62 protein-coding genes and 4 tRNA genes (2 of these 66 running past the window's edge) are annotated in these 54,442 nt (G+C 54.3%); 49 read left to right on the plus strand and 17 right to left on the minus strand.

Annotated elements, in window-relative coordinates:
* From TAM4_RS05875 to TAM4_RS05890, 4 genes are all read left to right on the plus strand, one after another.
* On the plus strand, positions 1-20 hold the final stretch of the coding sequence (locus tag TAM4_RS05875) for a ubiquitin-like small modifier protein 1 (RefSeq protein WP_014122330.1). It extends 232 nt beyond the left edge of the window; 20 of the gene's 252 nt are visible here — the last part of the coding sequence; its start codon lies beyond the left edge, outside the window; it ends in the stop codon at positions 18-20.
* A 1-nt stretch (position 21) separates the two neighbouring features.
* Positions 22-1,167 carry a tungsten cofactor oxidoreductase radical SAM maturase gene (locus tag TAM4_RS05880; protein WP_014122331.1) on the plus strand — a complete coding sequence of 382 codons (1,146 nt, stop codon included), beginning with the start codon at positions 22-24 and terminating at the stop codon, positions 1,165-1,167.
* A 43-nt stretch (positions 1,168-1,210) separates the two neighbouring features.
* A tRNA-Ser gene (locus TAM4_RS05885) sits at positions 1,211-1,296 on the plus strand.
* 18 nt (positions 1,297-1,314) lie between these two features.
* Positions 1,315-1,389: transfer RNA gene (locus TAM4_RS05890), tRNA-Cys, on the plus strand.
* A gap of 6 nt (positions 1,390-1,395) precedes the next feature.
* On the opposite strand, the gene TAM4_RS05895 is transcribed toward TAM4_RS05890, so the two are convergent.
* Together TAM4_RS05895 and TAM4_RS05900 are read right to left on the minus strand one after the other, a co-directional pair.
* Positions 1,396-2,574: a DEAD/DEAH box helicase gene (locus tag TAM4_RS05895; RefSeq protein WP_014122332.1), complete on the minus strand. Its 1,179-nt coding sequence runs from the start codon at positions 2,572-2,574 to the stop codon at positions 1,396-1,398.
* Positions 2,575-2,644: 70 nt separating this feature from the next.
* Positions 2,645-2,722: transfer RNA gene (locus TAM4_RS05900), tRNA-Lys, on the minus strand.
* A 97-nt stretch (positions 2,723-2,819) separates the two neighbouring features.
* Between TAM4_RS05900 and TAM4_RS05905 the strand changes: the two genes are divergently transcribed.
* Positions 2,820-2,907, plus strand: a tRNA-Leu gene (locus TAM4_RS05905).
* Positions 2,908-3,551: 644 nt separating this feature from the next.
* The gene (locus TAM4_RS05910; protein ID WP_014122333.1) at positions 3,552-4,400 is read left to right on the plus strand and encodes a damage-control phosphatase; all 849 of its coding nucleotides are present in this window, start codon (positions 3,552-3,554) and stop codon (positions 4,398-4,400) included.
* Here the strand turns inward: TAM4_RS05910 and TAM4_RS05915 are convergent.
* Positions 4,390-5,478, minus strand: a complete 1,089-nt coding sequence (locus TAM4_RS05915; protein ID WP_014122334.1) for an ATP-binding protein — start codon at positions 5,476-5,478, stop codon at positions 4,390-4,392. The two genes, TAM4_RS05910 and TAM4_RS05915, sit on opposite strands and share 11 nt — an antisense overlap.
* Positions 5,479-5,523: 45 nt before the next feature.
* Complete coding sequence (locus TAM4_RS05920; protein ID WP_014122335.1) at positions 5,524-6,669, minus strand: DUF763 domain-containing protein; 1,146 nt, start codon at positions 6,667-6,669, stop codon at positions 5,524-5,526.
* 169 nt (positions 6,670-6,838) lie between these two features.
* Here TAM4_RS05920 and serK point away from each other — a divergent pair, with 169 nt between their 5' ends.
* Together serK and TAM4_RS05930 are read left to right on the plus strand one after the other, a co-directional pair.
* Positions 6,839-7,567 carry an L-serine kinase SerK gene (gene serK / locus TAM4_RS05925; protein WP_014122336.1) on the plus strand — a complete coding sequence of 243 codons (729 nt, stop codon included), beginning with the start codon at positions 6,839-6,841 and terminating at the stop codon, positions 7,565-7,567.
* A gap of 164 nt (positions 7,568-7,731) precedes the next feature.
* Complete coding sequence (locus TAM4_RS05930) at positions 7,732-8,184, plus strand: DUF835 domain-containing protein (protein WP_014122337.1); 453 nt, start codon at positions 7,732-7,734, stop codon at positions 8,182-8,184.
* Here TAM4_RS05930 and TAM4_RS11610 read toward each other — a convergent pair.
* Positions 8,123-8,470: a hypothetical protein gene (locus TAM4_RS11610; RefSeq protein WP_083820416.1), complete on the minus strand. Its 348-nt coding sequence runs from the start codon at positions 8,468-8,470 to the stop codon at positions 8,123-8,125. The genes TAM4_RS05930 and TAM4_RS11610 overlap by 62 nt on opposite strands.
* 91 nt (positions 8,471-8,561) lie before the next feature.
* On the opposite strand from TAM4_RS11610, the gene TAM4_RS05935 reads away from it, so the two are divergent.
* From TAM4_RS05935 to pyrE, 3 genes are all read left to right on the plus strand, one after another.
* Positions 8,562-9,926 (plus strand): nodulation protein NfeD, encoded by a 1,365-nt coding sequence (locus TAM4_RS05935; protein ID WP_014122338.1) that lies wholly within the window; start codon positions 8,562-8,564, stop codon positions 9,924-9,926.
* 3 nt (positions 9,927-9,929) lie between these two features.
* On the plus strand, positions 9,930-10,733 hold the full coding sequence (locus tag TAM4_RS05940) for a slipin family protein (RefSeq protein ID WP_014122339.1): 804 nt from the start codon (positions 9,930-9,932) through the stop codon (positions 10,731-10,733).
* Positions 10,734-10,805: 72 nt separating this feature from the next.
* Entirely contained in the window at positions 10,806-11,375 is a 570-nt protein-coding gene (gene pyrE, locus TAM4_RS05945) for an orotate phosphoribosyltransferase (RefSeq protein ID WP_014122340.1), read from the plus strand.
* Between the two features lie 9 nt (positions 11,376-11,384).
* Here the strand turns inward: pyrE and TAM4_RS05950 are convergent, their stop codons facing one another.
* On the minus strand, positions 11,385-11,600 hold the full coding sequence (locus tag TAM4_RS05950; RefSeq protein ID WP_014122341.1) for a hypothetical protein: 216 nt from the start codon (positions 11,598-11,600) through the stop codon (positions 11,385-11,387).
* Positions 11,601-11,711: 111 nt separating this feature from the next.
* On the opposite strand from TAM4_RS05950, the gene rlmD (TAM4_RS05955) reads away from it, so the two are divergent.
* Together rlmD (TAM4_RS05955) and lrpA are read left to right on the plus strand one after the other, a co-directional pair.
* Positions 11,712-12,968, plus strand: coding sequence for a 23S rRNA (uracil(1939)-C(5))-methyltransferase RlmD (gene rlmD, locus TAM4_RS05955; protein ID WP_014122342.1), 1,257 nt, complete (start codon positions 11,712-11,714; stop codon positions 12,966-12,968).
* A gap of 70 nt (positions 12,969-13,038) precedes the next feature.
* The gene (gene lrpA, locus TAM4_RS05960; RefSeq protein WP_014122343.1) at positions 13,039-13,464 is read left to right on the plus strand and encodes an HTH-type transcriptional regulator LrpA; all 426 of its coding nucleotides are present in this window, start codon (positions 13,039-13,041) and stop codon (positions 13,462-13,464) included.
* A 34-nt stretch (positions 13,465-13,498) separates the two neighbouring features.
* Here the strand turns inward: lrpA and TAM4_RS05965 are convergent, their stop codons facing one another.
* Positions 13,499-14,473, minus strand: coding sequence for a hypothetical protein (locus TAM4_RS05965; RefSeq protein WP_014122344.1), 975 nt, complete (start codon positions 14,471-14,473; stop codon positions 13,499-13,501).
* Between the two features lie 116 nt (positions 14,474-14,589).
* Between TAM4_RS05965 and TAM4_RS05970 the strand changes: the two genes are divergently transcribed.
* Complete coding sequence (locus TAM4_RS05970; protein ID WP_014122345.1) at positions 14,590-15,798, plus strand: hypothetical protein; 1,209 nt, start codon at positions 14,590-14,592, stop codon at positions 15,796-15,798.
* 50 nt (positions 15,799-15,848) lie between these two features.
* Here TAM4_RS05970 and TAM4_RS05975 read toward each other — a convergent pair whose 3' ends face one another.
* Genes TAM4_RS05975 through TAM4_RS05985 form a run of 3 tightly spaced genes read right to left on the minus strand, consistent with a single transcriptional unit; the run spans position 15,849 to position 19,581 of the window.
* Positions 15,849-18,146, minus strand: a complete 2,298-nt coding sequence (locus TAM4_RS05975; protein WP_014122346.1) for a TRAP transporter fused permease subunit — start codon at positions 18,144-18,146, stop codon at positions 15,849-15,851.
* A gap of 1 nt (position 18,147) precedes the next feature.
* Positions 18,148-18,594: a DUF1850 domain-containing protein gene (locus TAM4_RS05980; RefSeq protein WP_014122347.1), complete on the minus strand. Its 447-nt coding sequence runs from the start codon at positions 18,592-18,594 to the stop codon at positions 18,148-18,150.
* Between the two features lie 6 nt (positions 18,595-18,600).
* Complete coding sequence (locus TAM4_RS05985) at positions 18,601-19,581, minus strand: TAXI family TRAP transporter solute-binding subunit (RefSeq protein ID WP_014122348.1); 981 nt, start codon at positions 19,579-19,581, stop codon at positions 18,601-18,603.
* A 297-nt stretch (positions 19,582-19,878) separates the two neighbouring features.
* On the opposite strand from TAM4_RS05985, the gene hxlAB reads away from it, so the two are divergent.
* From hxlAB to TAM4_RS06020, 7 genes are all read left to right on the plus strand, one after another.
* Complete coding sequence (gene hxlAB, locus TAM4_RS05990) at positions 19,879-21,099, plus strand: bifunctional 3-hexulose-6-phosphate synthase/6-phospho-3-hexuloisomerase (RefSeq protein ID WP_014122350.1); 1,221 nt, start codon at positions 19,879-19,881, stop codon at positions 21,097-21,099.
* Between the two features lie 39 nt (positions 21,100-21,138).
* On the plus strand, positions 21,139-21,915 hold the full coding sequence (locus tag TAM4_RS05995; protein ID WP_014122351.1) for a hypothetical protein: 777 nt from the start codon (positions 21,139-21,141) through the stop codon (positions 21,913-21,915).
* A complete protein-coding gene (locus TAM4_RS06000; RefSeq protein ID WP_014122352.1) occupies positions 21,893-22,537 on the plus strand; it encodes a TIGR02253 family HAD-type hydrolase in 645 nt (214 codons plus the stop codon). The genes TAM4_RS05995 and TAM4_RS06000 overlap by 23 nt, the downstream gene beginning before the upstream one ends.
* On the plus strand, positions 22,538-22,717 hold the full coding sequence (locus TAM4_RS06005; protein WP_014122353.1) for a hypothetical protein: 180 nt from the start codon (positions 22,538-22,540) through the stop codon (positions 22,715-22,717).
* Positions 22,714-23,523, plus strand: a complete 810-nt coding sequence (locus tag TAM4_RS06010; RefSeq protein ID WP_014122354.1) for a glutamate cyclase domain-containing protein — start codon at positions 22,714-22,716, stop codon at positions 23,521-23,523. Before TAM4_RS06005 ends, TAM4_RS06010 begins: the two co-directional genes overlap by 4 nt.
* Positions 23,524-23,527: 4 nt before the next feature.
* Positions 23,528-24,148 (plus strand): HD domain-containing protein, encoded by a 621-nt coding sequence (locus TAM4_RS06015; protein WP_014122355.1) that lies wholly within the window; start codon positions 23,528-23,530, stop codon positions 24,146-24,148.
* A gap of 74 nt (positions 24,149-24,222) precedes the next feature.
* Positions 24,223-24,735: a KH domain-containing protein gene (locus TAM4_RS06020; protein WP_014122356.1), complete on the plus strand. Its 513-nt coding sequence runs from the start codon at positions 24,223-24,225 to the stop codon at positions 24,733-24,735.
* On the opposite strand, the gene TAM4_RS06025 is transcribed toward TAM4_RS06020, so the two are convergent.
* Together TAM4_RS06025 and TAM4_RS06030 are read right to left on the minus strand one after the other, a co-directional pair.
* Positions 24,728-25,246: a putative toxin-antitoxin system toxin component, PIN family gene (locus TAM4_RS06025; protein ID WP_048150108.1), complete on the minus strand. Its 519-nt coding sequence runs from the start codon at positions 25,244-25,246 to the stop codon at positions 24,728-24,730. The genes TAM4_RS06020 and TAM4_RS06025 overlap by 8 nt on opposite strands.
* Positions 25,247-25,250: 4 nt before the next feature.
* The gene (locus tag TAM4_RS06030; protein WP_014122358.1) at positions 25,251-25,529 is read right to left on the minus strand and encodes a hypothetical protein; all 279 of its coding nucleotides are present in this window, start codon (positions 25,527-25,529) and stop codon (positions 25,251-25,253) included.
* Between the two features lie 96 nt (positions 25,530-25,625).
* On the opposite strand from TAM4_RS06030, the gene aspS reads away from it, so the two are divergent.
* The 19 genes from aspS (at position 25,626) to ndk (ending at position 42,416) form a co-directional block, all read left to right on the plus strand.
* Positions 25,626-26,942, plus strand: coding sequence for an aspartate--tRNA(Asn) ligase (gene aspS, locus TAM4_RS06035; protein WP_014122359.1), 1,317 nt, complete (start codon positions 25,626-25,628; stop codon positions 26,940-26,942).
* A gap of 59 nt (positions 26,943-27,001) precedes the next feature.
* Positions 27,002-29,143, plus strand: coding sequence for a BatD family protein (locus tag TAM4_RS06040; RefSeq protein ID WP_014122360.1), 2,142 nt, complete (start codon positions 27,002-27,004; stop codon positions 29,141-29,143).
* A gap of 45 nt (positions 29,144-29,188) precedes the next feature.
* Positions 29,189-29,545 (plus strand): peptidyl-tRNA hydrolase Pth2, encoded by a 357-nt coding sequence (pth2, locus tag TAM4_RS06045; protein WP_014122361.1) that lies wholly within the window; start codon positions 29,189-29,191, stop codon positions 29,543-29,545.
* A 47-nt stretch (positions 29,546-29,592) separates the two neighbouring features.
* Positions 29,593-30,882, plus strand: coding sequence for an AAA family ATPase (locus tag TAM4_RS06050; protein ID WP_014122362.1), 1,290 nt, complete (start codon positions 29,593-29,595; stop codon positions 30,880-30,882).
* The gene (locus TAM4_RS06055; RefSeq protein WP_148258632.1) at positions 30,882-31,400 is read left to right on the plus strand and encodes a hypothetical protein; all 519 of its coding nucleotides are present in this window, start codon (positions 30,882-30,884) and stop codon (positions 31,398-31,400) included. Before TAM4_RS06050 ends, TAM4_RS06055 begins: the two co-directional genes overlap by 1 nt.
* Before the next feature lies 1 nt (position 31,401).
* Positions 31,402-32,649 (plus strand): tRNA pseudouridine(13) synthase TruD, encoded by a 1,248-nt coding sequence (truD, locus tag TAM4_RS06060; RefSeq protein WP_014122363.1) that lies wholly within the window; start codon positions 31,402-31,404, stop codon positions 32,647-32,649.
* 77 nt (positions 32,650-32,726) lie between these two features.
* Complete coding sequence (gene rpl7ae / locus TAM4_RS06065; RefSeq protein ID WP_014122364.1) at positions 32,727-33,098, plus strand: 50S ribosomal protein L7Ae; 372 nt, start codon at positions 32,727-32,729, stop codon at positions 33,096-33,098.
* A gap of 74 nt (positions 33,099-33,172) precedes the next feature.
* The gene (locus TAM4_RS06070) at positions 33,173-33,385 is read left to right on the plus strand and encodes a 30S ribosomal protein S28e (RefSeq protein ID WP_014122365.1); all 213 of its coding nucleotides are present in this window, start codon (positions 33,173-33,175) and stop codon (positions 33,383-33,385) included.
* Positions 33,386-33,387: 2 nt separating this feature from the next.
* Positions 33,388-33,594 carry a 50S ribosomal protein L24e gene (locus TAM4_RS06075; RefSeq protein ID WP_014122366.1) on the plus strand — a complete coding sequence of 69 codons (207 nt, stop codon included), beginning with the start codon at positions 33,388-33,390 and terminating at the stop codon, positions 33,592-33,594.
* A 124-nt stretch (positions 33,595-33,718) separates the two neighbouring features.
* Positions 33,719-34,906: a hypothetical protein gene (locus TAM4_RS06080; RefSeq protein WP_014122367.1), complete on the plus strand. Its 1,188-nt coding sequence runs from the start codon at positions 33,719-33,721 to the stop codon at positions 34,904-34,906.
* Positions 34,907-35,303: 397 nt separating this feature from the next.
* The gene (locus TAM4_RS06085; RefSeq protein ID WP_048150114.1) at positions 35,304-36,143 is read left to right on the plus strand and encodes a hypothetical protein; all 840 of its coding nucleotides are present in this window, start codon (positions 35,304-35,306) and stop codon (positions 36,141-36,143) included.
* Positions 36,140-37,801: a hypothetical protein gene (locus TAM4_RS06090; RefSeq protein WP_014122369.1), complete on the plus strand. Its 1,662-nt coding sequence runs from the start codon at positions 36,140-36,142 to the stop codon at positions 37,799-37,801. The genes TAM4_RS06085 and TAM4_RS06090 overlap by 4 nt, the downstream gene beginning before the upstream one ends.
* Positions 37,798-38,301 (plus strand): hypothetical protein, encoded by a 504-nt coding sequence (locus tag TAM4_RS06095; RefSeq protein WP_148258633.1) that lies wholly within the window; start codon positions 37,798-37,800, stop codon positions 38,299-38,301. The genes TAM4_RS06090 and TAM4_RS06095 overlap by 4 nt, the downstream gene beginning before the upstream one ends.
* Positions 38,302-38,382: 81 nt before the next feature.
* Positions 38,383-39,873: a hypothetical protein gene (locus TAM4_RS06100; protein ID WP_014122371.1), complete on the plus strand. Its 1,491-nt coding sequence runs from the start codon at positions 38,383-38,385 to the stop codon at positions 39,871-39,873.
* A gap of 28 nt (positions 39,874-39,901) precedes the next feature.
* On the plus strand, positions 39,902-39,967 hold the full coding sequence (locus TAM4_RS11975; protein ID WP_371137001.1) for a CGP-CTERM sorting domain-containing protein: 66 nt from the start codon (positions 39,902-39,904) through the stop codon (positions 39,965-39,967).
* A complete protein-coding gene (locus TAM4_RS06105; RefSeq protein WP_014122372.1) occupies positions 39,964-40,719 on the plus strand; it encodes a hypothetical protein in 756 nt (251 codons plus the stop codon). The genes TAM4_RS11975 and TAM4_RS06105 overlap by 4 nt, the downstream gene beginning before the upstream one ends.
* Complete coding sequence (locus tag TAM4_RS06110) at positions 40,716-41,168, plus strand: hypothetical protein (RefSeq protein WP_014122373.1); 453 nt, start codon at positions 40,716-40,718, stop codon at positions 41,166-41,168. The genes TAM4_RS06105 and TAM4_RS06110 overlap by 4 nt, the downstream gene beginning before the upstream one ends.
* Positions 41,152-41,844, plus strand: coding sequence for an ATP-binding cassette domain-containing protein (locus TAM4_RS06115; protein ID WP_014122374.1), 693 nt, complete (start codon positions 41,152-41,154; stop codon positions 41,842-41,844). Before TAM4_RS06110 ends, TAM4_RS06115 begins: the two co-directional genes overlap by 17 nt.
* 47 nt (positions 41,845-41,891) lie before the next feature.
* Positions 41,892-42,416, plus strand: coding sequence for a nucleoside-diphosphate kinase (gene ndk / locus TAM4_RS06120; protein WP_014122375.1), 525 nt, complete (start codon positions 41,892-41,894; stop codon positions 42,414-42,416).
* A gap of 3 nt (positions 42,417-42,419) precedes the next feature.
* On the opposite strand, the gene TAM4_RS06125 is transcribed toward ndk, so the two are convergent.
* Entirely contained in the window at positions 42,420-43,286 is an 867-nt protein-coding gene (locus TAM4_RS06125; protein WP_014122376.1) for a hypothetical protein, read from the minus strand.
* 85 nt (positions 43,287-43,371) lie between these two features.
* On the opposite strand from TAM4_RS06125, the gene infB reads away from it, so the two are divergent.
* Positions 43,372-45,174: a translation initiation factor IF-2 gene (gene infB, locus TAM4_RS06130; RefSeq protein WP_237702063.1), complete on the plus strand. Its 1,803-nt coding sequence runs from the start codon at positions 43,372-43,374 to the stop codon at positions 45,172-45,174.
* A 48-nt stretch (positions 45,175-45,222) separates the two neighbouring features.
* On the plus strand, positions 45,223-45,399 hold the full coding sequence (locus TAM4_RS11800) for a hypothetical protein (protein ID WP_014122378.1): 177 nt from the start codon (positions 45,223-45,225) through the stop codon (positions 45,397-45,399).
* A gap of 18 nt (positions 45,400-45,417) precedes the next feature.
* Here TAM4_RS11800 and TAM4_RS06135 read toward each other — a convergent pair whose 3' ends face one another.
* Complete coding sequence (locus TAM4_RS06135; protein ID WP_014122379.1) at positions 45,418-46,206, minus strand: hypothetical protein; 789 nt, start codon at positions 46,204-46,206, stop codon at positions 45,418-45,420.
* Positions 46,207-46,247: 41 nt separating this feature from the next.
* Positions 46,248-47,504 (minus strand): 23S rRNA (uracil(1939)-C(5))-methyltransferase RlmD, encoded by a 1,257-nt coding sequence (gene rlmD, locus TAM4_RS06140; protein WP_014122380.1) that lies wholly within the window; start codon positions 47,502-47,504, stop codon positions 46,248-46,250.
* 60 nt (positions 47,505-47,564) lie between these two features.
* Here rlmD (TAM4_RS06140) and gyaR point away from each other — a divergent pair, with 60 nt between their 5' ends.
* From gyaR to TAM4_RS06155, 3 genes are read left to right on the plus strand one after another with little or no spacing between them, the layout of a single operon-like run.
* Positions 47,565-48,569: a glyoxylate reductase gene (gene gyaR / locus TAM4_RS06145; RefSeq protein ID WP_014122381.1), complete on the plus strand. Its 1,005-nt coding sequence runs from the start codon at positions 47,565-47,567 to the stop codon at positions 48,567-48,569.
* A 5-nt stretch (positions 48,570-48,574) separates the two neighbouring features.
* Positions 48,575-49,414 (plus strand): carbohydrate kinase, encoded by an 840-nt coding sequence (locus tag TAM4_RS06150; RefSeq protein WP_014122382.1) that lies wholly within the window; start codon positions 48,575-48,577, stop codon positions 49,412-49,414.
* Between the two features lie 31 nt (positions 49,415-49,445).
* Positions 49,446-49,904 carry a 6-carboxytetrahydropterin synthase gene (locus tag TAM4_RS06155; RefSeq protein ID WP_014122383.1) on the plus strand — a complete coding sequence of 153 codons (459 nt, stop codon included), beginning with the start codon at positions 49,446-49,448 and terminating at the stop codon, positions 49,902-49,904.
* Here the strand turns inward: TAM4_RS06155 and TAM4_RS06160 are convergent.
* Positions 49,888-50,439 (minus strand): hypothetical protein, encoded by a 552-nt coding sequence (locus tag TAM4_RS06160; RefSeq protein ID WP_014122384.1) that lies wholly within the window; start codon positions 50,437-50,439, stop codon positions 49,888-49,890. The genes TAM4_RS06155 and TAM4_RS06160 overlap by 17 nt on opposite strands.
* Before the next feature lie 57 nt (positions 50,440-50,496).
* Between TAM4_RS06160 and TAM4_RS06165 the strand changes: the two genes are divergently transcribed.
* Entirely contained in the window at positions 50,497-50,919 is a 423-nt protein-coding gene (locus TAM4_RS06165) for a PPC domain-containing DNA-binding protein (protein ID WP_014122385.1), read from the plus strand.
* Here the strand turns inward: TAM4_RS06165 and TAM4_RS06170 are convergent.
* Positions 50,890-51,453 carry a DUF998 domain-containing protein gene (locus TAM4_RS06170; protein WP_014122386.1) on the minus strand — a complete coding sequence of 188 codons (564 nt, stop codon included), beginning with the start codon at positions 51,451-51,453 and terminating at the stop codon, positions 50,890-50,892. The two genes, TAM4_RS06165 and TAM4_RS06170, sit on opposite strands and share 30 nt — an antisense overlap.
* A 121-nt stretch (positions 51,454-51,574) precedes the next feature.
* Here TAM4_RS06170 and TAM4_RS06175 point away from each other — a divergent pair, with 121 nt between their 5' ends.
* The 3 genes from TAM4_RS06175 to TAM4_RS06185 form a co-directional block, all read left to right on the plus strand.
* Positions 51,575-52,087 (plus strand): NUDIX hydrolase, encoded by a 513-nt coding sequence (locus TAM4_RS06175; protein ID WP_048150956.1) that lies wholly within the window; start codon positions 51,575-51,577, stop codon positions 52,085-52,087.
* A 5-nt stretch (positions 52,088-52,092) separates the two neighbouring features.
* Positions 52,093-52,449 (plus strand): Mth938-like domain-containing protein, encoded by a 357-nt coding sequence (locus tag TAM4_RS06180; protein WP_014122388.1) that lies wholly within the window; start codon positions 52,093-52,095, stop codon positions 52,447-52,449.
* Between the two features lie 198 nt (positions 52,450-52,647).
* On the plus strand, positions 52,648-54,442 hold the 5' portion of the coding sequence (locus TAM4_RS06185; RefSeq protein WP_014122389.1) for a hypothetical protein. Its footprint extends 761 nt past the window's final position; the window shows 1,795 of its 2,556 coding nt (coding positions 1-1,795); its start codon is at positions 52,648-52,650; its stop codon lies off the right edge, out of view.

A 54,442-nucleotide genomic window follows, 5' to 3' on the forward strand; every position in this document is an offset into this window, starting at 1 on the left:
CGCCGGCGGGGGGCGGTTGAAGTGGCGAGGGAAGTCGGTAAGGAGTACACCTTCACGCTGTGGGACGGGAAGGTCATAGTCAGACCAAAGCTCGATATGAAGTACCTGTACATAGAGGTAACCAGCAGGTGCAACCTGAAGTGCGAGATGTGCTTCAAGCAGTACTGGGAGGACGAAGAGGGCGACATGGACTGGGAGCTCTTCCTCAAGATACTCAACGACGCGGAGGAGTTTCCGGAGCTCAGGATGGTCTACCTCGGGGGAATAGGTGAGCCCTCGGTTCACCCCCGCTTCATGGACATGGTCCGGGAAGTTAAGAGGAGGGGCTTTGCCCTCGGAATGAGCACGAACGGAACACTGCTGACGGACAAAATGCTCCGGGAGTTCGCGGAGCTCGGGGTTGAGCTGATCTACTTTTCCATGGACACCGTGCCAACGGCCCAGAACGCGATAACCCTCGGGCACATCGCCGCGGCCGTTACCGCGGACAAGATAAGGAAGCTCGTGAAATACCGGGAAGAGACCGGGACGCACAGGCCGAGCATAGGGGTCGAGGTGGTCGTCACCAAGGAGAACTACATGGAGCTGCCGGAGCTCGCGCGCTATCTCCTCGATCTCGGCGTCGATTCGATGCTGGTTTCGAACCTCCTTCCACTGACGGAGGAGCAAACCAAGGACATAGTCTACGATGGGAGCGTTGACATGAAGCCGATCCTCGACGAGCTGTACAGGATCGCCCACAACGGCCTCTCCATAAAGCTGCCGTACTTTGAGCTGAAAACCGAGAGGCAGTGCGATTTTGACGAGAACAACGTGGCGGTCGTCAGATGGGACGGGGAGGTTGCGCCCTGCTACCGCTTCCTCCACAGCTATTACGAGTATATCTTCGGCAGGAAAAAGAAGGTGAACGCCTACTCCTTCGGAAACGTGAGGGAGAAGAGCCTTGCGGAGATCTGGACGAGCGAGAGGTACACGTGGTTCCGCTTTACGATGAAGAACTACATGTACCCATCCTGCACCGACTGCCCCCTCGTAGATGCCTGTGACTTCGTGAAGACGACTGACATCGATTGCTGGGGCAACGAGCCGAGCTGTGCAGACTGCCTCTGGTCGAGGCGGATCGTGCAGTGCCCCATTCCCCAGTACAACTTCGGGAAGTTCTATTAGCAAAAAGCTTAAAAACCCCCGATTGCTCATATACCTCGGGCGTGCCGCGGTAGCCTAGCCTGGTAGGGCGCCGGCCTGCTAAGCCGGTGGGCGGTGCCCACCGGGGTTCAAATCCCCGCCGCGGCGCCAAATTTTCTCGGGTTCAATGCCGGGATAGCCTAGAGGCGAGGCGAGGGACTGCAGATCCCTTCCACCCGGGTTCAAATCCCGGTCCCGGCTCCACCCTTTTCAGAACCTTCTCCTTCCCCATCTCCGCCGGTATTCCCTCTCAAGGTCTTCATCCCTGAAGCGCTTGGGAATTCTCTCGCTCAGGTGGGATCTCCTCACTTCAACCCTCGCTTTCCTCGCTATGCCCCTGAACCTTCCGATTTCACCGGGTTCGAGGAAGGTAATGGCCTTTCCCCTCTTCCCCATCCTGCCCGTTCTTCCTATTCTGTGAATGTACTGCTCCGGGTTCATTGGAAGGGAGTAGTTTATCACGTGGCTTATCTCCCTGACGTCGAGGCCCCTCGCGGCAACATCCGTGGCAACGAGAACGTTGATCTTCCCCTCCTTAAAGCGGTTGAAGGTTCTCTCCCTCGCGGCCTGGCTCATGTCCCCGTTGAGGGCATCGGCCCTGAAACCGTCCCTCCTCAGCCTCTCGCTCAGTTCCCGGGTCTCCCTCTTGGTGTGGCAGAAGATTATGCCGTAAAACCCTTCCTCAAGAACCTCTTTCAGCTTCTCGTACTTTCTCGCGGGAAGGACTTCCACGTACTCCTGATCGACCATCTCGGGCACTATCTCGTCCCTGCTCACGAGAACGACTTCGGGGTTCCGCATGTACTTCTTTGCCAGGAGGAGAATCCCCATCGGCATCGTCGCCGAGAACATGAGGATCCTCTTCTCCTCGGGTGCGCGCCTCATTATCTCCTCGATGTCATCAACGAAACCCATGTCGAGCATTCTATCAGCCTCGTCAAGCACGAAGAACCTCACCGAGCTGAGGTCCAGAGTGCCCCTGTTCAGGTGATCGAGCACCCTACCGGGCGTTCCGACGACCACGTGAACGCCCCTCTCGAGGGCCCTTATCTGCGGCCCTATCGGCTGGCCGCCGTAGATGGCGTAGACGTAAACCCTCTTCTTCCCGCGGAGGCTTTTGATCTCGTCCGCAACCTGGAGGGCAAGCTCCCTCGTGGGGGTGAGTATTATCGCCTGCACTGTTTTCTCCTTCGGATCGATTGCCTCGATTATAGGGAGTGCAAAGGCGGCAGTTTTGCCGGTTCCCGTCTGAGACTGACCGATTATATCAACGTCGCCCTCAAGAAGACGGGGGATTACTTCCCTCTGGATGTCGGTTGGGGTTTCAAAACCCTTCCTTTTAACGGCCTCTAAACTTGATTCTGACAAGCCCAATTCTTCAAAACTCATCTTTACAAACTCCTTACTTTGCTCAGACGCACTCCTTCTCAGGCGGAACGCGTCGAGAAGAAACGCGATCTGGCGGGCCGGGGGGGATTCGAACCCCCGACCTGCGGATTAAGAGTCCGCCGCTCTAACCAGGCTAAGCTACCGGCCCTCAACCCGAAACCATAGACGGGAGTTGATTTATAAATTTTTTGGTGTCGTCCGAGGGAAAACTTTATAAATCCTCCTCGAGCCTTATAATTGGCAACGCGGGGGTTGCCGAGCCTGGTCAAAGGCGCGGGATTGAGGGTCCCGTCCCGTAGGGGTTCCGGGGTTCAAATCCCCGCCCCCGCACCAGAAACTTTTGCCAAGCAAAAGTTTCATCAAAGTTCGTGATTCTCTTTTGAAAAAGCCTATTCTTTGAGTGGATTTCCTCCTGAGTTGCTCGTTTGGAGTGAATTCCTTTAGGGGCACCTTTTAAAGGGATTCAAGTGTTTTTGAGCTCCTTCGGAGCGCGGTTTTAGTAGAACCCGCGCGTAAAAAGCCTTAACCTAGTGAATTCAAACTTCAAATGGCGGACTTGATTTTGAAATCCCCTTACAAAGGAAGCTTTAACGAGAAATCACGAGCTTTTGGTCAAGCTTTTCCCAAAAGCTTCAGCGCTGGCGGAAGATGATGTGCTTTTTTTAAAAGTGCAAGTTTTAGTATGGGTTTCTTTTTGACTGCTCTTTGGGAGGGTTTTACTCCATAAACGGCGTCCAAAAGAAGCGTCCCAACGGAGCGCGATAAAAAGTAAACCCGAGTGAGAAAGCTCCCAAAATCCGGGAATTCACACTCTAAAAGGGCCGTTAAAAGCGCAAACACTCCAAAAGAAGCCCTCGGTAAAGGAATCACCAACTTTGATGAAACTTTGCATGGCAAAGTTTCCTTGGTTAAGCTTTCCCAAAAGCTTCCTGCGAAAGCAATTTAAGTTTCGGAACTATGGGAACAGGGGTGATAGAATGAAGGTTCACTACGAGTGCTTCTCCTGCATAGCCACTCAATGCCAGAGGATCGTTGAGATGGGGACGGATGACCTGAGCGTTAGAAGGAAGGGCGTCCTCAGAGCGGCGAAGGCGATAGCGAAGATGGACGAGAGCTCCGTACCAGCGATAATCGGGAGCGAGGTTTTCCTTGAGGTTTACCTCGCCATCGGGAACGACGACCCCTTCCGTGAGTACAAGGAGCTCTCGAACAGCCTGGCCGAGAGGGTCGCATCGGACTTGGAGAAAAAGCAGCCGGATCTGAAGACAGCCCTAAAGCTCGCCATAATCGGCAACATAATCGATTTCGCCGTTGGATACACCCCGGAGGAGATAGAGCGTGACGTCGAGGAACACCTCCGGGAGGAACTATACGTGGATCACTCGGAGGAGCTCTTCAAAGCCCTGGAATCGGCCAAGGTTCTGCTGTACATCACGGACAACTGCGGCGAGATATACTTCGACAGGCTTTTCCTCAGGAAGATAAAAGAGGAGTTTCCACACCTTGATATCTACGTTGCGGGCAAGGAGGGACCGATAATAAACGACGCCACTGTTGAGGACCTCAAACGGGCCGGTCTGGATGAAGTCGGGAAAGTTATCTCAACAGGGACGAGAATCGTCGGTGTGCCCTTCGGCATGATCTCAGAGGAGTTCACGGAGGTCTTCGAGAGGGCCGACGTGATAATAGCCAAGGGGCAGGGAAACTTCGAGACCCTCAGTGAGAGGAAAGATAGGAGGGTGTTCTACCTTCTGAAGGCCAAGTGCAGGCCGATAGCGAGGGAATTGGGGGTTCCACAGGGTTCTCTGCTCTGCGTCAGGGGCTGAAGGCGAATTCCAGCACGGGATCCGCTATGTGGTAGGTAATGTTCCTGCCGCGGATCCGTTTCTCTACAAACGAGGCCTTGAGGAGCGCTTCAATAAGTCGGGCAAGGGTTGCGTCCGTTATCTCTCTGCGTTCCACCCTTTCGAGTTCCCTCTTTATCCCGCTCCACGTGTTTCTTCCACGGGCTATTGCACGAAGAATCGTCAGATACCTCCTTCTCGCCAGAGGCCTTTTCTCGAGGAAGCGTTCAAGCTCTCTCAGGGCCATCTTAGACGCCTCCGCAAGGACCCTTTCCACGGTCTCCCTGTTCGGTTCTTTCCCGAGGGACATCACCCCGAACTTAACGAGCCACCCGACTATCCCGTCAAGCCTGTCCACGGCATATTCGAGAACGTCCTCCTCTGGCTCAATCCCGACCTGTTCAAAGCCTTTGTGCAGAAAATCGAGGCTTTTCTCCCTCGAAAAGCGGGAAAGTTCTACCTCGCGGTAGATTCGTCCATAGAGGGGAGCATCGGGGTTTTCAGTGCCGACGAAATCGTATAGAAGTCCAACCTCACTCCCCGTAAGCACAAAGCTCGTTTCACCATAGTCGTAAAAGTGGGCTATGAGTGAGGCAAGCTCTTTCCCCGCCGGTCCCCTGATCTCCTGAACCTCATCAAACGCTATTACAAACCCCTCGCTCTCAAGGGCCGAGATCACAGAATACAGGGTTTCAGGGTTTTTCCAAGAAAGAGAAACGCCAACACCGGAAATCCTCACTCCGTTTATGAGCTGCATCCTGTTTTTCAACCTCTTAAGGACAGGAGCGTTTTTCGAAATGTACTCATTTAGGGCCGCCTGAAAGCGGAGATAAAGCTCGCGTCGCGAGTTGGGATTAACGCCCCTCATATCAACTATGATGTGGGGGAACTCTGACTCGTTTAGAGCCACCCGCAGGAGAGAAGTCTTTCCAAGCCGGCGTATCCCCTTTATCAGAATTAACGGTTCCCGCGAAGTCAGGGCGTCCAGGAGTTCCTTAAGTTCCTTCTCCCTGTCATAAAGGTCCTCCCTCCTGACCTTTGGTCGTTCGTCAAAATACAAACTACCACCCCGATAGTATACTATCACCCCGATAGTTAAAAGCGTTTAGGTCGGCCGCTTCTCTTCCTCAGGAAACCTCCAGTTTTTCGTGATCTTAACCACGTTCCTGATAAGCGCCCTCTCCCCTCGGTTTCTCTCGATCAGCTTTTCGAGGAAGGAAACCAGCTCGTCGTAGGTTTTTCTCTCGACCGGGAAAGGCACGCGGTCCTTTCCGCCAACGGCGTATGTGAACTTGAAGGGATCGATCGGATGTGTCACCCTGTCCTTCCAGCTTGGCTTTACCTCGTAGACCAGCTCTGCCACGAGCGAAAGGGCCCTGAGCGTGCTCGGCCCGAGCCCCTTAATGAGGAGGAACTCCTCGTAGTTTCCGACGCTCATATCTCTGGCAAATTCGAGGGCTCTTCTGTTGAGTTCCAGCTTTCCAAGGCTCTCGTAGCGCTTTAAAATCGCCCTCTCGTCAGGGTCCCTGGGGCGGTAGTAGACCAGCGGACGGTAGCCCTTCGCGATGGCCCTTACCGTCTCAAATTCGCGTTCAATTCTCTCGGGCCTCTCGCTTACGATGTCGAGAAGGGTCTTCTGGAACTCTCTGGATTGGCTGGAGACCGTGTTAAGGGCTATCTCGGCTTTGACGCCGGCTATCGCCTTGTGGGGGTCGAGGGTGAAGGTTTCGGCGTCAAACCAGTGGTAACGCCTCGCGAGTTTGGCTTTCTCGTTCATCCCCTGCTGTATCACCGCCCAGTTGCCCTCTTCATCGAGGAAGAAGGCGTGGTGGTAGAGCTGGTAGCCCGTCTGGAAGGCAACGGTGTCGACTTTAGCGACGAGCCGGGACGTTCTGATGTAGGGCTCTGGATCAAGGTCGTAAAGTTCCGCTATGGTTTTCAGCTCCTCCGGCGTTCTTCTGCTCGCCTTCCCCTTCCCTCCGGCGACCTTAACGCCGAGTTCCTCATGCGAGAGGGCTTCCTTTATCATGCCCACCGTTACCGTTGTCGAGCCCGAGGAGTCCCAGTCCATGCCGATGAGGTTGTTGAAGGCCTGAAACCAGATCGGGTCGGAGAGCCTCTCAAGTAAGCCCCTCGTGCCGTACTCGTCAACGGCGAGGATCAGGACTAATCTCGTCAGCTTCCTCATTCTCTGGGCGAGCCACGCGGGGACGTGGCCACCGTGGAGGGGCAGCTCCGCAACGTTCCTCATCCTTCCTTAATACTCGCTCAGGAGTTTTAACGGTTGCCTCGCAGGATCTTCGCACAGTCCACCAAAAAGTGCAGATCTCCCGGAAAAAGGTAGTCAAATGGAAAGGAAAGCCTTTTTATCCCTCGCTTCGATATCGATCTGCAGGTTTTGATCTCACGGAGGGTTGGAGATGGGAGTTGAAAAGGTACCAAAGTACGACATACCGACCGTTAAGGTGGACTACGTTTTTATCGAGCTCGACAAGATGAAGCCTCACGAGCAGCTCGTTCAGAAGGAGCTCGAGGACTTCATCGAGAGCGTCACCGGCTCAGGTATCTTCTGGAAGCCGATGCTCCTCGCGAAGATTCCGGGAACGGACGAGTACCTTATCGTTGACGGCCACCACCGCTGGGCCGGCCTTCAGAAGCTCGGCGCGAAGAGGGCTCCTTCAGTCATACTCGACTACTTCAGCGACGACGTTAAAGTCTACACCTGGTACCCGGCCTTCAAGGGCGACCTCAACGAGGTCATTGAGAGACTCAAGAAGGAGGGCCTTGAGGTCGTTGAGGACCCGGAGGCAGAGGAGAAGGCCGAGCGCGGGGAGATTGCCTTCGCCATAGTCGGCGAGAAGAGCTTCGCAATCCCTGGCTCGCTGGAGGAGCAGAAGAAGGTCAGTAAGGTTCTCGACGAGATGAACCAGGAGGGCAGGATAGAGCTCATCTACTACGGCCTCAAGGAGGACGCGAGGGAGGACATGGCCAAGGGCGAGATTGACTACGTCTTCATCAGAAAGGCCCCGACCAAGGAGGACGTCATGGAGCTCGTCAAGCGCGGGGAAGTCTTCTCACCGAAGACAACCAGGCACGTGCTTCCCTTCAACCCGGACAAGATCGACGTCAAGCTTGAAGAGCTGTTCTGAAAGTTTTTAAGTTCCGCCCCTTTCTTTCTTTGCCCGATGACGAAGGATTAACCGGCTGATAAGTGATGACATCGGCCTTGACCGAGGGCCTGCATGTGCACCTACATAGCCACTTACAAAAAAGGTACTTATATCCAGAGGCCCTACTCACAGCGGGGAAAAGCATGGTCGTGAAGGCACTCGCCTCGATGCTCATTCAGGCATGGGCCGGCAACTCCTACTCTCCCCCCCTCCGGAGTCTCGGCTACTTCAACATAGTCGGCTCCCGGGAGGCCGTTAGGGAGGGAAGCGTTCTTCTCGTAACCCGGCCGGGGAGAGATGTGCCTCCGGGATGGAAAGCCCTTTTCGTGAGCACGGTCCCCGGCTTCATAGGCCCCCGGGAGCTCCCGAAACTCCTCCACAGCATAATAGGGGAACTGAAGAAGAACCCCGGGACTGCGGTCGTCCTCGAGTGCCCGGAGTACCTGGTTCTCCACAACGGGTTCAGAAGCTTTCTCAGGTTTTTAAACGCCCTTCGAGACCACGTGATGCTCACCGGAGGGAGGCTTTACCTCATCACCGACCCCTCGGTCTGGAGGGAGAGGGAGTTCGCGCTCCTCCGCCGGATGGAGGGTTGAGCCACCTGTCCAGTTTGAGTGGATTTCTCCTTATGTCCTTGAGTGTCGAGACGTAGAGCCGCCTTCCATCGATCGAACGCTTTATCCTGAGCTCCCCAGCGCTTTCGAGGAACCGCATTGCGTCCCTAATCAAGTCCGGGCGTATTCCGCTCGACTTCAGGGTCTCCCAGAAGGGTTCCCTATCTGCGTATCTGGAGGCCTTCTTCACGATTGCCCAGGCCACCTGGATCCTCCGCTCACCCCTCGCCACCCGGTAAGCCTTCAGTAGGGCCCTAAGAGTTTCCATCCGCGTCCCTCATAGGGCTATCGGAGACAACGTATAAAACCGTTTCCCGGATGCAATGTTTTTAAACTCCTGGGAGTATATAGATCGGGCGATGATAATGAGAACCAGAACCCTAAGACCCCTAGCCCTCACCCTTCTCGTTCTCATGTTCCTTCCAGCGGTGCTCGCGTCGCCCAATCAGAAGACCGTCTACGTGGCCAAGTTCGAGGGCGTGATCACGAGCTACTCGGTGGATCAGTTCTCGCGGTACATCGAAATAGCGGAGAAAAACAACGCCGAGGCCCTGATCATCGAGATCGACACGCCCGGCGGAAGCGGCCAGGCCATGCAGGAGATAATCCAGAGGATCAAGGAATCGACCGTCCCGGTGATAATATACGTTTACCCGCCGGGCGCTATAGCGGCCTCGGCCGGAACCTACATAGCCCTGGGCTCCCACCTCATAGCGATGGCCCCCTCAACGAGCATAGGCGCCTGCGAACCGATCCTCGGTTACGCCTCCAACGGGAGCATAATCAGGGCCCCCGCGAAGATAAGGAACTTCTACATAGCCTACATCAAGAGCCTGGCCGAGGCGAGCGGGAGGAACGTAACCGCCGCTGAGAAGTTCATAACGGAGGATCTGAGCCTTACCCCGGAGGAGGCCCTTAAGGCCCACGTTATCGAGGTCATAGCCGATGACGTGCCCGATCTGCTTAAAAAGGCCAACGGAATGAAGACCAAAATCCCGGTGAAGGGAAAGGGCTACGTAACGCTCAACTTCACCAACGTCAGGGTCGTGACGATAGGGCCTTCCTTCAAGGACGAGGTCGTGAGGTACATCTCGGACCCGACGATAGCCTACGTCCTCATCAACATCGGAATCCTCGGGCTTATCTTCGGCTTCCTCACGCCCGGATGGCACGTCCCAGAAACTGTGGGTGCGATACTCCTCGTTCTCGGCATCATAGGCCTCGGCTACTTCGGCTACAACGCCGCTGGGCTGGTGCTCATAATCCTCGCGGTGATATTCTTCATAGCGGAGGCACTGACGCCGACCTTTGGCCTGTTTACGGTGGCAGGGGCGATAACCATGATACTTGGAGGAATACTGCTGTTCGGCGGCGGAAACGAGTACCTCATACAGCGCTCGACGTTCTCCACCCTCCGGGCGGTCATAATCGCAATAGCGGTTCTGCTGGCATTGTTCTTTGCCTTCGGAGTTAGTGCAGTGATAAAGGACAGGAAGAGGAAGGCCCAGACCGGAAAGGAGGAACTGCTCGGGGAAGTCGGCCGCGTCGTTCAGGAGCTCAACCCCGAGGGGATGATAAAGATCCGGGGTGAACTCTGGAAGGCCGAGAGCAAGACCGGAGAGAGGATAGGAGTTGGGGAAAAGGTTAGGGTTGTGGAAGTCAGGGGATTGACCCTCATCGTTGTCCGCGAGGGGAACGCCCCCGATGATAGGAAGGAGGTGTGAAGGATGGCAAGTTTGGGGACCATAATTCTTGGAACGATTTTGCTTTTTGTTTTGATAGTACTGGCCAGCGCCATAAAGATAGTCAAGGAGTACGAGAGGGCCGTTATATTCCGTCTCGGTAGGGTCGTCGGTGCCAGGGGACCGGGACTGTTCTTCATAATCCCGATTTTCGAAAAGGCCGTCATAGTCGACCTCAGGACGAGGGTCCTCGACGTTCCGGTCCAGGAGACCATAACCAAGGACAACGTTCCGGTTAAGGTGAACGCGGTCGTGTACTTCAGGGTCGTCGATCCGGTGAAGGCCGTTACCCAGGTTGCCAACTACATCGTCGCGACGAGCCAGATCGCCCAGACAACGCTGAGGAGCGTCATCGGCCAGGCCCACCTAGACGAGCTGCTCAGCGAGAGGGATAAACTGAACATGGAGCTCCAGAAGATCATCGACGAGGCGACCGATCCCTGGGGAATCAAGGTAACGACCGTTGAGATAAAGGACGTGGAACTGCCCGCCGGAATGCAGAGGGCCATGGCAAAGCAGGCGGAGGCGGAGAGGGAGAGAAGGGCCAGGATCACCCTGGCGGAAGCCGAGAGACAGGCAGCCGAAAAGCTCCGCGAGGCGGCGCAGATAATAAGCGAACACCCCATGGCGCTCCAGCTCAGAACGCTCCAGACGATAAGCGACGTGGCCAGCGACAAGAGCAACGTCATAGTTCTGCCGCTTCCGATGGAGATGCTCAAGCTCTTCAAGAGCTTCGCCGATGCCGGAGAGGCCGTGAAGAAGATGGCCGAGAAGAAGGCCTCCGAGTGAGGCCAACTTTTTTAAACTCTTTTCTGTCAATTCCAGCGAATTTCAGTGGAAAATTTATACAGGTGTGTTGCCATGACCGAGGCTAAGGCTTCCTTGATCGATAAAATGCTTGAGTCCGGAGCGGTTCTCTTCGGCCACTTCGTGCTGTCCTCGGGGAAGGAGAGCGATTACTACATCAACGTCAAGAAGGTCGTAACCGATCCGGAGGCCCTGGAGACGATAGCTGAGCTGATTAGGGCCCTCACCGGGGAGAAGGGAATCGTCTTTGACCGCGTCGCCGGCCCGGAGCTTGGAGCGGTTCCGATAGCGACTGCAGTGTCTCTCAGGACGAGAAAGCCCCTCGTCATAGTCAGGAAAAAGCCCAAAGGCCACGGCACGGGAAGCCAGGTCGAGGGGGATATTGAGGAGGGGGACAAAATCCTTTTGGTCGAAGACGTGACGACCACGGGGGGAAGCGTTCTTCGGGCCGCGGAAGTCCTTGAGTCCCTCGGAGCGAGAATAGCGGCCATAGCGGTTGTGGTTGACAGGGAAGAGGGGGCTGAGGAGAGGATAACCTCGAAGGGCTACGCATTTCTGCCGATAATCAGGGTTTCGGAGATCCTTGAAAGAAAAGAAACGGTCAAAGGGCAGGAGTCGGATTAGAGGGAGGGATTAAACGTAGTCCTCAAGGGTTTTGGCCTTCACCATGATGTTTGCCTTTTCCCGGCCGTAGAACACCTCAACCAGGCCGTCGGACTCAAGTTTCTTCACCGTTGAGAGAAGTGCCGGCATCGGGGTTTCGAGTTCCGAACTCAGGTGCTGGAGGGCAACGGCCCTCTTTTTCGTTGCCAGAACCTTGTAAACGAAATCCTTGCTCCTGCCGAGCATGGGAAGAGCACCGATAATAGTTATCGCTCTACATAAATAAACTTTACTGGACAAAAATCGTCACCGCGACGGGCCAAGGGTTTATAAACCAAAACCCGGTAGAGGGCTTCAATGGCGATCGAGGGAACCGTTAGGAAGCTCAACGAGGACGGTTTAGGAGTTGTGAAGACCGGGCGGAGGAGAATCCTCGTCCCGTTCTCGGCCCCTGGGGACAGGGTTAGGATCGAGAAAACGCGAAAGAAGAAAAGAAAACTCATAGCTGAGCGGTTTGAGGTCATCGAACCCTCCCCGATGAGGAAAGAACCCGAATGCAGGTACTTTGGAAGGTGCGGCGGCTGCCTGCTCCAGCATCTGGACTACGGGGACCAGCTCGAGTTCAAGAAGTCCAAGCTCAGCTCGATTCTAAACGAAAACGTCGATGTTATCCCTTCACCAAAGATATTTGGCCATAGAAACAGGATTGATGTTGTCATTTCGACAAAAGGGATAGGCTTTAGGCGGTACGGCACCTGGTGGGACGTCGTGGACATCGAGTGGTGCCCTGTCTTCGGCCGCTCCTCGAAGAGGGTTTTGAAGTCCCTCCGCGAGTTCATCGAGGATCATGACGTGAGCCTCTACGAGATCGGAAAAAACGAGGGGTTTCTGAGGTACATCGTGATCCGGGAGGGCAAGTTCACGGGGGAGCTCATGGTGAACCTCGTGACGGCCCCGGGGAAGCTTCCCGAGGACTTTCCCGAGTACTTCGCATACGCGGATTCACTCTACTGGAGCGTTAACAGGACGCCCAGCGACGTTTCCTACGGTGAGATCGAGCGATTCTGGGGCGGCGAATTCATACGGGAGGAGCTCGACGGAACCCTTTACCTGATCCACCCGAACAGCTTCTTCCAGACCAACAGCTACGGGGCCGTTGAGCTGCTGCGCGAGGTGGCAAAGAGGGTCGATGGGGAGAGGGTTCTTGACCTTTATTCCGGCGTCGGAACGTTCGGCGTTTACCTGGCGAAGAGGGGCTTTAGAGTTGAGGGCATCGAGATCAATCCCTTCGCGGTCAAAATGGCCAACAGAAACGCCGAGCTGAACGGAGTAAACGCGAGTTTCCGGGTCGGTGCCGACAGGGACGTCGAAAGTCTGAGGGCGTACGACACCGTTATCGTCGATCCACCCAGGGCGGGTTTGCACCCGAAACTCGTTGAGAGACTGGTCCAAAACGGGCCCGAGCAGCTGGTCTACGTCTCGTGCAATCCCAAAACCCTCGCCCGGGACCTCGATAAACTTAAGAGGGTTTACACCGTAAGTGATATAATAGGTCTCGACATGTTTCCACACACACCCCACGTCGAGGCGGTGGTCGAGTTAAAACGTCAGTGATTCAATTGAAGAACCGCTAAGTTAATAAATCATAACGTCCTAGTTCGATATTAGGTAGGAGGTGGAAAAGTTGCTGGATGAGAGGGACATGGTAATAATCGAGATGCTTACCAAGGACGCGAGGACGCCCTTCACCGAGATCGCCAAAGTGCTGGGAATAAGCGAGACGGCCGTCAGGAAGCGCGTAAGGGCCCTTGAGGAGGCAGGCGTTATAAAGCAGTACACCATCGTCATCGATCCATCAAAGCTCGGCTACAACCTCGTGAGCCTAACCGGGATCGACACGCTCCCGGAGAAGATATTCGAAGTCGCCAGCAAGCTCAAGGAGTTCGATTTCGTGAGGAACGTCTACCTCACGAGCGGCGACCACATGATAATGGCCGAGATATGGGCCAAGGACGGCAACGATCTCTCGGACATCATATCGAACAAGATCGGAAAGATCGACGGCGTCATCAAGGTCTGCCCGGCGATAATCCTCGAGCGGCTGAAATGATCTTTTCATTTTTCTTTCAAAACAAAGAAGAGAATCAGCCCAGGGCCGCTTCTGGAACGGCACCGTAGGTGAAGAGTTTCTCAAGCTGTTTGCCCGACACGCTCAGGTCTATGAACACGAAGTTATCGGACGTTGAAATCTTGATGCTCCGCAGGATCTCAACGATGGGGGAGTTCGCCTGCTGGGAGAACTTGAGGTCGAGAAGCGAGACAAAGCCCCTCAACTGTTTTGCCAGGCTGGAGGCGTCTGCTGAACTGTCGGTCTCAAGGGCCAGCTTGAAGGAGTATGTATCGCCAGTCAGGGTGAGCTTAAAGGCGCCGTACCTGATGCTCTCCTCAACGCTTCCGAGGGAAATCGGCGTAATTTCCTTGGATTCACGCTCCGGCGCAGTGAGGTTCATAAGCTCCCGAAAGTCGTAGACAACCACCAGGTTTCCCGAGCCGACCTTCTCAACGATCCCACTGTACTGCTTGGCCCACTTCCCGTGGCCGTTTATCAGATCGATCATTTCCTCGATCGTGACCCTATCCCCAACGATGATGTAGCTGTCGCTGACGGCAACCCCCCAGTTCTCGCGATCGAAGTATTCATCGACGCCCATGTAAGTGGTGTGGGAGACCGTCTCGTTGAGGCTCTCAATCTTTTTCCTGACCTTCTCAACGTCCACGCTCCCCTCGACGTATACCGCCATCTTCGGCCGCTGGTTCCCCTCGTCGTAGCCCCTCACAACGAAAATCGCCCTGGACAGCGTCGCGATGTCAACGCCCGTCTCGTTCAGAACGTTCTCCCTCAAAGACTCGTACTTTGGATAGAGGCTGATGTTCTTCATGAGCTCCTCAAAGGCGGCCTCTTTTACCGTGTTCATGTCAAAAACGCCCGCCACCACGGCATCAGAGGGAACCAGCTCAAGCCAGCTCTTCTCCCTGCTCCCGCCGATACAGCCGCTGGAAGCGATTCCCGCAACAAGAACAAAGAGAACGATCACCGCGTAGATTGTTCTGCCCCTCATGGGGTCACCCCAAAGAACGTTGGGCCGCTTCGTATTTATACCTTTTCCACGGGGGTTAGAAAGAAAGGTTCATAAGCGAGGAAGCCGATGATCCCTGACTCAAGAGGGGTGATATCGTGAAGGTTGGTGTCGTCTTCGGGATTAGCGAGCTGGCCGATCCCAGGGCATTCGAGAAGAAGGCCTCGGAATTCCTCAGCCGTCTCGCGGGGGAGCACGAGGTAATGGGCGGCCTCTTCGTATCGACCAAGTCCGACTTCAGGAGGCTCAAGGAGGAAGTTGACTTCAACGAGGCGGACGTGCTCGTGCTCTACCCCTTAACAGGGGGAACCGAAAACGGGCTCAAAGAGTTCGCCGTTTACAGGAAACCCGTCATAATTTACGGTGATCCCTTCAACAACTCGATAGCGGCTGGCATTGAGCTGAGGGAGTACTTCAGGGAAAGGCTCATTCCGGCCACCCTCGTTAAGGAGGAAGACGAGCTGAAGGCGGCTTTGCTTGGATACGAAGACTCGGCCGAGCTCTTTGAGAGGTTTCTGAGGGCGCGCCTTGGCCTGATCGGCAGGGTATCCCCGTGGCTCATCAACGAGCGCTTCGAGCTCCCCTACGTCCACGTAAGCCTGAAGAAGTTCTACGAGTACTATGAAGCCATCAGCGACGAGGAGGGCCTTAGAACAATAGAGGGGATCATTGAGAAGGCCCGCGAGATAAAGGAACCGGGCAGGAAATCCCTCGCCAAGGCGGGACGGGTTTACCTTGCCCTCAAAAAGATCGTCGAGGACTACCGGCTGGACGGCTTCACGATCGGCTGCTTTGACCTCATTGGAAAGATAGGAACGACGCCCTGTTTGGCATTAGCGATGTTCAACACCGAGGGAATCCCCGCGGCCTGCGAGGGCGAGCTGAACTCACTCCTCGGCATGCTCATCGTCAGGCGGTTCTTCGACAGACCGGCCTTCATGGGCAACGTGGCGGACTACGGTGATGACTACGTTATCCTGGCCCACTGCACGGCCCCCCTCCTCGGGGAATACATCCTGAGAACTCACTTTGAGAGCGGAACCGGAGTCGGAGTCGCCGTGGAGATGCCGAAGGGGAAGGCCTCGCTCCTGAAGGTGCGTGGAAGAAAGGCCATAGTTGCCGGCGTCGAGGTGGTCGGAACGGAGAGGAGCGAGAGCCGGTGCAGGACGCAGGTCAGGCTTAGGGTTGAAGAGGCCAAGGACTTCGTGGACGGAACGATAGGAAACCACCACCTCCTAGCATACGTGGACAGCGAGGAGCTTGCAGACCTGCTGAGCGAACTCGGCTTCGAGGTCATGCTCTATTAGCTTTTCTTTCTGTCCACCCTTCCAAGGGAAATGGAAAAGCAGAAAAGGGATCAGAGCTTCTTGCCGAAGAACCTCAGGAAGAGCACCGTGGCAACTCCGATGGCAACAGGTATCGGGTGCAGGGAGGCCGAAAGCAGACCCACGACGCCAGCAAGGGCCCTCAGCTCTTTTCTCAGGTGCTTTCCAAACCAGCCGGTGAGGGCTATGGCCAGCAGGTACATCACCATCAGCGTCGCCCCGAAGTCGAAGATCACTGTCAGGGCCGTTTCCACCGTCCACTTCTGCACGGTTATGATGAACATCTCCGGGTGGGTGAAGTAGATGTACGGCCCTATGTAGCCGGCCAGCGCGTACTTGACGGCGTTCATTGCGGTCTTCCAGAAGTCGCCACCGGCTAACGCGGAACCGGCGTAGCTGGCCAGCGCCACCGGCGGCGTTATGTCGGCGAGGATTCCGAAGTAGAACACGAAGAAGTGGGCGGCGAGGAGGGCTATGCTCGTTCCGTAGCCGGGGACGTTGAGGTTGTAGGGCTGAAGGCTTGAGACGGCGTTGTATATAGCCGGAGCGGCGACAAGAGAAGTTATGATGTAGTTGGCGGTCGTCGGCACGCCCATTCCGAGTATGAGGCTGAACACCATCGTCAGGATGAGGAGGAGCCAGAGGTTGCCGGCTGTTAGGTCGACGAGGCGGTAGCCGAGGCTCGTGATCAGGCCCGTCATCGTCAGAACTCCCTGGATCAGGCCCGCGCTCGCCGCGGCGAGCATGACGCTCGTGCTGGTTTTGCCCGCGTCGATCATGGATTCGTAGGTCGCCCTGTACATCTCATTGCCTTCCTCGCTCTTGGAGATGTAGCCAACGATCATCGAGAAGACTATTCCCATGACGCCGCTGAGCAGGAGTATCTGCTCCTTGTTCATCCCGAGGTACTTGACCATTGCCACGAAGAATATGAAGAGCAGGCTGATGTAGAGCTTCTCGTTGAACTCAACCAGATCGGTGAAGAAGGCCATAGCCACCAGGGCAAGGCCCAGGAGAACCAGAACCCCGGCGACTAGGGTGGCGGTTGCCGTCCCGGTGAACATGAGGAGGGTAGTTATCAGTACCACCGCAACGTAAAGGCCCTCGTGCCCCTTGATCTTGTCCTTGGCTATCCACGCAACCCAGATGGCGATACCGAGTGAAGAAATCGCCGAGATGTGCGGGGCGATTCCCCAGACGAGGGCAACGGTTATGACGGCGATGGGCAGGAGGATGTAGAGCTTCCGGACGAAGTACCTGAGCGGAGCGAAGTGCTCGGTGGGCATTCCTCTGAGGCCGAGCCTCTTGGTTTCGAGGTCTATGAAGAGGTACACTCCGGAGTAGTAGACCAAGGCAGGTATAACTGCGGCTATTATGAGCTTGTTGTAGGGCACGCCGAGGAACTCCGCCATTATGAACGCTGCCGCACCCATTATCGGGGGCATGAGCTGGCCGCCCGTTGATGCAACCGGTTCAACCGCACCGGCTATCTCGGGGGGATACCCGGCCTTTTTCATCAAGGGGATCGTGAAGGTACCCGTCGTGAGGACGTTGGCGACGCTCGACCCGCTGACCGTGCCCATAAGACCGCTCGCCACGACCGCCGCTTTGGCCGGCCCACCGGGTCTCTTGCCGAACAGGGTTATCATGAACTCCGTTATGTAATCGCTGATGCCTATCTTGAGCAGGAACGCTCCAAAGAACACGAAGGCGAAGACGTATATCGTCATGACGAAGAAGGGAATGCCGAAGATTCCCTCGTCAAAGTAGAGCTGCTGGGTGAAGCGGATCCAGTCGAAGTTTATGTTGTAGATGCCGTACACCAAAAACACCGTAACGACGAGGGGAAGAACCCACCCGAGGACCCTCCTCGTTGCTTCCAGGACGAGGATTATTGCGAGGATCCCGAAGAAGACGTCCCTCATGTAAACGTTCGCGAATTCTGTGTACCTCGGGTAGACCTTGAAGAGGTAAAACGCGGACACAACGCCAAGGGCCGCAAGTATGTAATCGTAGAACTGCACCTTTTCGAGGTGCTTTCTGTCCTTTTTAATGGGGTACAGCAGGTAAGTGATCAGCAGGATCATGGCCATGACGAAGGCTTCACCCTGCTTCGTCTGGAAAGTGGTCTTCAGAAAGCCTATCTTTATCCCCATGCGGGAGAACATGTCGTAGAGGGTGTAGTTGAAGTTGAATATAAACAGGATTTCATAGATACCGATCAATACTGCAGCAACTGTTATGACCTTTTCGAGGTGCGGGGGAAGCTTTCTGGTTCTCTCGATGACCACCTCGACCTTTTCAACCTGCTCCTCCTTGTTTTCAACCATATCAACACCTCCCAACAACTTTCTGGATCAGCATACATCTCTCCACACGGAAGTGAACGAGCGCCTCCGACTTCGGCTGGAGCACCAGGTGGCCGTCAACGTATATCCTGGCCCGGTTGAGGGGGATGAACCAGAAGTCCAGGCTCTTCCCGAGGGGAATGTCTATCCTCTTGACGTAGAACCCGTCCTTCATGAACTGTATGTCCTCGGGAAGGCCAGCCCCAAAGTCCTTCCACCACATCTCCCGGGCGTAGATTCCGCTGGAGTTCACCTGGAGGACCTCTATCACGGTGCTCCGCTCTACGCTATGGATGTAACGGATGGTAACGTTGTGAACCCCCAGAGAATAAACCCGCTCGTGGGTACCGTCGCTTATGACGAGACAGTTAACTGGAAGCAGGAAAATAGGTATGATTGCAAGGACAAAAAAGAAAAGAAACTTTTTCAACTACCCTCACCCGCTGGGCGGTTTAAGGTTGTTAGGAACCTGAATGCCCTTCTCCTGGTAGTACTTGTAGGCTCCGGGGTGGAGCGGTATGCTCATACCGTCGAGTGCCGTGTCGAGGCTTATGTACTTGGTCTTGGCGTGAACCTTGTGGAGCTCGTCGAGGTTGTCGAAGAGTATCTTGGTCATCTTGTAAACGGTGTCCTCTGGGAGGTCAGCGCTGACGGCGAGCATCGCCTTAACGGCGAGGGTCGGGGTGTCCTCCTGCATTCCTTTGTAGGTGTCCTTCGGGAGAACCTGCCTGACGTAGAAGATGTAGCCCTCCTGGTGGAGCTTGTTGAGTATGTCGTCCGGAATTGGAAGAACCCTGACCGGGGTCTGCTGGGCGATCTGGTCAACGGCAGGGGTTGGAGCTCCGGAAACTATAACGGCCGCATCGATCTGGCCGAGCTTAAGGCTCTGTGCGGCCTCGCTGAACTTCTGGTTCACCTTCTCAATGCTGTCCCAGACGCCGGCGGCCTTGAGTATCTGCTCGGCGGCCACTTGGGTACCGCTTCCCGGGGCACCGATGGCGACCTTCTTGCCCTTGAGGTCCTCAAGGCTCTTTATGTTGCTGTCCGCCTTAACCACGAACTGAACGGTCTCAGGATAGAGCGCCGCGACACCGCGGATGTTCTTCACGGGCTGGTCCTTGAACATGTAGAGGCCGTGGTAGGCGTAGTAAGCAACGTCGTTCTGAAGGATGGCTGCCTGAGCCTTACCCTCACCGATTGCCTTGGCGTTCGTAACGCTCGCTCCACTCGTAACTGCCTTTGCCTTTATTCCGTTCTTATTCAATATCTCCGCGTACTTGGAACCGAGGGGGAAGTAGACACCGCTGGTACCTCCGGTGTATATGGTTATTGTCTGGGTCTTCTCCCCCTGAATACAACCAACGGCGACGGTTGCCAGCACCAACGCCATTATCAATCCAACTGCGGCCCATCTCATTCTTCATTCCTCCCAAACATTGTTCAAACAACTAAAGCGTACATTAACGTCAAGTATTGTGTCGGTGATCAGTTATATACTTTACGTTTACCAACGGGTAAATCGTATGGATTTCATCAAACGATGCCCTCAATAAAATTTTGCGTAGATAAACCGGGTTATGTCAAAATGAACTTCGAAACGTTACAAAGGAGGACGCCGCTGTTTGACATGAAAATGTACAAAGACAGCGCCAGCACCAAAGGTTTAAAAGCAAACCTGACAACCCCCCACTGAAAAATCCTCGGAGGCGGGGAGATGATACTTCAGGTTGCACTCGACGTTACAGATATAGATCAGGCTCTTTCTATCGCGGAGAAGGCCGCCCGTGGCGGGGCCCACTGGCTTGAGGTTGGAACACCGCTCATCAAAAAGGAAGGCATGCGCGCGGTGGAGCTTCTCAAGAGGCGCTTTCCGGACAGGAAGATCGTCGCCGACCTGAAGACGATGGACACTGGAGCTTTGGAAGTTGAGATGGCCGCGAGGCACGGTGCGGACGTCGTTTCTATTCTCGGTGTTGCCGACGACAAAACCATCAAGGACGCGGTCGACGTCGCCAGGAGATACGGAATCAGGGTTATGGTTGACCTGATAGGGGTTAAGGACAAGGTTAAGCGTGCCAAAGAGCTCGAAAAGATGGGCGTCCACTACATCCTCGTGCATACCGGCATAGACGAGCAGGTCCAGGGCAAGAGCCCCTTAGAGGATCTCGAAAAGGTCGTTAAGGCTGTGAGCGTTCCCGTGGCAGTTGCCGGCGGGCTGAACCTCGAGACGATTCCGAAGGTTATAGAGCTCGGTGCAACCATAATAATCGTCGGCAGCGCCATAACGAAGGCCAAAGACCCGGAGAAGGTTACGCGGCAGATCATAGACCTCTTCTGGGGCGAGTACATGATGACCATAAGGAAGGCCATGCTCGACATACTCGACCACATCAAGGGCGTTGCCGAGAGCCTCAAGCTCGAACAGGTTCGCGGCTTCGTCGATGCCATGATCGGGGCCAACAAGATATTCATCTACGGGGCCGGGAGGAGCGGTCTGGTAGGCAAGGCCTTCGCGATGAGGCTCATGCACCTCGACTTCAACGTCTACGTCGTCGGCGAGACCATAACGCCGGCCTTCGAGCCCGGGGATCTGCTCATAGCCATCAGCGGATCCGGCGAAACGCAGAGCATCGTTGACGCGGCGAGAATAGCCAAGGAGCAGGGGGGCAAGATAGCGGCGATAACGTCCTACGCCAACTCAACCCTCGGAAAGCTCGCCGATGTGGTCGTCGAGATCCCGGGAAGGGCGAAGACGGACGTACCGACGGACTATATAGCGAGGCAGATGCTCACCCAGTACAAGTGGATCGCCCCGATGGGAACCCTCTTCGAGGACTCGACCATGATATTCCTCGACGGGATAATAGCGCTCCTCATGGCAACGTTCCAGAAGACCGAGAAGGACATGAAGAGAAAGCACGCCACCCTCGAATGATTTATTAACTCCTTTCCCCTTTTCCTATCGGGAGGGGCGGTGATAGGTTTCACCCACGTTTTTGTTGGAATAGGCGGGGCCGGCTCAAAGGTCGTCAATGCCATCAACCTCGACTCGATAAAGGTCACGGTGAACCCCGGGAGATACCTGCTGAGAACGGAGGAGTACCTGAGGAGGATTCCCCTCTTTTTCTCGGCCGTTCCCGAAGATTCCATCCTCTGGATCCTAACGGAGGACAAGCCGATCAACGTGGAGATCCTGGAAACAATAATCAACAGCGTTCCCGAGGGCACAACGAAACTGGCCTACGTTTTCACACCCGCGAGGGAACTCGTTGAGGAGGAGAAACCCCCCTGGGCCGGGCCCTTTGACACGGTCTTCTACGACTCCCTCTGGGAGTTCTTCGACGAAAGGAAACCCCTGAGCGAGGCCTACGAGGAGGCGTCCGGCTCAATAGCCCGGGCCCTCAGCGCACTTATTCGGAACCTGGAGGGCCAGATGCTCATAAACGTGGACTACGCCGACTTTTTTTCGGTGGTTCGGGGAGGCAACGTCGGTATAATAAGGCTCCTTCGCAGTGTGGATCTGAGCTGGCACTGGGGAATCTGGGACAGGGGGATCGTCATAACCCTCGCCCGGGACGACGTTGCCCTGAAGGAGGCCCACGAGATTCTTGCGATGTTCCAGGAGATCCTGAGGAAGAAGGACGTAATCTGGGGGATGGTGACCGACAAAGACGTTAAAAACAGGATGGAGGTAATAGCACTCCTCGTCAAGGAGTGGGGTGAAGGCAATGATAAAGGCGGTGCTCTTTGACATCGATCACACCTTGCTCACCGAGATGCCCCTCATCCAGCTCTTCCTCCCGCAGGTATACGAGAAGCTCTCCAAGAAACTCGGAATAAACAAGGAGGAGGCGAGGAAGAGATTCCTCGATGAGATCCTCGGGAGGAGGGAGACCTACGAGTGGCACGACTGGAACTTCTTCTTCCGACTCTTCGATTTGGATCTGAGGTACGAGGACCTGCTGAGGAGGTACCCCCACAAGCTCCACGTTTACCCGGACACGGTTCCGGTTCTCGGGTGGCTGCGCGGGGAGGACATAAAGCTGGGCGTCGTCACCAGCGGGCCGGAATACCAGAGGCTTAAGCTCGAACTTACGGGCCTCTCAAAATACTTCGACGTCGTGATAACAAGGGACGATGTGAACGCCATAAAACCAGAGCCCAAGATCTTCCTCAGGGCCCTTGAAGAGCTCAACGTTGCCCCGGAAGAGGCCCTAATGGTTGGGGATTCCCTCTGGCAGGACGTGTACGGGGGAAAGAACGTGGGCATGAAAACCGTGTGGATAGCGAGGGAAGGCGGCGAGGACTTTCACTTCCCGGACTTTAAAATCGGAACCCTTCACGAGCTCAGGAAAGTGTTGGAGGTGGTGTGAATGGGAAAGGTGTTCGAGGCCGAGGGCGTGTTTGTGAAATACGAGGAGAAGAGGGTGAAGCTTGAAAACGGCCACGAGCTGATCCACAGGAGCGAAGAACCAACTGAACTCTGGTGGAGGCTCAAAGAGGCCATCAAAGGCAGAAAAGTCCGGATCGTCGTTCACGAGGTGGAAGAATGATAGCCCACCTCATAAACACGGACGTCGGGAACAGGGGAATTCTTTCCCTTTATCTTGACTACCGGAGGGAAAACTTCGACTTCCTCAAGAACGCCGCCAGAATTATACTTGAAAACCCCGAGAGGGTTCTGATAGTGACGGGCTTCCCCATACCCCCTGAAAACGTTCCCGAGACGGACGGTCCCCCCGGGGCACTGGCGATCGCAAAGGCCGTCGAGATGATCGGCGGCCGCGCCGAGATCCTGAGCTACCCGGAGGTCGAGGCCGCGCTCGGGGAGTTCAAGGTCAGCTTTGCAGGATCGCCCAGGCCAGAGGACTACTCCGTTATAGTGGCGGTTGAGACGCCCGGGCGGGGAAAGGATGGGAAAGCGAGGTCGATGAGCGGAGTTCCCGTTGAGAGGGAAATCTTCGACTGGATTTTCATCGAGGCCCGGGAACTGGGCGTTCCGACGATAGGCATCGGGGACGGCGGCAACGAGGTCGGGATGGGCAAGATAAAGGATCTCGTGCTCAGGCACATCCCCAGGGGCGATCTCATAGCCAGCACCGTCGAAACCGACGAGCTCGTAATCTCCGCAGTTTCGAACTGGGGTGCCTACGGACTCGTTGCCCAGCTCTCCCTCGAAACCGGGAAAAACCTTCTCTCGGGCTGGGATGAGGGGAAGGTCGTTAGAGCGCTCGTAAAGGCGGGAATAATCGACGGGGTCTCAAAAAAGGTGGAGGAGAGCGTCGACGGGATATCGATGGAGATACATCGCAGAATGGTTGAGCTTTTAAAGGCAATTGTGAGCGAATCCATCGGGTGAGGTTATGAAGCTTGAGGAGTTCATACCCGACGCCAGGACCCGGGCGCTCATAGAGAGGACGCGCGAGTTCGCGAGGGGCTTCTTTGAGCGGGAGGGAACGCACGGCTTCAGCCACGTGGAGAGGGTTTTCAACCTCTGCATGCACATAGGCAAAGAGGAAGGGGCTGACCTTGAAGTCCTCGCCCTCGCTTCGCTCCTCCACGACATAGCGAGGCCCCTTGAGGACGCCGGAAAGGTTGAGGATCATGCATTGGAAGGGGCGAAGATAGCGAGGCGCTTTCTCCTGAGCCTTGGTTATCCAGAGGAGAAGGCCGAGGCGGTTGCTCACGCAATCGAGGCCCATCGCTTTTCCCGCGGACCGGAGCCGAGGACTCTCGAGGCGAAGATACTCAGCGACGCGGACAAGCTCGACGCGATAGGGGCCATTGGAATTGCTCGCGTTTTCATGTACTCCGGCGAGCACGGGAGAGATATCGAGGCATCGCTGAGGCACTTCGAGGAGAAAATCCTCAAGCTCAAGGACTTGATGTACACTGAAACGGCAAAGCGCATCGCCGAGGACAGACACCGCTTTACGGTCGGCTTCATCGAGAGAATCCGGCGGGAAATCGAAGGCGAGCTTTAGGCCATAATAACCTTTTTAAATGGCTTCCAAAATTTAGTTTAGCCGTTCAAGGTCATTCTGCGGGAGGTGAGCGAATGAAGGCCCCGATCTGTGAGGTTTGCCTAAAGACGGACGGTATTCTGTGCCCGGCTGACGAGAAGAAGCTCCAGGAAGGTATAATCTCCGAGCTCGACGTTAAGGTCGCGAGACTGCTCTACAAGCTTCTCGGGGATGTGGACGTCGAGTTCAAGAAGGCCGTCGAGGCCGGGGATCTAATCGTCATAGTCGTTGGCAAAGGAGACGTGCCCGTTGTCATAGGCAAGGGAGGAAAGAACATAAAGGCCCTCGTGAAGGAGCTCGGAAAGCGCGTCAGGGTCATCGAGGGAATCGAAGCCGAGACCACCGATGACATAAAGAAGCTCGCGACCGACCTCTTCTACCCGGCGAGCGTTTTCGGCGTCAACGTTGTGTACAGGCCGGGAGGGGAGAAGTACTACAAGATACTCGTCGCGACGAGGGAGAAGAAGAGGCTTCCCGAGAAACCGGAGCTCCTCGAGAGCATTCTGGCCCAGGTCCTCGGGAAGGACGTGAAGATCTCTTTCATCTGAGTCCTTTCCTTTTCAGTACTGTTTTCACGAACTCCCTAGCCGTAAGCACGTAAAAATAGTGGTTCGCAATTCTTGCTCGGCCCGTTCTGGAGTCATCCTTTAAGACAAAGTTCCCAAAGTGCTTCGTGTTCTCGGTGATGAGGTACTTTGCTTTGGACGCGAAAACTGCCTCAAGGAATTTCACATCGTCGGGGTCTTGGAGTTTTACAAGAGTCTTCTTATCGCTCAGAGCGTGTTTGGGCTCAAGAAACCTCGAATTAGAGCGGATTATGCCCAGTATCCTATTGGCTTTATCCACGAGGTCCCAATACGTTTCGGGAGTTGCGAACTCCATCGCTATCGAGAACAGAGTAATCTCCATCTCATCGAGGATTTCAGGAGTAACGTAGTTTTCAATCTCCTTGGTTTTTAGCATTTCCAGAATCTTCCACGCCGGGCTTCTGGCTTCGTCTTTGGATTTAAGCGCGCTCACTAAAATCGACGTGTCAATGACGGTTCGGAGTTTTGGCATTGGCTCACACCAAACCGGCTTTCCTGAGTTTCTCTTCTATCCTCTTGTATTTCCTGAAGTTTTTCTTTCCAGCATCGAGGAGCTTTTCCAGTGACTGGTCTATCCCAACGGATTTATCCGATTTGGGTGCGAGTTTGTCAAGCTTCCCGGAGCGAGAAGCTTCGATGAGGCTCTTAAGCTCGAAGAACCACAGAACGTCCTCGGGCTTCTCACCTATTTTCTTCGCTATGCTCTCGGCCATGAGCTTTGTAACCTCGCTGGAAGTGGTCACGGTCTCGCTCATCCTCTCACCATTTCAAACTTCGTTTGGGAATAGATTAAGGTTTTGGTACAATCGAATACCTTTAAAAGCTCGCCCCTACTCCTTCTGGGGATGGCCATGTACAGGACGCACTACTCGAGCGAGATAACCGAGGAACTCAACGGCCAGCGCGTTAAAGTGGCCGGCTGGGTGTGGGAAGTCAAGGATTTGGGCGGAATCAAGTTCCTCTGGCTCAGGGACAGGGAGGGGATAGTCCAGATTACTGCCCCGAAGAAGAAGGTTGACCCCGAGATATTCAAGCTCATTCCGAAGCTCAACAGCGAAGACGTCGTCGCGGTCGAGGGAACTGTTAACTTCACGCCCAAGGCGAAGCTCGGCTTTGAGATTCTCCCGGAGAAGCTTGAGATCCTCAGCAGGGCGGAGGCACCTCTACCCCTCGACCCGACGGGGAAGGTCAAGGCCGAGCTCGACACCCGCCTGGACAACCGCTTCATGGACGTCAGAAGGCCCGAGGTAATGGCGATTTTCAAGATACGCTCGAGCGTCTTCAAGGCGATAAGGGATTTCTTCCACGAGAACGGCTTCATCGAGATTCACACGCCCAAGATTATTGCGACGGCAACCGAGGGTGGAACGGAGCTCTTTCCGATGAAATACTTCGAGAAGGACGCTTTTCTCGCCCAGAGCCCACAGCTCTACAAGCAGATTATGATGGCAAGCGGTCTGGACAGGGTTTACGAGATAGCGCCGATTTTCAGGGCGGAGGAGCACAACACGACGAGGCACCTCAACGAGGCGTGGAGCGTTGATGCAGAGATGGCCTTCATCGAAAGCGAGGAGGAGGTAATGGCGCTCCTTGAGAGGCTAGTGGCTTATACGATCAACTACGTCCGCGAGCACAACGCGAAGGAACTCGAAACCCTCAACTTCGAGCTGGAGGAGCCGAAACTGCCCTTCCCGAGGCTGAGCTACGATAAGGCCCTTGAGATTTTGGCGGACCTCGGCAAAACTATAGAGTGGGGCGAGGACATAGACACCGAGGGCGAGAGGCTACTCGGAAAGTACATGATGGAGAACGAGGAGGCACCGCTCTACTTCCTCTACAAGTATCCGAGCGAGGCCAAGCCCTTTTACATCATGAAGTACGACGATAAGCCCGAAATCTGCAGGGCCTTCGATTTGGAGTACAGGGGCGTCGAGATAACCTCCGGTGGCCAGAGGGAACACCGCGTTGACGTCCTCGTCGAGCAGATTAAGGAGAAGGGACTCAATCCAGAGAGCTTCGAGTTCTACCTCAAGGCCTTCCGCTACGGAATGCCGCCGCACGGTGGCTTCGGCCTCGGCGCCGAGAGGCTGATAAAGCAGATGCTCGATTTGCCAAACATCAGGGAGGTCATACTCTTCCCGAGGGACAGGAAGAGACTGGTTCCGTGAGCAAAACCCCTTTATACTTTTCTGCCCTTTTTATTCCAGCATCAACGGGAGGGAGTGAAATGGGTTCAAAGAAAGTCCTTCCAATCCTGCTGATCTTTCTCCTGCTGCCGGTTTACGCACCGCAGGTGCACGCTGAGAGAAGCTGGAGTGCCGAGATCTCGCCGATAGTCCTCGGACTTGGGGACAGCGTCAGGATAGCGAACTACACGATCCAGTTCTACGACGTCAGCACGAACTGGAGCCTCGTAACGATCAGGGTCTCGTATGCCAGCGGCGTTCAGCTGCTGTTCCTCCGGGAGGGGGAGGTGGGCTACTTCCCGTCACGGGACTCCGAGGTCTTCGCGGTGGCGCTCAACTCGATAGACAGGGAGAACGGCCTCATAGTCATCTCCATCACATCTCCCCTCGTCCGGGTCAGGGAAAACCTCCAGATGGTCCCGAACGAGACGGTTGTTATAAACAAGAACGTGATGATACGCCTTCTCGCCTCGTGGCAGAACGGGGCAACAATCGGGGTTAAACTGCCCCCGCTGACGGACTTCAAGGTCTTCAACCTGACCGTGGGTGAATCAAGGGGCTTTGACTACCAGCTTGCCCCCGGGGTAATGTACACGGACTACCTCAGGGTTGAGCTCCAGAGCGCTTCAAAGGACGTTGCCTGGCTGAACGTTTACCTTCCAAAGCTCGACGCCGAAAACCTGACCCTTCAGCAGATCCCCGCCGGCAACGGTTCGAAGCCGGTAAAAACCGAACCAACGGTCTTTGTCGAGGCCTACAAAGGCTACGTGCCCGTAAACCAGCCGGTTAAGGTGGAGACCCCGCTCGGCACCGCAGTCGTCAGGTTAACGGCCTTCAGCCTGAGCGGTGGCCTCAACCTGCCAACCACCTCGAGCTTTCTGGCCTTAGTGAACTTCACCGCCGCAAACGGGAGCGTGCTGTCAAAGAGGGTAAACGTCCCCATCGGCTCGGGCCCGGTTGCGGTCGAAGGCGTTCCGCTCATGCTCGCGGTGTACAGTGCCGATTCAGAGCACGGCAGGGCCCTCATCGGGATCTTTGCCCCGCAGGGCTCAACCGTTTACAGACCTCCGGAACCGGCCAACGTTTCGGTCTCAATAAGCGCGGTTCCCACGGAGCTAATGGTCGGCGGCGAGGTGGCAGTTTACATAAACGTCGCCAACAACGGGCCCGGAGAGGCCAGGAACCTCGCGATAGCCGCGCCTGTGCCGAGCGGATTTGAACTCGTCGGTAAGGAAACCGGCTGGTCCATCGGCGACCTGAAACCGTACTCGAAGGTTCCTGCGATCGTTTACATCCTCAGGCCCACAAAACCGGGGGAGTTCACGATCTCTGGGGTCGTCGCCACCTACTACGACGAGAGCGGGAACAAGGTTCAGGTCAAATCCACGCCGGACATACACGTCAAAGTCTACGGTGTTCCAGACCTCCAGGTCACGATACTCGGTTCGAACTCAACCTTTGGCGGAAACTGGGGCCATTACGTCCACACCGAGAACATGAGCCCGGTTCTTCTCCTCATAAACGTCAGCGCCGCTGGAACCGACGGCAGGTTTGAGTACATCACCGATGTGGAGCTCCACATAAGCTACCCGAGAGGAGTCGTCGGGCCCGCTTTGATAGGACTGGGGAACCTGAGCGCGGGAAGGAACATCGAGAAGGCCCTTCAGATAAGGGTTCTTGAAACGGGCCGCTTCCCGATAAGGGCGTCCCTGACCTACCGCGATCCGCTCGGGGGCGAACACGAGCTCGACCTCGGCACGGTTCTCGTCGTCGATACGGTTCCGCCGAAGGTTATCGTTAAGGAGAAGGTCATCCACGTCTACCCGAGTGAGAACGAGCTTCCGGAGTTCGTTAACCAGACCCTCAAGAACTCCACGAACGCAAAGGCCCTGGCGGAGGAGCTCTCGAACGTCATAAAACCCTACCTGCCCAAAGAAACCAACCACTGGAAGATCGCCACGATAGTCCTGCTGATCCTCGTCCTGATCCTCGGATACCTCGCCTACGGCTACTACCGCGAGGTTCAGACCTTCAGGAGGTTCCTCCTCAGGAAGAGGAAGAGCAGACCCGGAGGACTTCCTAAGAAATGGAAGAGGGACGAGCTGGAAGTGCTCCTCAGAGAGCTCCGCCTAGAACTCGTCCGAGAGAGCCTGCCCTCGGAGAGGAAGCCCCCGGAGGGGTGACCCTTTAATTTTTAAATTCCATTCCAAGCCCTTTTGGTGGTGCTCATGTTCAGGTACAAGCAGGTTATAGTCTCTCGGAAGGACCTCAAGCTCAGCAAGGGCAAGTTCGCGGTCCAGGTGGCTCACGGGGCCGTTACCGCCGCTCTAAAGGCCCAGAAAGAGAAGCCCGAGTGGTTTAAAGCATGGTTCAACGAGGGGCAGAAGAAGGTCGTCGTCAAGGCTGAGAACCTTGAGGAGCTGTTCCAGCTCAAGGAGAAGGCGGAAAGGTTCGGACTTCCGACGGCGCTCATAAGGGACGCCGGACTAACGGAAATTCCGCCCGGAACGGTCACGGTTCTTGCAATCGGGCCCGGCCCTGAGGAGCTGGTCGATAAGGTTACTGGTCATTTAAAGCTGGTGTGAACGGAAGCCTTTTAATCACCTGACCGTTTTTAATCTTCGGTGGGAACGTGAGGTTAAAGAAGCTCGTCGTCAAGAACTTCAAAAGCCTCAGGGACTGCGAGATAGAGCTCAATAAGTTCAATGTCCTCATCGGACCTAACGCCTCAGGTAAAACGAACCTCGTTGAGGTATTCAAGCTCCTCAGAAAAATCTACCTTGAGCGGGACGATAATCCTTTCTTGGAGTGGTGGGGCTACAACAACGTCGTCTGGGCCGGAAAGGAGGAGCTTCCGATAACAGTCGGAATGCTCTTCGACGTTGATGGCTACGACGTTTACTTTGAGACTACTTTTACTGGGACGGGTGGGAGTTTTAGGATTTTGAAGGAGGTTCTTGAAGTTAAGGGGTATCTAACTCTCGAGAAGAAAGGCCCCAGTGTTCATCTTAAGTACTCTGAAAGATTCTACTGGGCAACAAAAGAAGTCCCGGGGCTGATTAATAACCTGTTTATCCCTCCAGAGCCCGAGCTCATGCTGGAAGCCCCAGGTTCAAGCTCTCTCCTTGGTCTCTTATCTCCTGAAAAGCCTGAAGAGGCGTTTTTCTCGGAGGTCTTAGGGAAATTGTTTGGAGCCCTGCCGTTAATCAAGACGAGATATGCTAGTAAAAAGGAAATTTTCGTAGTCTCCCCTAAAATAGGAGAGGATCTCGTAATTTCTCGCTTTGTGAAAGGGTTCCTTCTGTTGGTATCTTCGCCCCTGCTCAGACAGCTAAACATAAGAAGTGCCAAAAACCCGCAGTATCCCCGCAAAGAAACCACCCTCAAAGAAGATGCCTCAAACCTCATCCCTCTTCTCTACAACCTCTGGCTCCGCGAGGGGAGGCTGCCCGATGAGATAAGCAAGCCTCTATCCATAGCGTTTCCAAATACGAGGGTGTTCTTCCAGCTGACGGAGGATGGAAGGGTCATGATGAAGGTCTTTGAGAACGACCTTGAACTCGCACCCCCAAGCATCTCGGACGGATTCTACAAAGTCCTTGCGATACTGACTGCGGCCTATCTAAAACCACCTCTCCTGATAATAGACGAAATAGAGAACTCCCTCCACCCAGAAACCCTTGAGCTCATAATCGACACGCTCAAAGAAAGCGAGAGCCAGGTTATAATAACCACGCACTCCCCGGTTGTCGTTGATATTGTCGAGCCCTCTGACCTTGTGCTTGTTGATAAAGAGGAGGGTGAGACAATCTTTAGAAGGATAAGAAACCCTGAGAAAATCAAGAAGTTCCTCAACGAGAAGGGCATCACTCTCAGCGAGGGGTGGCTCTACGGCTCGCTCTTTGAAAACGACGAGCAGTGATGGGCATGACAAAGGAGATAGTGATAATAACCGAGGACGCCTACGGGGGAGAGTTCTTCAAACGTCTTCTGAACAGATTGAACCGCGAAGGGTTTACCAACGTTAGGCTCAAGAAGATAACGGGAAGAAAAAATCCCATCCATGCTCCCATCCTTTGTAACTCAAAGCTTAACAGGATTATAACAGCGGCTGAACTCGCCAGACCCGATCTTATCCTCGTGGTTTACGATGGGGATGGCCCTTCTAATTATGACTCCCGGAAGAATGACGTACAGAAACACATTCCTAAGAAGAGGATAAAAACACCCGTTAAAATCCTTATCTTTGAGTACGAAATAGAGGAATGGATTTGCAGGAGTTTGGGCTACAGCTGGAGCACTAAGCCGTCTGACGAGCTGAAACGACGAGAGAGATACGCCAAACACAAATTGCCTGACTATGTGAACAAGCTCGACTTTGATAGGCTCAGGAGAAACTGCAGGTCATTCCAGGAGTTTCTGAAGATTGTGGGTGAGTGAAATGGACTACCGCGAGTTCTTCTCCCGGTTCCGGCACCTGAGCGAGAAGCCCGGGATAGGGGGTAGAATCAAGATCCTTCCCGAGGATTTCGTTGTCATCGAAGAACCCCTCCCCCAAATCTTCGAGGGGAGGAAGCACGCGATTTTCCTCCTCAAAAAGCGCAACTGGGACACTATGGCCGTGATAAAGGAGATAGCCAAGCGCGCCGGGATAAGCCACCGCGATATAGGCTTCGCTGGAACCAAAGACAGACACGCGGTAACTTACCAGTACATAAGCGTGCCCGCAGAAGCTAAGGAAAAAGTTGAGTCAGTTCAGATCCGAGACATCGAGCTGAGGTTCGTCTCCTACGGCAGGTTCATAAAGCTCGGCCACCTGCTCGGCAACAGGTTTAGGATAATCGTCCGTGACGTCGAAGAGGACGCCTTTGAAAGGGCTAAGGAGATAATCCATGAGCTCCGCGAGAAAGGTGGCTTCCCCAACTACTTCGGCTACCAGCGCTTCGGCGAGAGGAGGGTGGTAAACCACCTGATTGGAAAGCTCCTCCTCCGGGGAGAGTTTGAAGAAGCTGCAAGGCTCTTCCTCGGCTACGCCGACGGGAGCATGGAGGGTGATGAAGCCAGAAAGAACTTCTGGGAGACGGGCGACGTTGATAGGGCTTTGGAGGAGTTCCCGCGCTTCCTCCGCTACGAGAGGACCCTGCTTTACACCTACAAGAAGACCGGAAGCTGGAGAAAGGCCTTCTTATCTCTCCCGCTCCCGATAATGCGCATCTTTATCCACGCTTATCAGAGCTACCTCTTCAACCTATACCTGCCGAGGAGGAGCGAGGAGCTACCTCTCAACGAACCGCTCGTCGGCGATGTGGTTGTCCAAGTGAAGGGCGGAATCCCTTACCGCGACAGAACCTACCGAGTCACCGAGACTAACATCAACTTCGTCCGCGAGAAGGTGAGAAGGGGCGAGGCCATGGTTTCGGGTCCGCTCTTCGGCTTCGCGATGAGAGGGGCTAAGGGAATTCCGGGTGAACTCGAGAGGGAAATCCTTGAGGAGGAAGGGATAACCCTTGAAACATTCAAAAAGCTCCCAAAGCCGATGGCCGAACCCGGAGGTAGGAGGGAACTCCTGATCCGTCCCCTCGGCATGACCTACGGCTACGTTCCCGGAACTGGAATGTGCTTCAGATTCTTCCTTCCGAAGGGGGTTTACGCGACCAGCGTCCTGCGCGAGATCATGAAAGACCACTGAAGGAAAGGTTTAAAAACGCAATCCGTCTTTCTACCTTGACAAACCGGATGAACGATGAGGTTTCGGAGGGATGAAGGATGGCGAAGCCGAGCTACGTGAAGTTTGAGGTTCCCCAGGAGCTTGCCGAGAAGGCCCTTGAGGCCGTTGAGATTGCTCGCGACACCGGAAGGATAAGGAAGGGCACCAACGAGACCACCAAGGCCGTCGAGAGGGGCCAGGCCAAGCTCGTTATCATTGCCGAGGACGTTGATCCAGAGGAGATAGTTGCCCACCTCCCGCCGCTGTGCGAGGAGAAGGAGATCCCGTACATCTACGTTCCGAGCAAGAAGGAGCTCGGTGCGGCCGCCGGGCTTGAGGTTGCCGCTGCGAGCGTTGCCATCATTGAGCCCGGCAAGGCCCGCGAGCTCGTTGAGGACATCGCCATGAAGGTCAAGGAGCTCATGAAGTGAGCTCCTTTTCCTTCCTTCACACGTGGAAAGGTTTAAGTTCATCTCGCGAGGTTGAGTTTTAAGGGGTGTGAGGTATGAGCGACGAAGGATATCCCGCCGAGGTCATCGAGATCGTTGCAAGAACCGGTGTCACCGGCGGCGTTACCCAGGTAAAGGTTAGAATACTCGAGGGACGCGACAAGGGTCGCGTCATCAGGAGGAACGTTAAAGGCCCGGTCCGCGTCGGCGACATAGTCATCCTCAGGGAGACCGAAAGAGAGGCGAGAGAGATCAGGAGGAGGCGTTGAAGATGGCCCGCTGGAACGTCTGCTCCTACTGCGGAAGGGAGTTCGAGCCGGGAACTGGCAAAATGTTCGTCAGGAACGACGGCAGAGTGCTCTTCTTCTGCTCCAGCAAGTGCGAGAAGTACTACTTCATGGGGCGCAACCCGAGGAAGCTCAAGTGGACCAAGGCCTTCCAAGAGGCCAGGCTCCAGAGAGCCAAGAGGAGGAAGTGATTTCTTTCTTTTCTTCGTAATTTTGCGTATTCTCGTGCCGTAACAAGCACGTAATTTCCATTCTGCAAAACGTTTAAATATATGGATACCCTACACGATTACAACAACCCGCTGGGGGAGTTGAATGCGAGGGAAGATAGTATTGTTTGTACTAGGAGTTCTGATCGGCGGCCTCTTAGTTTTCTTGGCGCATCCATTCCATCCTTCCCATACCTCTCCTGAGAACATTCCCTCAGCAGCCCCCATAGTTGAGGTGTATAGGGGAGCAAATTATACCGCCTATCTATTCTACACCAAAAGCGGTCTGCCCATCGATAAAGGTCAACTTGCCAAGAAAATCGAAGCATTACTCGACATAACCGCTCCAAACGTCAAATGGCAAACTTACGCCATTCCCGACCTTCCCAAAGACGTCGTTCTCATTGGATACGGAATAAAGGTAACCAAGGACGGCCGGACCGCAAGTTACATCCTCGCAACGAGAGAGAATTCTCTTCCCCAAGAAAATCCCAGGGCAGAACTCCTCAAGTGGGCCCAGAAGAAACCGGTTTTTGCCCCCAAAATCCCAATCGGAACCTACGGACCACCCAAGGGCTGGGTGGCCAAGATAACGACCAGCACCGGCGAGGAAAGAATACTGAGCGGGCAGGTAAGCCCCTACTGGTACGATATCGGTCCCGCTGAGATGCAACTCAATTATCCCCCGTATGGCAATATAAAAATGAAGTTCCACCTCTACGCCCTCCTACACGACGGTGATCCCCAGCACATTAGCCTTCTCCTCGCCCCCGGCAAAAACGGGGACGGATGGTACAGGATTGAGCCAGGATACTGGATAAGGCACGTACTGGGTAACAGTAATTACGGCGATTATATAACGGATATGGCGAAGATAATCCACGACTGGAACCTCGATCCAGCCCTCAAACCAGAAATAGACACCGCATACATCCCCACGACCACCAAGGGTCATCGGGAAATCCAGATACCCTTAGGATACCCTCCCTCGCTGAATTTCACAATAACGATTCCTGACTCGAAGATGCTTCCAGCGGTTGCCAGTTCGACCCAGAAGGCAGGATGGCTCCTAGAGTTCAACTCCAACTCTGATGATGCGAAGTACTCCTTCAGTACCAACGTCTATTCAACGGCCAAGGTGAAGCAGTCTGTACTGCTCGACGGCCACTGGCATAGCATTGTCAAGGTGACGTTCCAAGTATCGTTCAAGAACTCCGGTAATTTCCTCGGCTGGAGGAAGGATCACAAAGCATTAATGGCTCTAACGTGGAACCTGAAGGTTGATAACCTCTAAATGCATATTTTTCAATTTTAGGAGTGTTCTGCCAAGTCAAATGATTATCCAGCATCATCAGGAAGTACAAATTAAATTTCAGTCCCTTTTTGCAATTACCGAAATTCAGTCAAAAAATACACAAGAACTATTTAAGTTCTCTACTAGATTTTTATTTGTAGTTTTTGTAGCAAAAATATCAGCGTGGATAGCTTGTTGTAATTGATTACAACCACCATAAAATTACCTATCATAATAGAAAGGTTTATAAAGAATAGTGTTAAACCCACTAAGGGCACGGAATAGTGCCCATACACTTTGGAGGTGGAAAAATGAGGCTAAGGAAAAGCCTCTTGGCTCTGGGAATGTTTTTTTTTTAGTAGTGGCGGCAGTATTTCCTTCGACTTTTGTAGCAGGAATGTCAACGGCTGCCAGCGACAGAAACGAATATACTGGGCATGCAACATGGTATAGTGCAAGCAACACTATAACAAGATATGAAGATACCATACGGGGTGGATACGTCCAAGATGTCAAAGTCTCTATACCATGGGATGGCCATGTAGCTGCCAGTGTATCGATTCTTGCCCACCATCTGTATTTCATAGACGATGATGGAAAAATTTATGACTTCCCAATAGCAGTGGGAGCTACGGATTACAATAGAGGAACCCAAAGTACGATATCCTATCCCGGAGGAACAACTACAAAAGAAAAGTATAGCGTGAGTTTCGTTAATGACGGGTATTCAAAACATGTAATTTACTCGGGAACGACCTCAGGAGAGAGCAGGGGCGGGGTAATTGTTAAGGTTACGGCAACCGATGAAGTTTCAGCCAAGATGAAAGCTGAAGCCAAAGTTAAGGCGGGGCTTGATGTACTCGGAAGCGGATGGGAAACGGCATTGGAACTCTCCTCAGAGGTCGTTAAGAAGGTCTCTGGTACGCAGGAATACTATGTTGAAGTCAGCTTTACATTGAAGCACTATTACCTTGAGGTGGACTATAAAGGGTATCTTGTCCATGAGGTTACAACGTATGGAAATGGTCCGGCCTGCCCAACATTGGCGCCAAATCTGCCAGAGATCTCTAAAAACAGCGTGATTTCACCCCTTGGATGTGTTTATTCCAAGGTGAACACTAAACCATTTGATCTCAGCAGGATCGTATACTTCTGGAGCTTTGCAGGTGGGGTTGATATTTCAAGTCTAGGAGCTAATCAGGGGTTCCCAATAGTGTACGAGGAGGTGAGTGAATGAAGCATCTTTCTTTTTTTATTGTTTTCATCATCATTAGTACTATGATATCCCCAAATTCTGCAATTGCATCTTCAATTACCACTATTCATTCTGTTCCAGTTGCAATTTGGCCAATGAATGAAAACTTTTCAATAGTTCCCCTCAACGCTCCTTCTTGCTATCCGTTTTCGACTTTTGGCATCGCGACCGTGAACTTTACGAACTCAACTGATGTAATCTACGCCTATGGAGGAGGATGGATATATGCGGGATGCAAGAACGTGACCCATCCCCTCATCACAATAAAAGGTGCAACTTTTTATAGGTTTAAAGGGATTAATGGTTCTCCTAACGAGACGTATATTGAGATTAAAGGTTCTATGTTTATCCCCGAGCCATATCGGGTAGCCTTGGGATTTTTCTCAACCAACGTAACGTTCAAGTATCTCCAATATAACGCTACCCATGTGCTCGTTGAAGTCAGGATATCAAACATTACGGTATGGCCCGATGGGGAGAGAATCCTAAACACAACGGACCCCACCGCGATTGGATGGCCAAAGAACCTAACCCTTAGGTATTTGGTTGAGAGTAAGACAGGAGAAGGATACATTCTCTCGAACTCCACAAAGACGTATATCGGCCTGTTTCCGCTGTACCCATCTCCGTACCTTGATAAAAAGCGCTATTTCGACGCGATACTAACAAACACGGAAAAGTTAATTGAGGAAGTTTCAGAAAATCCATGGATTGTTACGAACGTTATCGAGAAGGCCAAATTGAGTTCAACCAAGAACGAGAGCCTCTATTCGAGACTTATAACTCAGCTTGCGTATAATCTAACTGCACGCGTGTTATACCCAACTGATTCATACATCGGGCTTCCCCTTCGTATTGGCACTGATTACATTAAAAACGGAACGATAGCTGTTCCTGAAGTTACAGCATGGACAGGACATTCTTACATTGTGGAAACCCTTGCCGTGTCTCACAGGGTTCTTCCCTACAAGCTTCGGCTTGAGGCTATTAAGAGGTACATTTATCAGAATGACAGCACTCTTTTGAAAGAACTCATACTAAACTCCACCAACATAACAAGAACCATGAGCCCGTACTTGTTGTATTCGTTTGGAAGAAAAACATATGGAGTCGTCGATGTACACGTGCCTCCAGATGATTCCATGCTTTTAACATTGCCCCTACCCCCCTCGATGAAGAAAAAACTTGGAGCCTCTTATATCTTGATAAAGGCCGTAAAGGGTGGCTCGACACAGTACATTCACGTTGAGTACACTCCCTCAATTCTCTCCCCCGAGAGGATACGAGAAGACTGGAAAGTCATCGGCCAGTGCTCGGCATATCTCCGCTCCCGACTTGTGAACAGGTTTCTTGAAATCCTTAACAACGCATCAACCAACGGTTTCAACGTCACGGTCTTCACAGGGATGTACACGTTCGTGAAGAACCAACTCAAAATGTGCGGTTTCAACGAGTCCACGTTAGCTAATGGAACAATCACTGCAACGTCAGGGACAGAGATGAAAGAAGGCAAAAAAGCCGAGAAAAAGCACAGATGGAGTATATGCGGGCCAGGCACTGCGATCTTGTTCTCCTTGCTTGGAATCAGGCTGATGAAGACAAAAGGAAAAAAACAAGAAAATGAGGAGGTGAAAAGATGAGGTTTTACAAGCTATTTCTTTCTTTTTCTATTTTGTCAGTTTTCATATTGGGATCTTTTTATATGCCCTCAGTAATTGCTGAAAACTTTACCCCAAATACCGTTCCCTTAATTTCAGATGATCGGGATATAAACTTCATCGTTCTCTGGCCTCTCGACGAGAACTTCAAAATAGTCCAGTTTAACATCAGCTCGTGCACTCCCTACCCCTATCTGAAAAATCGCCTGATAGGTTATTATATAAACGCCACAGAAGCTCTGGAGATAAGGGCCAACGTTTATATCGGGTGCTCCAACGTCTCGGGGATTAAGGTGGAAGTTCTCTCACCTAAGATCACGCGGAAGAAAGAGAACTTCATGTACGTTACCGTTCCGGTCAGCTACCTCCAGACCATCAAGGAAAACGCCTTTAACTTCGTCCAGAGCGTGAAGTCAAATCCATGGACAATAAAGGAGATTGTCGAGAAGACCAAGCTCGCTAACAAGAGTGACTATATATGATAGCTTTTTATTCCCTGGAAGATGTAGAGATAAGTACTCAAGGCACAACTGGAGAGATGGTAAGCTAAGGGGGAACTGGACATGAGAATAGAAAGGGGTTTTGCCACTGTTTTTCTTGTTTTTCTTCTTTTTGTTCAGGCATTCTTAACTGTCCCCACCTTTGTCTCGGCTCAAGACACCGGCAACGAGAACACAACGTTCCCGGTCGTTATCTGGCCGTTGAACGGAAGCTTCAAAGTGATACCATACCACGCAAACGATTGCGTTCTATATCAGGAAAACAGAACATTAGGATACATAGTTAACTCAACTTCGGCGGTCTTTGTTAAGGCGAACATCTACGTTAACTGCAAAAACGTTACCGACGTTAGGGTTGTCGTAGCGGGAAAACACAGCAAAACGAAAAACAACTACACAACGACAACGGTGATGCTCAACATCTACATGAACACGCCGTTTCCGGCCGTTGAGGAACTCCGCTCCAAAAACCTGACGATAGAGTATGATTATTACAACGAGAGATATGCACTTGTAAAGGTAACCTTTTCCAACCTGACCGTTTCCCCGGACATTGGATGGGTATTCAGCTCTTTTGACCCGGCCAAATATGGCTGGCCGAGGGATATAAAGCTCTCGTTTCTCGTGAACAGGAACAACGGCGACTCATACCTGCTCGACAACGGTTCGAAGAGGTACGTTGGAAACCTCCCACTTCTGATGCCCCAATTTGACATCGTGAATTACCTCAATAGCGCGGTTAAGAATGCACAGGCTTTTGTCCGGCAGGTGAAGAAGAACCCCTGGGTGATTGGGAACATCATAAACAAGGCGAAGATGAGCTCCGGCTTCAACGCTTCGAAAATAATATCCAACGCAACGTTGAAGTTTAGAGACAGGATATTCAGCGTTAAGGGCACTTACCTCGGACTTCCAATAAAAGTGGTTGCAGAGGGAAACGGAACCTCTGTCTATGCCCCCGCGGTTAACTTCTCAAGGATCCTGCCTAAACCATGGGTGAACATAAGCGGAATACATAGCAACGAGACAGTGGAGGTCATAGTAAAATACCTTAAAACTGGGAACACCAGTGCTCTTGAGGATGCAATTAGGAACATTCTGTACATGAGGGAGATCCATCTTCCGGGTCTATTCGCAAACCATTTAATCGCCGCCTACATTCCCCCGAGACGGGGAGATACAATTGTTCTGCCACTGAGCAGGGAGTACGAAAAGCAACTAAACGCATCCTACATTCTATCCTACATCACTTTAAGTTCCGGTGGATATCTTCACGTTAAGTACGACCCCAGGGTCCTCAACCCTCGGAAGGCGGAGGAGAACTGGAGGAAGTACGGCTCATGCGTTCCCCTTATAGAGAGCGATCTCTTTCAGAGCCTCTCGAACTTTATGAACGACGCACTTGCAACGGGGAAGATAAATCAGACCAAGCTCGAGGATGTTTACCTGACAGTTAAGAAAGATGTGACAAGGTGTCTCGGCCATCCGGCCGAGGAAACGCCATCCAAGGAGAGACGGCAAGTTCCAGCTTCACGTCAACGATTCCCCCACTGAAACGTCTACAAAAAACAAAAGGAAAGACATCTGCGGTCCGGCCCTCATCATAGGCCTCTCGATAATCCCGCTGCTGAGGAGGAAGAAAAAATGAAGGCCCTAATAAAGAACGCGTTTTCAGACTACCTCCACGTCGAGGTGCTGGCGGTGATTTTGGCTGCCATAATGGTCGCGGCTGTTACATCATACATAGCGGCTGACTCCGTCTACAAGGCCTCAATAATCGGGGGCTCGGTGACCCCTATCCTCGGGGCCCCTGGCCACCTCTCGGGTCAGGTGCAGGAGAAGCCGCCGGAATACTACGCCTCCAAGTACCTCGCGATGAAGGAGAAGATTGCAAACCTTTTTGGAGCCCTCGTGTGGTCGAACTCCAGCCTGCTCTCTTCCGTTTACGTTGTGGCCGTGATGATAGCCCTCTTTCCCATGATGTACAAGACGAGGTCTTCATTCGTCCCCCTGCTCTTCAGGGAGAGGGCTTCGCCAGCTAAAGCAGCTTTAATAGGCTTTACCGCTTCTCTCGTTCTCTTTCTGCTTCTGGCGTTCTCAGCGCTCTTTCCCATAGAAATTGTCTCAATTAAGTGGCTCTCCGGAATAAGCCGTCACTCCCTTATCCTGCTGGCCTCAATCCTCATTTCCCTCCTCCTGACGGCAACGCTCGCCGTTTACTCGACCTACATCCTGTGGGGCAGGCTCGACCTCTCAATAGTCTTCACCCTGCTCCTGACGTTCCTCCTCTCCGGGAAGCTCGGCTTTGAATGGAGGACCGTGTGGACATACCTTGGGGTTTCGGCCGGACTGTTTGTCTTCATGCTCTACTCCCTTCACAGGAGGTTGATGAACGTATGAGGTGGTGGAAAACCATCGCGATCATAGCGGCACTCTCTCTACTGCTCTCGGCCTCCGTTACCGTCCTTGGAATCTCCTACTGGAGCCCCCTTGAATCTTCGATGCACGCAGAGATAAGGCTCGACCAGGCAGATCAGCTCCTGAAGTTCGGCAAAGCCGTTGATAAAAACGTCACATACAGTTTCGACGTTTTCTGGCCTATGAAAGCCGGAAAAACTGAATTGAGCTTGAACTTAGCCAACGTTGACTGCCCCAAGAACGCAGACTACACGATTAAAGTCGTCACAATGGATGGAAAGGTCTTCCAGGGATCGGGACCGGTGAGATTCGAGTTCGAGAGGAGGGACCCCTTCCTGTACATCCATGTCAGTGTGGACATCCCAAATTCCTGCCGGGTTCTTCCGAGCAGAAACGGTCCGGAGGTGGTTGTGAATGTCAGTGTCGGATGAGCCCGTAGTCAGCGTTAGAGACCTTACGGTCAGGTTCCGCTACAACGTGGCCCTCGATAACCTGAGCCTCGAAATTAAGAGGGGCCGAATTCTCCTTCTCGGCTCAAACGGCTCGGGAAAGACCACCCTGATGAGGGTCCTATCGGGCCTTCTGAGACCCACAACTGGAAAAGTCAAAGTCCTCGGGCTGGATCCCTTCAAGGAGAGCGGAAGGCTTTACTCAAGGATGCTCTACGTGAGGGACGTTGAGGATCTCCCCTATATGATGAGGGTTTCTACCGTGGTGGAACTCCTCTCCGATGTCTACGGAAGTGGGAAGGTTAGAAAGGCCGTTAAGACCCTCGGACTGGAAAAACACCTCTTCAAGCGGATCGGCGAGCTCTCCAAAGGTTTGCGGAGGAGGGTTTCAATGATTGAACCCCTCGCAAGCGGCAGGGAGCTCATCCTGATGGACGAGCCCTTCAGCGGCCTCGACGCTGACAGCAGGGTAATTATTGCAAAGGCCCTCTCCAACCTGCCCGAGGAAATGACCTTAGTGATAGCGAGCCACATTCCCCTTAACATGGGGATAGATCAAATGGTCGTTCTGGAGGGCGGGAAGCTGAGCTACAACGGGCCATACAATCGCGAAGTCGCACGGAAGTACCTTGCATGGATGGAAGAGCTAACGGGCTGATGCAAAAACATATTAATCCCCTTGCCCCTCATATTTTGGTGTTGCCGATGGCCGACAAACAGATAGAAAGAACCCTCGTTATTCTGAAGCCCGATGCAGTTGTCCGCGGGTTGATGGGCGAAATCATAAGCCGCTTTGAGAAGAGGGGCCTCAAGATAGTGGGAATGAAGATGATATGGATCGACCGCGAGCTCGCTGAAAAGCACTACGAGGAGCACAGGGGCAAGCCCTTCTTCGAGGCTCTGATAGACTACATCACCAAGGCTCCAAGCGTCGTGATGGTCGTTGAGGGGCGCTATGCAATAAGCGTCGTCAGGAAGATGGCCGGCGCGACCGACCCGAAGGACGCAGAGCCGGGGAGCATAAGGGGTGACTACGGCCTCGACGTCGGGGATGCGATATACAACGTTATCCACGCATCAGACAGCCCCGAGAGCGCGGAGAGGGAGATAAGCCTATACTTCAAGCCAGAGGAGCTCTACCGCTACTGCAAAGCCGCCGACTGGTTCTACCACACCCACGCGAGGGCAAGGAAGGAGTACCTCGACAGCATGGACTGTCTCGAGAGGTAAGGGCTAATCCACAACCAATTTCCGTTGCTTTCCCTTCTTCTCCTTGAAGAATTCCGCATATTCCTTTGCAAGAGCCCTGCAATCGTCCTTTAGAGCCCTTCTCGTTAGTGAAACCGTCAGCTTCAGAGCGGTGTAGTATGAGAGCAGGACGAGGATCAGTAGGACCAATGCAGTTGTAATGCCCCTCCCGAGCAGGATTCCGATCGGAACCGCGGAGAGGTAGAGCAAGTGGAGGAAAACGTCGAGCCTTAAGCCGGGCTCCGGAACCCCGGCAAGGCACTCAATTAACTCCCTCCACCGCGGAAATTCCCGGAGTAATCCCCCGACTAAAAGGGTTCCCTTAACCTTGTAGGCACTGTAACCGGTTTCATCGCTCAGACACTCAAGCCCGAGTTTTTCGGAAAGTTCTTTGAGCTCACCGGAGCAGGGGACAGCTTTAATGGCCCGGAGGGGATCTTTCCCACCAAACAATGCAAGGAGTGCGTAGACTGCCAGTCCGGGGATTGCCAAAGCTGGCCACGCACTCGCGGAGAGTCCGAGTCCGAAGGCAGTGATTGCCCAGAAAAACGCGGAAATGGCTGGGAACTCGTCAATTTCAAAGACGTTTCTGCCCCTAAGCCCGATGTAAGCGAGCATAATCAACCACGCGATGAACGTCTGTAGTCCGATGAATTCGGACGCTGTGAAATCGCCGAGAGGAGTTGGGACGTAAACGTAATCGCCGAACCCGCCGTAGAGGCCGTTGGCCATCTCGTATGTCAGAAGAGGTAGCAGGAAAAACACCGCCAGCTCCGACTTCCGGTCCTTTAGCTTTCCAAGGGCGAGGGCCGTTCCAAGACCGAAAACGAGGCCAAATGCGAGGGCTATCATTTGACCACCGCCTCGATTGCTCTCACTCGTTATTGATGATCGTCCCGAACCCTTTAAAAGGCCAGCCCTGAGTTATGCTCAGGTGATGAAGATGACAAAGAGGATTAGGCAGCCCATCATAGCGGTTCTCGGGCATGTAGATCACGGAAAGACGACGCTCCTCGACAGGATCAGGCGCACCAATGTAGCCGCCAAGGAAGCGGGCGGAATAACCCAGCACATCGGAGCGACCGAGGTTCCGATTGACGTGGTAAAGCAGCTCGCCGGACCGCTCATAAAGCTCTGGAAGGGCGAGATAAAGCTTCCGGGACTTCTCTTTATTGACACGCCCGGCCACGAAGCCTTCACGAGCCTGCGCGCGAGGGGAGGAAGCTTGGCCGATCTGGCCGTCCTCGTCGTTGATATCAACGAGGGCTTCCAGCCCCAGACGATAGAGAGCATCGAGATACTCAGGAGGTACAGGACGCCCTTCATAGTCGCCGCCAACAAGATAGACAGGATAAAGGGCTGGGTCGTTGAAGAGGACGAACCCTTCCTGATAAACGTCAAGAAGCAGGATCAGAGGGCAATTCAGGAGCTCGAAACCAAGCTCTGGGAGCTCATCGGCAAGTTCTACGAGCTCGGATTCAACGCCAACCGCTTTGACAGGGTTCAGGACTTCACGCGCGAGCTGGCGATAGTTCCGATCTCCGCCAAATACGGCATAGGCGTTCCCGAACTGCTCGTCCTCATAGCCGGCCTAAGCCAGAAGTACCTGGAGGAGAAGCTCAAGATAGAGGTCGAGGGGCCGGCGCGCGGAACGATCCTAGAGGTTCGCGAGGAGCTAGGCCTCGGAACAACGATAGACGTCATCATCTACGACGGAACGCTGAGGAAGGACGACACAATCGTCGTCGGCGGAAAGGACAAGGCGATAGTGACCAAAATCCGCGCCCTGCTCAAGCCCAAGCCCCTCGACGAGATACGCGATCCAAGGTTCCGCTTCGACCAGGTTGACGAGGTTACAGCCGCTGCCGGTGTGAAGATAGCCGCACCGGGCCTGGATGAAGCGCTGGCCGGCTCACCTGTTATAGCCGCGAGGAGCGAGGAGGAAATCGAGAGGGCAAAGCAGGAGATACTCAACCAGATCCAGAGCGTCGTCATAAGCACCGGCAAAGTTGGCGTCATCGTCAAGGCCGACACCCTCGGAAGCCTCGAAGCTTTGAGCAAGGAGCTCCAGGAGAAGGGCATTCCGATAAGGAAGGCTGACGTCGGAAACATCAGCAAGACCGACGTTATGGAAGCCTTGAGCGTCCGCGAGGAGGAGCCGAAGTACGGCGTCGTCCTCGGCTTCAACGTCAAGGTTAACGAGGACGCGGAGGAGGTCGCGAAGGCCAAGGGAGTGCCGATTTTCGTCGGGAACATCATTTACAAGCTCATAGAGGACTACGAGGCCTGGGTGAAGGCGGAGGAAGAGAAGAAGAAGCGCGAGCTCCTCAAGAACGTCACCTTCCCGGGCGTCATCAGGCTCTACCCCGACGAGCGCTACGTCTTCAGGAGGAGCAAGCCGGCAATAGTGGGCGTTGAAGTCCTTGAGGGCAGGATAAGGCCCGGAGTTACGCTCATTAAGGAGACGGGCGAAAGGGTCGGCGTCATTAAGTCCATCAAGAACAAGAACGACTTCGTTCAGGAGGCGAGGAAGGGAGACGCAGTCGCCATAGCCATCGAGGGGGCGATAGTTGGCAGGCACATCCACCCCGGCGAGACCCTCTACGTTGACCTGAGCAAGAACGACGTCATAATCCTCGCCAAGCAGCTCAGAAGCGAGCTGGACGAGAGCGATCTCAAGGCCCTTAAGATGATAGCAAGGATAAAGGCCAAGGAGGATCCCTTCTGGAGGGCCGTTTGATTCCACTATGTTTTTATGTCCCTCTTCCAATTTTGAGTGGTGATCCCTGTGGAGCGGAGACATCTGAAATGCCCTCTGTGCGGCGGCACCGAGTTCCAGGTTGAGGAGGGTAAGCTTGACAGCAAGTGGGGATTCACCGCCCACAAGGTCAAGATCGTTATCTGCAAGAACTGCGGCTACGTGATGCTGTTCTACAAGGGCAGAACCATATGGGACTTCGATTGAAGGGAAGGGCCAAAGGAATCAAAGCCCTCCCTGGAGCCAGCCGACGAGCTTGAGGCTGGCACCCTTCTCAATTTCTCCCCTCAGCCTCTCCTTTAGCGCAAACGCCCTGACCCTTCCGAGGGGCTCGTTGCTGAGGAGCATAATGTAGCCGCCCCCGCAGGGGGTTGAGACCTCCTCCAAATCAAGCACGTGAGCCGTCATGACGTAGTCGTCTATGAAAGCCCCCTGAACGCTTACCGCCGCTGGGAGAAGTATCTCGGCCTCGTTGAGGTCAATGACAACCTCCTTTCCATCGGGAAGCCTGGTCGTGGTCCTCTCAATCACCCCGGCTGTTCCCGAGTAAACGAAGAACGAGAGACCCACGCGAATCCTTTCCGAGCCAAGATACTTCTCCCTGTTCTCAACGTAGTCCGCAGCGTAGAAGACGAGAGCAGGGGAGTGCTCGTTGACGACCGTTCCCGCAATGTCGGCCTCTGGCCATTCTTTCCACTCAAGCACTTCCTTGACCTCGAAGTCTACTTTCTCCCCGCTGAGAACGGGGAAGGCCGTGACGGGAGTTCGGTCAACTTTAACGACCCTCAGCCAGAGCTCCCGTGCAAGGGGAACATCGACGATCTCGAATTCGAACTTTCTGGAACCGATGAGCTTTTTCTTCTCGAAGGCGGCCTTTCTGGTAGGATACTTCCCCGCAAGGGCGGCCTCTATCAGCCCTATCCCCCAATCCTGACTGAGGCAGAGGGAGTCCATGTGAGTTCCGTGCGGAATTCCGTCAATGAATTTTAATCTCTTTTTCCTGCCGAGAACCATCAACTCCCACCGGAAGGCGTGTTCCGATGACCCTTAAAAATTTAACGAGAGAGCAGCACGACCGCCTCGACGTGGGACGTGTGCGGGAACATGTCCACAAGAATCGCTTCCTCCACGCGGTAAGCCTTTTTCAGGTGGTTCTCGTAATCGAGCTTAAAGGCCTTAGGATTGCAGGAGACGTAAACGACCCTCTCAACCCCGCTCTTCACCAGCAGTTCCCCGGCTTCCTTCAGGCCTTTCCGCGGTGGGTCCACTATCACGGTGTCGTAGTCACCTATCGGGGTCTCTTCAGCCCTTCCAACGCGGAATTGGGCGTTTACCCCGTTCAGCTTGGCGTTTCTGTTGGCCATTTCGACCGCGAAGGGGTTGATCTCGATGCCCTCAACTCTAAAGCCCCTCTTCGCCAGGTAAACGCCGAACGTTCCGACGCCCGAGTAAAGATCAAGAACCCTCTCCCCGTCGGTGAAGTTCTCAACGGCCCTGAGGAGAAGCTCAAGGGCATAGCTGTTGGTCTGGAAGAAGCTGTTGGGGTGTATGAGATACGTTACGTCGCCGATTCTCTCCCGTATGAATGGGTTCCCATCGACGAGCTCCGGCTCCCCGCGCGGGTCGTCCCCCTCGTCGGCCTTTAGGCTCCAGTAAAGGGAATCCGCGAAGGAGAAGTAGTCCCTAAAGGCCTCAGCCGTTTCTTCAGAGGGCCTGCGATGGGCTATGAGGTTCGCCATGACCTCCCCGGTGAACTTGCCCTCCCTGACCTGGAGGTAGTGAACGTCACCGGTTTTCCGCGTCAGGCTCCACGGCCGGAGTCCCGTTTCCTTCAGAAAATTGCGGAGAACGCGCAGGTATTCGGGGGTTTTCTTCGAGAAGACCGGGCACTCCGAAAGGTCCACAACGCCAAGGGGGTTCCCATACTCCTTGAGGCCAGCGCCGTTGGTCGTCACGATGAAGTTGCTCACGTTGCGGAAGCCCCAGATTTTGGGCGAGCCCTTAATTTCGGCCCTTATTCCGGTGATTCGCTCGAAGAGCTCAGCCTTGAGTTCGAGCTGGGCCCCGTAGTTCAGCCCCTGCCAGAGACAGCCACCGCACTTCCCGAAGTGCCTGCACCTTGGATGGACCCTCAGAGGGGAAGGCTCCAGAAGCTCAAAGTTCCTCGCGATTAACCTGCCGAAGCGCCTTCTCGTCGATTTAACCTTAATCCCGTCGCCGAGGTAAGCGAAGGGGACGTAAACGGTTTTGTTCCCAGCTTGAAGAACCCCGAGGCCGTCGTCGCTCAATGTCTCTACCTTACCTTTCAGCATGTTCCCCTCTCACCGTCAGGGTTTTTATAACCAGCGCCCATCTTAGACGGGGGTGATAACGTGAAGCCAAAGGTCTTCATCACACGCGCGATTCCCGAGAACGGCATCGAGCTTTTGAGGGAGCACTTCGAGGTCGAGGTCTGGCCGGAGGAGCGAGAAATTCCCCGGGAGGTTCTCATCGAGAAGGTCCGCGATGTCGATGCCCTCGTCACGATGCTCAGCGAGAGGATTGACAGAGAGGTCTTCGACAACGCCCCGAAGCTCAGAATCGTCGCGAACTACGCTGTGGGCTACGACAACATAGACGTCGAAGAGGCAACGCGGAGGGGAATCTACGTAACGAACACTCCCGATGTCCTCACCGATGCCACCGCTGATTTCGCGTGGACTCTTCTCCTAGCGACGGCGAGGAGGTTAATCGAGGCCGATAACTTCACGCGCTCCGGCGAGTGGAAGAAGCGCGGTATCGCCTGGCACCCGCGCTGGTTCCTGGGCTACGACGTTTACGGCAAAACCATCGGAATCATCGGCTTCGGTAGAATCGGGCAGGCGGTGGCGAAACGTGCCAGAGGCTTCGGCATGAGAATCCTCTACTACTCCCGCACGAGGAAGCCGGAGGCGGAGAAGGAACTCAACGCGGAGTTCAAGCCCCTCGACGAGCTTTTGGCCGAGAGCGACTTCGTGGTTCTGGCCGTTCCACTGACGAAGGAAACCTACCACATGATAGGCGAGAATGAACTTAGGCTCATGAAGGAAACGGCAATTCTCGTGAACATAGCGCGCGGAAAGGTCGTTGACACGGAAGCGCTCATCAGGGCCCTTAAGGAGGGCTGGATTGCCGGAGCTGGTTTAGACGTCTACGAGGAGGAGCCGTACTACAACGAAGAGCTCTTCGGCCTGAAGAACGTGGTTTTAGCCCCTCACATCGGTAGCGCAACATTTGGGGCGAGGGAGGGCATGGCCGAGCTCGTGGCGAGGAACCTCATCGCGTTCAAGAAAGGCCAGATCCCGCCGACGCTCGTGAACAAAGAAGTTGTTAAGGTCAGAGCGCCCGGTTTCCGGTGAGGGTCATGGAGTGTCTCGTCGTCGGCCACCTGGTCATAGACAGGATAGTGAGGGACGGGAGGAGCGAGACGAGGATAGGGGGCGGTGCCTACTACTCGGCCCTGGCTTTATCCAGGTTCTGCAGGGTGAAGGTGGTGACGAGCGTCGGACGGGACTTTCCGAGGGAATGGCTTGAGGGGCTCAGGGAAAGGGGCATCTCGCTCGAGGTAGTCCCATCGGAGGAGAGCACGTCCTACGAGCTCCATTACATTGACGGCAACAGGAGGGTTTTAACCCTGCTCTCACGGGCCGAGCCGATCGAGAACGTTACCGCCGGGGACTTTGATCTGATACTCCTCAACCCCGTCGCCGGGGAGGTATCCCCCGAGCTGGTGAGGGAACTCGCCGGAAGGGGCTTTCTCGCGGCCGATGTCCAGGGCTTCATCCGCGAGCCGGTCCCAGGCCCCCTGCGTCTGAAAACCATCGACGGGACGTTTCTGCGGGGAATGAATGTTCTCCACTCCGATGTGGGCGAGTTCAAGCATGTTAGAGGGATAAACCCTTCAGACGTCGAGGTTCTCCTGCTCTCCGACGGGCCGAACCCCGGAACAGCTTACTTCAAGGGGAGAGAGTACCGGTTCAAACCCGTGAAAATGGACGTGCCGGAATCAACCGGAGCGGGCGACGTTTTCCTGGCCTCTTTCTCGTACTTCTACCTGAGATGCCCCTTCGTGCAGGCCCTCAAGAGGGCGACCGCCTTCACGGCGCTGTTCCTGAAGAGGAGGGACTTCGATGCAGAAGACGAGGAAATCGGAAGGATGGCCATGAGGGTGAGCGTTGAGAAAGTGTCTTCACAAGGGTTATAACCCCAGCGGAAAACGTAAATCGGTGGTGGGAGTGGACTTCAAGGTGGGTGAGAGGAAGATAGGCTGGCACAAGGACTTCGACAGCTCGCATTTCCTTGCCCTACCCTACGACAGCAAATGCCTCAGAATTCACGGGCACACCTACAACGTGGACGTTGAGATCTGGGGCGAGCTGAACGAGAACGGCATGATCTTCGACTTCAACCACCTGAGCAACCTCGTGAAGAGACTCGACCACAGGATCCTGGTAAGCGAGGAGTGGGTCGTCGAGAGGAAAAACGGGAAGATCACCGTGGAGAAGAACGGCAAGAGGCTCGAACTGCCGGAGGAGGAGGCAGTGATCCTCGACAAGCCCAACGTTACCGCGGAGTACATAGCGGAATGGTTCGCCGAGAGAATAGCGGAAAAGGCCGGAAAGAACGTAAAACGGATCCTCGTGCGGATCTGGGAGGATCCCAGGAGCTATGCCGAAATCACCCTTGAACGCTGACCTTTCCGCAGCGTTCCTCCAGCTTCTTCAGAGTCTCGCCACTTTTTTCGAGGAGGTCCCTGAAGTACCGCTCCGGGAACGTCTTCGCGGCCTCCTCAGCAAGCCGGTTGATCAGCTTTAGGTACGCGAAGGCGAGCTCACAGTCTTCTTCTCCCGAGAGCACTCCGCCCATGTCCACGATGTAGCCCACGAAGTTGTGAAGGAGCAGCTTCCACTGGTCTTCAAAGCCGTTCTCGATGAGCCAGCCCTTTAGGGTGAGGAAAAGCTTGATCGAGGGTTTGATCGTAGCCTTGTCTCCGTACCGCCGGTACCTGATCATCAGGTACTGGAACACCGACAGGAGGGAGTTTCCAACGATCGCCTTGTCCAGTCCCTTCGCCTCGACGAACTCCTCAAACTCCCTCAGTCCTTTCCCGCCGCTTTCAGCAAACGAAGCCGCAAGACCAAGGTACTGACTCGAATACCGGGAGAAATCGACGTCCTCAAGCTCCACGAGCTCGGGGAGCACAGCCATTACAGCGTTCTTGGCTTCCACTTTCCACACCCAAAGGGTTAAAGGGCCGGGCGGCTTATTAGGGTTTAGGTGATCTCCGTGGAGTTCTCAACGGGAAGGAACTTTCTGTTCCGCGTGCCGGAGGGGGAGGATCTACTCGAATTCGTGAACCGCTTTGCAGAGGCCAGGGAAATAAAAACCGGCATTGTGAGCGCAATTGGAAGCCTGAGAAACCCGAAGATAGGCTATTTCGACGAAGAAACCAACGATTACAGGGTTATCGAGCTGGAGGGAACGTTCGAGCTGGTTTCACTGACCGGAAACCTGAGCCTCAGGAACGGAAAACCTTTCGCACACATCCACGTTGCCTTGGGGGACGGGGAAGGCAGGCTTTACGGCGGGCACCTCGTTGAGGGAAGGGTCTTCGTCGCGGAGGTCTTCATCCAGGAGCTGAAGGGGCTTCCCCTTGAGAGAAAGGAGAGGGAAAACGGCCTAAGCCTCTGGGACGAGGTTTCTGAGTAGCGCGTAGTGCCAGATGACGATTCCAAAAACACCCACGAACTCGGCCACCGCCACACCCCTGAAGTGAGTCTTGGCCCAGAGGGCTAAAGCCCATCCCCCCGCAAACAGGAGGAACGTCAAAACTCCGAAGCTCCTTTTCCCCGACGTGTACAGGCCAATTCCAATCAGCAGCATGCCCAAGCTCGCAGTCACGAAAAATCCCCAGCTGACGTAGTAGTGGGGTGAGGTACCCTCCGGGAAGAGGCCTATTCCCGCGAGAAATACAAGACCGACCGCGAACACCGCCACCCCAATCCGCTGGAGGGTTCCTTTGAGCTCTCTCCACAGACCGCTTACGTAATAAAGGCCGAGGATGGCCGAGAGTATCAAGCCAAGGTTCATCACCCAGTTGTAGCTCAAACCAACCCTCCCGAGGTCGCTGATAGCGTTCTCAGTAACCCTCCACCACGACCTGTGAATTACGATAGCCACGAAAACCCCCGAGAGGCCAACAACAGGGGAGAGAAACCCCGCGATCAGGTGGCTTCGTCTCATGGTCCCACCATACATCATGGGCATCAACGATATAAACGGTTTGCGCGAACTGTGAACGACCGATGATGAAACGTCAGCACGCTGAACGCTGATGAGAAGGGACTTCCCTGAGGTGAAAAAGATGGACCGTTACGTTCTGCTCGTTAAAGCCCCGAAGGGGGCTGAGGTAAGCGAATTCCGGGAGGAAGTTAAAGCCCTCGCAGAAAAACACGGCCTCAAGGCCGAGCTCCACAGGTGCATAGGACTCACGGTAGATGGAGTAATAATCTACAACAATGGCATCGTCCTGATAAAGCGGAAGTACGAGCCCTTTAAGGATCATTTTGCCCTTCCCGGCGGTTTCGTCGAGTACGGCGAGACCGCTGAAGAGGCCCTGAAGAGGGAGATGAAGGAAGAAACCGGCTTGAACGTCAGAATACTCAGACTGGTGGGCGTTTACTCCGACCCAAATCGCGATCCCAGAGGACACACCGTTTCGGTCGCCTTTCTCTGCATCGGTGAAGGAGAACTTAAAGCCGGCGACGATGCGAAGGAAGTCGAGGTTGTTCCGATTGATGAGGTTGAGAAACTTCCACTGGCCTTTGACCACGCGAAGATTTTGAGAGATGCACTGCACCCAAAGGACTGCTGGTGAGTGCCATGAAGCTCGAATACCCCTCCTTCGGGAGGATAGTGGTTGACGGGAGAACCTACGAGCACGACATCGTGGTTTACCCGAGCGGAAGGGTTGAGAAGAGAAAGAAGTGGCTGAGCAAAAACAAACACGGAACGAGCCACAAACTCGACCCCGACGAGCTCATGGAGTACCTGACTGAGGACTTTGAGGTTCTACTCGTCGGCACCGGCTACTACGGCTACCTCTCGCTACTCCCCGAGAGCAGGGAGCTGGTGAAGGACAAGGAAGTCTATGAGCTCCCCACCGGGAAAGCGGTAGAGCTATTCAACGAGCTCAACGAAAAGAAAAGGGTTCTCGGAATCTTCCACGTCACCTGCTGAGATTCCAAAGCAACAGCGCATCGACGAGGAGCACGAAGGGGAGCGAGAGGAACCCGGGAAGCTTAAGCCCGGATTAATAACCATTTCCGTGTGAACGGGGATTCAAGGAAACCCCTAAATAGAATGGCACCCTACCATATGTAGTCCAAACCCGTACGGCTTTCCTTTTCTGCCGGGGTTTGGACCGGGGGTGCAGGTATGAGAAAACGTCTGCGGCTTCTCTTTTTCCTTCTCCTGACCGGGTTAGTGCTCATCAGCGGATGCGTTGGGCCAGAATCCGGGACGGGAGGAGAAACCACGAAAAGCACTCCCTCCGAAACCGAAACGCAAGAATCAACGACCCACACAACAACCTCAGCAACTCAAACCCCCGCGACCACCTCAAGCACAACTCCCTCGGAGACAACAACGGAGACCCAGACTTCAACCGTAACCGAAACGCCAACTGAAACGCAAACCGAGACACCAACGCCAACCGAGACGCCCTCATCGAACGCGAGCCTTCAGTACGACGAGGATGGAAAAGTTCTCTGCGATGAAAGCTCGGACCCCGATTCCGGTTGCGAGGCCGGGGAGACCAACGGGAACGGAACCGGGCCGGGCTTCTCGATAGGGCTTCTCAACGTCACGCTCGAGCCTGTGATAATCCCCGTTTACAGGCTCACCGCCAACTTTACCTACGCCGGGCCACTCTGGAGCGACGCCTTCGAGCCGAACGGGAAGGTTATAGAGCGGGTCTCGCTCCTAACGTCCTCGACCGACCCCGGAAGGAGCGTTAAGTTCACGATAACCTTCGAGAACGAGAGCCTGGCCAACGCCTACGTCCACATCCCGGTTTTCATAGACCTCTCGGGCAGGAAGTACACCTACCAGCCAACGGTTCTCCGCTTTGATGAAGGCGACGAGTTCGGGAGAATCTGGGAGTTACACCTTTACTCCACGGGCTTCACCCTCTACGAGCTGACCGGCGAAGGGCCGGTTGAAGTGGGGGCCGGAAACGTCCAGCTCGACGGGAGGCGCGTTAGTTTCACCGTTGAGAACTTCTCGGAAATTTTCCCCGACAGGGTTTACCTCAGAATCTACGGGAGCACGATGGCCGACAAGAGCCCGAGCCTCGTCTATCCATACACCGGGAGCTTCGTAATCGAGGCCGGGAAGGGCTGGATTGACTACTACTCACCGGCCAGCTTCTTCACGCCGGAGGGCAAGCTCTACATGGAGGCGAGGGGCTACGACCTCATGATAAGGCTCTATCTCGACGACCGCAAGTATCGCGACATGATGCCGATGAAGGTCTTCTTCGACAGCACCGACAACGGTAAAGCTGACTGGATTGCCTACGTTGACGAGGACTCCTTTAAGTTAAGGGACGCGCACGGAAGCGTCTACCGCGAGGGGGAGGTTAAAACTTACATCGAAAACGACCGGCACGTCGTCGAGTTCACCATCGAGAACTTCTTCTCCCTCGTCCCCTGGCGCTACTTCCGCCTCTGGTTCGCGGGTCAGGTTTACGCGCCTTCGCTGAAGCCCCGCTTCCCATCTCATAGCAACCTGTGGGTGAACGCCACCAACGGGCTCAGCATAGAGAAAGACGTCGACCGCTACCTCGTCATCGTCGTCGAGGACGTCTACATAAAGGGCAACAAGGACAGCGCGGAGGGCGAGATTCAGCTCGTCTCGTGGGCCTTCCCGGTTTACTGGGAGCACGAGAACGACCTGAACTGGAAGTACGGGCCGATTTACGCCGTCGGCTATCCAGCAAAGCGCTGGGTCGAGGCGGACGACCACAGCCGGCTTTTATACCACGATGATGGGGCGATAAGCGTGGGCTACCCCTTCATCAACGGCTACCCGATTTTCGCGATGCCCCTTGACGAGGTTAGGGAATACAGGAAAATCTACGTCCACACAGCTGGCTGGGACATCGACAGCCCCGGAAAGTACGTCACGATGGGCGTCGGCTTCCTCGTTGATACTGCTTTGGGCCTCGCCA

The sequence above is a fragment of the Thermococcus sp. AM4 genome (assembly GCF_000151205.2).
In the GTDB taxonomy this organism is placed as follows: Archaea; Methanobacteriota_B; Thermococci; order Thermococcales; family Thermococcaceae; genus Thermococcus.

Bases quoted from the DNA above. Each gene is read 5' to 3' on its own strand.
- TAM4_RS06005 (WP_014122353.1), top strand. From the start codon at position 22,538: ATGGGAAAGGTGTTCGAGGCCGAGGGCGTGTTTGTGAAATACGAGGAG.
- TAM4_RS06115 (WP_014122374.1), top strand. From the start codon at position 41,152: ATGTCAGTGTCGGATGAGCCCGTAGTCAGCGTTAGAGACCTTACGGTC.
- TAM4_RS06095 (WP_148258633.1), top strand. From the start codon at position 37,798: ATGAGGTTTTACAAGCTATTTCTTTCTTTTTCTATTTTGTCAGTTTTC.
- TAM4_RS06075 (WP_014122366.1), top strand. From the start codon at position 33,388: ATGGCCCGCTGGAACGTCTGCTCCTACTGCGGAAGGGAGTTCGAGCCG.
- TAM4_RS06040 (WP_014122360.1), top strand. From the start codon at position 27,002: ATGGGTTCAAAGAAAGTCCTTCCAATCCTGCTGATCTTTCTCCTGCTG.
- TAM4_RS06170 (WP_014122386.1), bottom strand. From the start codon at position 51,453: ATGAGACGAAGCCACCTGATCGCGGGGTTTCTCTCCCCTGTTGTTGGC.
- TAM4_RS06015 (WP_014122355.1), top strand. From the start codon at position 23,528: ATGAAGCTTGAGGAGTTCATACCCGACGCCAGGACCCGGGCGCTCATA.
- TAM4_RS05975 (WP_014122346.1), bottom strand. From the start codon at position 18,146: ATGGTTGAAAACAAGGAGGAGCAGGTTGAAAAGGTCGAGGTGGTCATC.
- TAM4_RS06080 (WP_014122367.1), top strand. From the start codon at position 33,719: ATGCGAGGGAAGATAGTATTGTTTGTACTAGGAGTTCTGATCGGCGGC.
- serK (WP_014122336.1), top strand. From the start codon at position 6,839: ATGGGAGTTGAAAAGGTACCAAAGTACGACATACCGACCGTTAAGGTG.
- infB (WP_237702063.1), top strand. From the start codon at position 43,372: ATGAAGATGACAAAGAGGATTAGGCAGCCCATCATAGCGGTTCTCGGG.
- TAM4_RS06085 (WP_048150114.1), top strand. From the start codon at position 35,304: ATGTCAACGGCTGCCAGCGACAGAAACGAATATACTGGGCATGCAACA.
- TAM4_RS06105 (WP_014122372.1), top strand. From the start codon at position 39,964: ATGAAGGCCCTAATAAAGAACGCGTTTTCAGACTACCTCCACGTCGAG.
- ndk (WP_014122375.1), top strand. From the start codon at position 41,892: ATGGCCGACAAACAGATAGAAAGAACCCTCGTTATTCTGAAGCCCGAT.
- TAM4_RS11610 (WP_083820416.1), bottom strand. From the start codon at position 8,470: ATGGAAACTCTTAGGGCCCTACTGAAGGCTTACCGGGTGGCGAGGGGT.
- TAM4_RS05935 (WP_014122338.1), top strand. From the start codon at position 8,562: ATGATAATGAGAACCAGAACCCTAAGACCCCTAGCCCTCACCCTTCTC.
- TAM4_RS06180 (WP_014122388.1), top strand. From the start codon at position 52,093: ATGAAGCTCGAATACCCCTCCTTCGGGAGGATAGTGGTTGACGGGAGA.
- TAM4_RS06030 (WP_014122358.1), bottom strand. From the start codon at position 25,529: ATGAGCGAGACCGTGACCACTTCCAGCGAGGTTACAAAGCTCATGGCC.
- truD (WP_014122363.1), top strand. From the start codon at position 31,402: ATGGACTACCGCGAGTTCTTCTCCCGGTTCCGGCACCTGAGCGAGAAG.
- TAM4_RS06010 (WP_014122354.1), top strand. From the start codon at position 22,714: ATGATAGCCCACCTCATAAACACGGACGTCGGGAACAGGGGAATTCTT.
- TAM4_RS06090 (WP_014122369.1), top strand. From the start codon at position 36,140: ATGAAGCATCTTTCTTTTTTTATTGTTTTCATCATCATTAGTACTATG.
- TAM4_RS06110 (WP_014122373.1), top strand. From the start codon at position 40,716: ATGAGGTGGTGGAAAACCATCGCGATCATAGCGGCACTCTCTCTACTG.
- rpl7ae (WP_014122364.1), top strand. From the start codon at position 32,727: ATGGCGAAGCCGAGCTACGTGAAGTTTGAGGTTCCCCAGGAGCTTGCC.
- TAM4_RS05895 (WP_014122332.1), bottom strand. From the start codon at position 2,574: ATGAGTTTTGAAGAATTGGGCTTGTCAGAATCAAGTTTAGAGGCCGTT.
- rlmD (WP_014122380.1), bottom strand. From the start codon at position 47,504: ATGCTGAAAGGTAAGGTAGAGACATTGAGCGACGACGGCCTCGGGGTT.
- TAM4_RS05950 (WP_014122341.1), bottom strand. From the start codon at position 11,600: ATGCTCGGCAGGAGCAAGGATTTCGTTTACAAGGTTCTGGCAACGAAA.
- TAM4_RS05965 (WP_014122344.1), bottom strand. From the start codon at position 14,473: ATGAGGGGCAGAACAATCTACGCGGTGATCGTTCTCTTTGTTCTTGTT.
- TAM4_RS05910 (WP_014122333.1), top strand. From the start codon at position 3,552: ATGAAGGTTCACTACGAGTGCTTCTCCTGCATAGCCACTCAATGCCAG.
- pyrE (WP_014122340.1), top strand. From the start codon at position 10,806: ATGACCGAGGCTAAGGCTTCCTTGATCGATAAAATGCTTGAGTCCGGA.
- rlmD (WP_014122342.1), top strand. From the start codon at position 11,712: ATGGCGATCGAGGGAACCGTTAGGAAGCTCAACGAGGACGGTTTAGGA.
- aspS (WP_014122359.1), top strand. From the start codon at position 25,626: ATGTACAGGACGCACTACTCGAGCGAGATAACCGAGGAACTCAACGGC.
- TAM4_RS05985 (WP_014122348.1), bottom strand. From the start codon at position 19,581: ATGAGATGGGCCGCAGTTGGATTGATAATGGCGTTGGTGCTGGCAACC.
- TAM4_RS06000 (WP_014122352.1), top strand. From the start codon at position 21,893: ATGATAAAGGCGGTGCTCTTTGACATCGATCACACCTTGCTCACCGAG.
- TAM4_RS06055 (WP_148258632.1), top strand. From the start codon at position 30,882: ATGGGCATGACAAAGGAGATAGTGATAATAACCGAGGACGCCTACGGG.
- TAM4_RS06070 (WP_014122365.1), top strand. From the start codon at position 33,173: ATGAGCGACGAAGGATATCCCGCCGAGGTCATCGAGATCGTTGCAAGA.
- TAM4_RS06020 (WP_014122356.1), top strand. From the start codon at position 24,223: ATGAAGGCCCCGATCTGTGAGGTTTGCCTAAAGACGGACGGTATTCTG.
- TAM4_RS05930 (WP_014122337.1), top strand. From the start codon at position 7,732: ATGGTCGTGAAGGCACTCGCCTCGATGCTCATTCAGGCATGGGCCGGC.
- pth2 (WP_014122361.1), top strand. From the start codon at position 29,189: ATGTTCAGGTACAAGCAGGTTATAGTCTCTCGGAAGGACCTCAAGCTC.
- TAM4_RS06025 (WP_048150108.1), bottom strand. From the start codon at position 25,246: ATGCCAAAACTCCGAACCGTCATTGACACGTCGATTTTAGTGAGCGCG.
- TAM4_RS05940 (WP_014122339.1), top strand. From the start codon at position 9,930: ATGGCAAGTTTGGGGACCATAATTCTTGGAACGATTTTGCTTTTTGTT.
- TAM4_RS06100 (WP_014122371.1), top strand. From the start codon at position 38,383: ATGAGAATAGAAAGGGGTTTTGCCACTGTTTTTCTTGTTTTTCTTCTT.
- TAM4_RS06150 (WP_014122382.1), top strand. From the start codon at position 48,575: ATGGAGTGTCTCGTCGTCGGCCACCTGGTCATAGACAGGATAGTGAGG.
- TAM4_RS06125 (WP_014122376.1), bottom strand. From the start codon at position 43,286: ATGATAGCCCTCGCATTTGGCCTCGTTTTCGGTCTTGGAACGGCCCTC.
- TAM4_RS06175 (WP_048150956.1), top strand. From the start codon at position 51,575: ATGGACCGTTACGTTCTGCTCGTTAAAGCCCCGAAGGGGGCTGAGGTA.
- hxlAB (WP_014122350.1), top strand. From the start codon at position 19,879: ATGATACTTCAGGTTGCACTCGACGTTACAGATATAGATCAGGCTCTT.
- TAM4_RS06135 (WP_014122379.1), bottom strand. From the start codon at position 46,206: ATGGTTCTCGGCAGGAAAAAGAGATTAAAATTCATTGACGGAATTCCG.
- TAM4_RS05920 (WP_014122335.1), bottom strand. From the start codon at position 6,669: ATGAGGAACGTTGCGGAGCTGCCCCTCCACGGTGGCCACGTCCCCGCG.